The 57,671-nt window shown below is 42.9% G+C and carries 45 protein-coding genes, 2 tRNA genes, 3 rRNA genes and 3 riboswitches (1 of these 53 cut by a window edge); of the genes, 9 read left to right on the top strand and 41 right to left on the bottom strand.

Annotated elements, in window-relative coordinates:
- Positions 1-1,287 carry the 5' portion of an adenine deaminase C-terminal domain-containing protein gene (locus ACZ5AE_RS01625; RefSeq protein ID WP_464568862.1) on the bottom strand. The gene continues 459 nt to the left of window position 1, outside the view, so 1,287 of the gene's 1,746 nt are visible here — the first part of the coding sequence; the start codon lies at positions 1,285-1,287; its stop codon lies beyond the left edge, outside the window.
- A gap of 166 nt (positions 1,288-1,453) precedes the next feature.
- On the opposite strand from ACZ5AE_RS01625, the gene ACZ5AE_RS01620 reads away from it, so the two are divergent.
- Positions 1,454-1,765: a YgaP family membrane protein gene (locus ACZ5AE_RS01620; protein WP_464568860.1), complete on the top strand. Its 312-nt coding sequence runs from the start codon at positions 1,454-1,456 to the stop codon at positions 1,763-1,765.
- Between the two features lie 223 nt (positions 1,766-1,988).
- Here the strand turns inward: ACZ5AE_RS01620 and purD are convergent, their stop codons facing one another.
- The 15 genes from purD to ACZ5AE_RS01545 all read right to left on the bottom strand — a co-directional run bounded on the left by purD (position 1,989) and on the right by ACZ5AE_RS01545 (position 16,701).
- Positions 1,989-3,260: a phosphoribosylamine--glycine ligase gene (purD, locus tag ACZ5AE_RS01615; RefSeq protein WP_464568858.1), complete on the bottom strand. Its 1,272-nt coding sequence runs from the start codon at positions 3,258-3,260 to the stop codon at positions 1,989-1,991.
- Between the two features lie 15 nt (positions 3,261-3,275).
- Complete coding sequence (purH, locus tag ACZ5AE_RS01610) at positions 3,276-4,811, bottom strand: bifunctional phosphoribosylaminoimidazolecarboxamide formyltransferase/IMP cyclohydrolase (RefSeq protein ID WP_464568856.1); 1,536 nt, start codon at positions 4,809-4,811, stop codon at positions 3,276-3,278.
- A complete protein-coding gene (gene purN, locus ACZ5AE_RS01605; RefSeq protein WP_464568854.1) occupies positions 4,789-5,391 on the bottom strand; it encodes a phosphoribosylglycinamide formyltransferase in 603 nt (200 codons plus the stop codon). The genes purH and purN overlap by 23 nt, the downstream gene beginning before the upstream one ends.
- Positions 5,388-6,422 carry a phosphoribosylformylglycinamidine cyclo-ligase gene (gene purM, locus ACZ5AE_RS01600; RefSeq protein WP_464568852.1) on the bottom strand — a complete coding sequence of 345 codons (1,035 nt, stop codon included), beginning with the start codon at positions 6,420-6,422 and terminating at the stop codon, positions 5,388-5,390. Before purM ends, purN begins: the two co-directional genes overlap by 4 nt.
- A gap of 5 nt (positions 6,423-6,427) precedes the next feature.
- Entirely contained in the window at positions 6,428-7,837 is a 1,410-nt protein-coding gene (purF, locus tag ACZ5AE_RS01595) for an amidophosphoribosyltransferase (RefSeq protein WP_464568850.1), read from the bottom strand.
- Positions 7,813-10,044, bottom strand: coding sequence for a phosphoribosylformylglycinamidine synthase subunit PurL (gene purL, locus ACZ5AE_RS01590; protein ID WP_464568848.1), 2,232 nt, complete (start codon positions 10,042-10,044; stop codon positions 7,813-7,815). The genes purF and purL overlap by 25 nt, the downstream gene beginning before the upstream one ends.
- Positions 10,028-10,711: a phosphoribosylformylglycinamidine synthase subunit PurQ gene (gene purQ / locus ACZ5AE_RS01585; protein ID WP_464568846.1), complete on the bottom strand. Its 684-nt coding sequence runs from the start codon at positions 10,709-10,711 to the stop codon at positions 10,028-10,030. Before purQ ends, purL begins: the two co-directional genes overlap by 17 nt.
- Complete coding sequence (purS, locus tag ACZ5AE_RS01580; protein WP_464568844.1) at positions 10,708-10,962, bottom strand: phosphoribosylformylglycinamidine synthase subunit PurS; 255 nt, start codon at positions 10,960-10,962, stop codon at positions 10,708-10,710. The genes purQ and purS overlap by 4 nt, the downstream gene beginning before the upstream one ends.
- Complete coding sequence (purC, locus tag ACZ5AE_RS01575; RefSeq protein ID WP_464568842.1) at positions 10,955-11,668, bottom strand: phosphoribosylaminoimidazolesuccinocarboxamide synthase; 714 nt, start codon at positions 11,666-11,668, stop codon at positions 10,955-10,957. Before purC ends, purS begins: the two co-directional genes overlap by 8 nt.
- A gap of 105 nt (positions 11,669-11,773) precedes the next feature.
- The gene (purB, locus tag ACZ5AE_RS01570) at positions 11,774-13,072 is read right to left on the bottom strand and encodes an adenylosuccinate lyase (protein WP_464568840.1); all 1,299 of its coding nucleotides are present in this window, start codon (positions 13,070-13,072) and stop codon (positions 11,774-11,776) included.
- A gap of 3 nt (positions 13,073-13,075) precedes the next feature.
- Positions 13,076-14,230 carry a 5-(carboxyamino)imidazole ribonucleotide synthase gene (gene purK, locus ACZ5AE_RS01565; RefSeq protein ID WP_464568838.1) on the bottom strand — a complete coding sequence of 385 codons (1,155 nt, stop codon included), beginning with the start codon at positions 14,228-14,230 and terminating at the stop codon, positions 13,076-13,078.
- Positions 14,217-14,705 (bottom strand): 5-(carboxyamino)imidazole ribonucleotide mutase, encoded by a 489-nt coding sequence (purE, locus tag ACZ5AE_RS01560; RefSeq protein ID WP_464568836.1) that lies wholly within the window; start codon positions 14,703-14,705, stop codon positions 14,217-14,219. Before purE ends, purK begins: the two co-directional genes overlap by 14 nt.
- Positions 14,706-14,840: 135 nt before the next feature.
- Positions 14,841-14,942, bottom strand: a riboswitch (purine riboswitch).
- Positions 14,943-15,033: 91 nt separating this feature from the next.
- Entirely contained in the window at positions 15,034-15,231 is a 198-nt protein-coding gene (locus ACZ5AE_RS01555; RefSeq protein WP_464568834.1) for an NETI motif-containing protein, read from the bottom strand.
- Entirely contained in the window at positions 15,228-15,770 is a 543-nt protein-coding gene (locus ACZ5AE_RS01550; protein WP_464568832.1) for a DUF2179 domain-containing protein, read from the bottom strand. The genes ACZ5AE_RS01555 and ACZ5AE_RS01550 overlap by 4 nt, the downstream gene beginning before the upstream one ends.
- 55 nt (positions 15,771-15,825) lie before the next feature.
- Positions 15,826-16,701 carry a mechanosensitive ion channel family protein gene (locus ACZ5AE_RS01545; protein ID WP_464568830.1) on the bottom strand — a complete coding sequence of 292 codons (876 nt, stop codon included), beginning with the start codon at positions 16,699-16,701 and terminating at the stop codon, positions 15,826-15,828.
- 137 nt (positions 16,702-16,838) lie between these two features.
- Here ACZ5AE_RS01545 and ACZ5AE_RS01540 point away from each other — a divergent pair, with 137 nt between their 5' ends.
- A complete protein-coding gene (locus ACZ5AE_RS01540) occupies positions 16,839-18,068 on the top strand; it encodes a translocation protein TolB (RefSeq protein ID WP_464568828.1) in 1,230 nt (409 codons plus the stop codon).
- Positions 18,069-18,151: 83 nt separating this feature from the next.
- Here ACZ5AE_RS01540 and rrf read toward each other — a convergent pair.
- From rrf to ACZ5AE_RS01490, 10 genes are all read right to left on the bottom strand, one after another.
- Positions 18,152-18,268: ribosomal RNA gene (gene rrf / locus ACZ5AE_RS01535) — 5S ribosomal RNA — on the bottom strand.
- A gap of 81 nt (positions 18,269-18,349) precedes the next feature.
- A 23S ribosomal RNA gene (locus ACZ5AE_RS01530) occupies positions 18,350-21,287 on the bottom strand.
- A gap of 202 nt (positions 21,288-21,489) precedes the next feature.
- Positions 21,490-23,039, bottom strand: a 16S ribosomal RNA gene (locus ACZ5AE_RS01525).
- The 16S, 23S and 5S rRNA genes sit together here, the layout of an rRNA operon.
- A 330-nt stretch (positions 23,040-23,369) precedes the next feature.
- Entirely contained in the window at positions 23,370-25,439 is a 2,070-nt protein-coding gene (gene ptsG / locus ACZ5AE_RS01520; protein ID WP_464568826.1) for a glucose-specific PTS transporter subunit IIBC, read from the bottom strand.
- 178 nt (positions 25,440-25,617) lie between these two features.
- Entirely contained in the window at positions 25,618-26,460 is an 843-nt protein-coding gene (glcT, locus tag ACZ5AE_RS01515) for a glucose PTS transporter transcription antiterminator GlcT (RefSeq protein ID WP_464568824.1), read from the bottom strand.
- A 120-nt stretch (positions 26,461-26,580) separates the two neighbouring features.
- Positions 26,581-27,909, bottom strand: a complete 1,329-nt coding sequence (locus ACZ5AE_RS01510; RefSeq protein ID WP_464568822.1) for an NCS2 family permease — start codon at positions 27,907-27,909, stop codon at positions 26,581-26,583.
- Positions 27,910-28,017: 108 nt separating this feature from the next.
- Positions 28,018-28,119: riboswitch (purine riboswitch) on the bottom strand.
- 100 nt (positions 28,120-28,219) lie between these two features.
- Positions 28,220-29,740: a glutamine-hydrolyzing GMP synthase gene (gene guaA, locus ACZ5AE_RS01505; RefSeq protein WP_464573505.1), complete on the bottom strand. Its 1,521-nt coding sequence runs from the start codon at positions 29,738-29,740 to the stop codon at positions 28,220-28,222.
- A 146-nt stretch (positions 29,741-29,886) separates the two neighbouring features.
- Positions 29,887-29,988: riboswitch (purine riboswitch) on the bottom strand.
- A 33-nt stretch (positions 29,989-30,021) separates the two neighbouring features.
- Positions 30,022-32,211 (bottom strand): DUF4129 domain-containing transglutaminase family protein, encoded by a 2,190-nt coding sequence (locus ACZ5AE_RS01500; RefSeq protein ID WP_464568820.1) that lies wholly within the window; start codon positions 32,209-32,211, stop codon positions 30,022-30,024.
- A complete protein-coding gene (locus tag ACZ5AE_RS01495; RefSeq protein WP_464568818.1) occupies positions 32,211-33,428 on the bottom strand; it encodes a DUF58 domain-containing protein in 1,218 nt (405 codons plus the stop codon). Before ACZ5AE_RS01495 ends, ACZ5AE_RS01500 begins: the two co-directional genes overlap by 1 nt.
- Before the next feature lies 1 nt (position 33,429).
- On the bottom strand, positions 33,430-34,371 hold the full coding sequence (locus ACZ5AE_RS01490) for an AAA family ATPase (protein ID WP_464573504.1): 942 nt from the start codon (positions 34,369-34,371) through the stop codon (positions 33,430-33,432).
- A 563-nt stretch (positions 34,372-34,934) separates the two neighbouring features.
- Here ACZ5AE_RS01490 and ACZ5AE_RS01485 point away from each other — a divergent pair.
- The gene (locus ACZ5AE_RS01485) at positions 34,935-36,140 is read left to right on the top strand and encodes an acetate kinase (RefSeq protein WP_464568816.1); all 1,206 of its coding nucleotides are present in this window, start codon (positions 34,935-34,937) and stop codon (positions 36,138-36,140) included.
- Positions 36,141-36,784: 644 nt separating this feature from the next.
- Positions 36,785-37,771, top strand: coding sequence for an L-lactate dehydrogenase (locus ACZ5AE_RS01480; protein WP_464568814.1), 987 nt, complete (start codon positions 36,785-36,787; stop codon positions 37,769-37,771).
- Positions 37,772-37,889: 118 nt separating this feature from the next.
- Here ACZ5AE_RS01480 and ACZ5AE_RS01475 read toward each other — a convergent pair whose 3' ends face one another.
- The 4 genes from ACZ5AE_RS01475 to ACZ5AE_RS01460 form a co-directional block, all read right to left on the bottom strand.
- The gene (locus tag ACZ5AE_RS01475; protein ID WP_464568812.1) at positions 37,890-38,645 is read right to left on the bottom strand and encodes a response regulator transcription factor; all 756 of its coding nucleotides are present in this window, start codon (positions 38,643-38,645) and stop codon (positions 37,890-37,892) included.
- A gap of 454 nt (positions 38,646-39,099) precedes the next feature.
- Entirely contained in the window at positions 39,100-41,820 is a 2,721-nt protein-coding gene (locus ACZ5AE_RS01470; RefSeq protein WP_464568810.1) for a polysaccharide lyase 8 family protein, read from the bottom strand.
- A gap of 282 nt (positions 41,821-42,102) precedes the next feature.
- Positions 42,103-42,543, bottom strand: a complete 441-nt coding sequence (locus ACZ5AE_RS01465; RefSeq protein ID WP_464568808.1) for a hypothetical protein — start codon at positions 42,541-42,543, stop codon at positions 42,103-42,105.
- An 890-nt stretch (positions 42,544-43,433) separates the two neighbouring features.
- Complete coding sequence (locus tag ACZ5AE_RS01460; protein ID WP_464568806.1) at positions 43,434-44,150, bottom strand: conserved phage C-terminal domain-containing protein; 717 nt, start codon at positions 44,148-44,150, stop codon at positions 43,434-43,436.
- A gap of 1,248 nt (positions 44,151-45,398) precedes the next feature.
- Between ACZ5AE_RS01460 and ACZ5AE_RS01455 the strand changes: the two genes are divergently transcribed.
- Both ACZ5AE_RS01455 and ACZ5AE_RS01450 read left to right on the top strand, forming a co-directional pair.
- Positions 45,399-46,388 (top strand): DUF3231 family protein, encoded by a 990-nt coding sequence (locus ACZ5AE_RS01455; RefSeq protein ID WP_464568804.1) that lies wholly within the window; start codon positions 45,399-45,401, stop codon positions 46,386-46,388.
- A gap of 56 nt (positions 46,389-46,444) precedes the next feature.
- Positions 46,445-46,750 (top strand): tyrosine-type recombinase/integrase, encoded by a 306-nt coding sequence (locus ACZ5AE_RS01450; RefSeq protein WP_464573503.1) that lies wholly within the window; start codon positions 46,445-46,447, stop codon positions 46,748-46,750.
- Positions 46,751-46,836: 86 nt separating this feature from the next.
- On the opposite strand, the gene groL is transcribed toward ACZ5AE_RS01450, so the two are convergent.
- On the bottom strand, positions 46,837-48,465 hold the full coding sequence (gene groL / locus ACZ5AE_RS01445; RefSeq protein ID WP_464568802.1) for a chaperonin GroEL: 1,629 nt from the start codon (positions 48,463-48,465) through the stop codon (positions 46,837-46,839).
- Between the two features lie 52 nt (positions 48,466-48,517).
- A complete protein-coding gene (groES, locus tag ACZ5AE_RS01440; protein WP_464568800.1) occupies positions 48,518-48,805 on the bottom strand; it encodes a co-chaperone GroES in 288 nt (95 codons plus the stop codon).
- 302 nt (positions 48,806-49,107) lie between these two features.
- Between groES and ACZ5AE_RS01435 the strand changes: the two genes are divergently transcribed.
- Both ACZ5AE_RS01435 and ACZ5AE_RS01430 read left to right on the top strand, forming a co-directional pair.
- Entirely contained in the window at positions 49,108-49,830 is a 723-nt protein-coding gene (locus ACZ5AE_RS01435; RefSeq protein WP_464568798.1) for a lysostaphin resistance A-like protein, read from the top strand.
- Positions 49,827-50,027: a YdiK family protein gene (locus ACZ5AE_RS01430; RefSeq protein ID WP_464568796.1), complete on the top strand. Its 201-nt coding sequence runs from the start codon at positions 49,827-49,829 to the stop codon at positions 50,025-50,027. Before ACZ5AE_RS01435 ends, ACZ5AE_RS01430 begins: the two co-directional genes overlap by 4 nt.
- A 205-nt stretch (positions 50,028-50,232) precedes the next feature.
- Here the strand turns inward: ACZ5AE_RS01430 and ACZ5AE_RS01425 are convergent, their stop codons facing one another.
- From ACZ5AE_RS01425 to moaC, 3 genes are all read right to left on the bottom strand, one after another.
- Positions 50,233-50,658 carry a DUF4395 domain-containing protein gene (locus ACZ5AE_RS01425; protein ID WP_464568794.1) on the bottom strand — a complete coding sequence of 142 codons (426 nt, stop codon included), beginning with the start codon at positions 50,656-50,658 and terminating at the stop codon, positions 50,233-50,235.
- 153 nt (positions 50,659-50,811) lie between these two features.
- The gene (locus ACZ5AE_RS01420; protein ID WP_464568792.1) at positions 50,812-51,465 is read right to left on the bottom strand and encodes a redox-sensing transcriptional repressor Rex; all 654 of its coding nucleotides are present in this window, start codon (positions 51,463-51,465) and stop codon (positions 50,812-50,814) included.
- Positions 51,466-51,497: 32 nt separating this feature from the next.
- Positions 51,498-51,986: a cyclic pyranopterin monophosphate synthase MoaC gene (gene moaC, locus ACZ5AE_RS01415; RefSeq protein WP_464568790.1), complete on the bottom strand. Its 489-nt coding sequence runs from the start codon at positions 51,984-51,986 to the stop codon at positions 51,498-51,500.
- Positions 51,987-52,149: 163 nt separating this feature from the next.
- Between moaC and ACZ5AE_RS01410 the strand changes: the two genes are divergently transcribed.
- Positions 52,150-54,069 carry an ABC-F family ATP-binding cassette domain-containing protein gene (locus ACZ5AE_RS01410; RefSeq protein ID WP_464568788.1) on the top strand — a complete coding sequence of 640 codons (1,920 nt, stop codon included), beginning with the start codon at positions 52,150-52,152 and terminating at the stop codon, positions 54,067-54,069.
- A gap of 548 nt (positions 54,070-54,617) precedes the next feature.
- Here the strand turns inward: ACZ5AE_RS01410 and tsaD are convergent.
- The 6 genes from tsaD to ACZ5AE_RS01380 form a co-directional block, all read right to left on the bottom strand.
- A complete protein-coding gene (gene tsaD, locus ACZ5AE_RS01405; RefSeq protein ID WP_464568786.1) occupies positions 54,618-55,643 on the bottom strand; it encodes a tRNA (adenosine(37)-N6)-threonylcarbamoyltransferase complex transferase subunit TsaD in 1,026 nt (341 codons plus the stop codon).
- A complete protein-coding gene (gene rimI / locus ACZ5AE_RS01400; protein ID WP_464568784.1) occupies positions 55,640-56,089 on the bottom strand; it encodes a ribosomal protein S18-alanine N-acetyltransferase in 450 nt (149 codons plus the stop codon). The genes tsaD and rimI overlap by 4 nt, the downstream gene beginning before the upstream one ends.
- 18 nt (positions 56,090-56,107) lie before the next feature.
- Positions 56,108-56,809: a tRNA (adenosine(37)-N6)-threonylcarbamoyltransferase complex dimerization subunit type 1 TsaB gene (tsaB, locus tag ACZ5AE_RS01395; protein ID WP_464568781.1), complete on the bottom strand. Its 702-nt coding sequence runs from the start codon at positions 56,807-56,809 to the stop codon at positions 56,108-56,110.
- On the bottom strand, positions 56,806-57,261 hold the full coding sequence (gene tsaE / locus ACZ5AE_RS01390; protein ID WP_464568779.1) for a tRNA (adenosine(37)-N6)-threonylcarbamoyltransferase complex ATPase subunit type 1 TsaE: 456 nt from the start codon (positions 57,259-57,261) through the stop codon (positions 56,806-56,808). Before tsaE ends, tsaB begins: the two co-directional genes overlap by 4 nt.
- 163 nt (positions 57,262-57,424) lie before the next feature.
- Positions 57,425-57,501 (bottom strand) — tRNA-Asp (locus ACZ5AE_RS01385).
- Positions 57,502-57,504: 3 nt separating this feature from the next.
- Positions 57,505-57,578: transfer RNA gene (locus tag ACZ5AE_RS01380), tRNA-Met, on the bottom strand.
- Between the last annotated feature and the right edge of the window lie 93 nt (positions 57,579-57,671).

Here is a 57,671-nt window from a genome sequence, read left to right as displayed (position 1 = left end):
CGTTGTTAATTCATCTCCCGAAACATCAATGGCGATGGAATACGGTTTCGTGATAACAGAATTCTCCATTTTTATTCCGAACGGCATGGAAAATTGCAAGTCGTCCATTGTTAATTCCCAGTCTAATTCCATTGGCTTTAAACCATACTGTGACCAATCTACAGAAGGGTAGGCCTCCTCAACCTTTACACCACTCCGTTTTACCCATTTTCCTTTAGCCAGTACAGAAACAGGTGTTGGATTTTCAACGCTTGATAAGAAGTTAATATTTGCAACTCTGCCTGTGGCAATGTTTCCAAGAATATGGTCGATACCATAGTATCTTGCAATATTCACCGTTGCCATATTATAGGCATCAATAACCGGAACATCTTTTTCAATCGCAATTCGAATCATGGCATCGGTTATACCCTGCTCATAAAAAGTGGAGGTGGCGCCGTCCGTATTAAATATTAATCTATCATACGCGTCAATCCCCATCCGTTTCATATCATCAAGAATATCAGGGAGATCTGGACGGATTGATGAATAGCGAAGGGAAACCATATAGCCTTGCATGAGGCGGTTATAAATTTCCTCACCCGTCATTGCTTCATGGTCACAATCAGCACCCAAAAGCATCATCTTTGCCAAGGTTTTTTCAGAAGCGCCAGGAAAATGGCCTTCAATTTTCTTGCGCATCCTTTTTGCCTCTTGAATCCAATGAAGCATCATATCATCACCGTTTAAAAGCTTAGGCCAGCCCGTCAACTCTCCGCCCTGAAGGACTGCGTCGTGCTCAAGCCAGGACTTAATTTTACTGTGTGAAAATGTTTCTTCCTCATACAAAATTTCTGTTTGCGAATCAAACCGGCACCACCAAAACATTGTGGATGGAATCGAGCGGAAATCGCGCAATAATGAAAACGCTTCCCTTTTTGGTAAATTTAAAGCAAGGGCCATATTGTCATTAATTAATGTCGTGGTTCCAAATTGTGATGCATAGGCCGCAAGAGTATGGGGATTATATAATTGAAACGGATGGGCATGCGGTTCAATATAACCAGGCACAAGGATTTGGTCAGTACAATCAATGATTTCACAGTTTTCTGTGTTGGCAGGTAAGTTCTCGCCAACATAAACAATCCGATCTTCATATATCCAAATATTGGCACGCATCCATTTCTTAAACGTCTGATTCAAATATAAGGCGTTTGTTAACAGAATGGTGGGGGCTGTTGTCCCATCCAAAACGGATACATGCATGCGTAATTGTCTGTTTTTCCAGCGGTAGCGCTGTTCCAGCATACAAAATCCCTCCCTAAAATGAAACGTATCTATTTATAAACTGTATGATTTTGCAAAAAAGAAAACCCTTACAAATTTCTTAGTTATTATACTATCATATTTTGTAATTTAAAGCAGTAAAGAAAATGATAAATATTGTAAAACTTTTGTGAAGGAGTGAACAAAAATGAAAATAACACCAAACATAGGGATCTTAAACGCCCTAATCCGTATTACCGTTGGACTTACCTTTCTTTCTTGGTGCACTGCTAAATTGGTGAAGCATCCATGGAGAGATTCCTATTTGTTCGTCGCTCTGTGTGCGGCCATGAAGGTGGCGGAAGGAATTGTCCGCTATTGTCCGATGACGGCATTATTTGAAAAGTGTCAGTGCATGGTTGATGAAGGGAAACTCGGCGGATCTGTTGATGGAAACATTGATGCCGCTGATGGGATTGAAGGGTTGACAGGAGATGCCATGCCATATAATCCGAGCTGATTCTCCATTAGAAATTCACCTGAGCCAGGCTGGTCGCCTGGCTTTTTACGCTTAAAATGGGGTCGGGCGAGTAAAAGGCAAATTTGAGCGAGTAAATTATGAAATAAAGCGAGAAAAAAGTCAAAAGTTGGCGAGTAAATCTTGGTTTTTGACGAGTAAATCCACAAATTTAAATAAAGATAGTTATTAAAGGGCTGTCCGCAGTTGCGGGCAGCCCTTTAATCTAGAAGACGTGCGCGATAGCCTTAAAACCGATATCTCTCCGGTAAAAAACACCATCCGACGTTAATTTTTCAAGTTCAGCATAAACTTTTTCCTGTGCTTCTGCCAAGTTCCCAGCCTTAGCACCAACCAAAAGAACTCGGCCTCCAGTTGTCATAAACTCACCTGACTCTTTTTTAGCGGTTCCAGCATGAAAAACATAAACCTGTTCAAGGTCCAAGTCTGCTAAACCATCCAACACAGCACCATTTTTATAATCCCCAGGATATCCTTTGGAAGCGACTACCACTCCCAGCATGGCCTCTTCATGCCACTCAAGAACAGGAGTGCCGCCATCTAACAAATCATTCACCGCTTGAACCAAGTCGGATTTCAAGCGCGGTAAAATCACTTGAGTTTCCGGATCGCCAAAACGGGCATTAAATTCAATTACCTTCGGACCGTTCTCCGTATTAATCAGACCGGCATATAAAACCCCACAAAAGCTTCTACCTTCTTGAACCATGGCTTTAGCCGCTGGTTTCAGAATAGTTTCAACGGCTGTCTGAACAATTTCTGCGCCAATTTGCGGCACCGGTGAATAGGCACCCATCCCGCCGGTGTTTGGTCCTTTATCGCCATCAAAAGCCCGTTTATGATCCTGGGCGATTTCAAGCGGAACGACTACCTCGCCATTGACGAAAGCCATTAAGGAAAATTCTTCGCCGTCCAAAAATTCCTCAACCACTACCCGGGCAGAAGCAGCGCCGAACTGTTTATCCATTAACATACTTTTGAGGCTCTCGAGTGCTTCCTCCATGGTCATCGCCACGGTAACACCTTTCCCAGCAGCCAGACCATCCGCCTTTATGACAATCGGAGCGCCCTTCTCTTCAACATACTGACGGGCCTCGTCATAAGAAGTAAAGACAGCATAATCAGCCGTTGGAATTTGGTACTTCTCCATTAATTCCTTGGCGAATGACTTGCTTCCTTCGATTTCAGCCGCCGCCTGACGCGGTCCAAATACCCTTAACCCTGCCTCAGAAAACTTGTCGGCCAATCCCTCAAGAAGCGGAACCTCTGGACCGATAATCGTCAAAGCGACGCCTTGTTCCTTGGCGAACTGGATTAGTTGTTCGTGGCTGGATTCCTCAATCGCAACAAGCTCTGCCACATCTGTCATGCCAGCATTGCCAGGGGCAGCAAATACTTTCTCCACCTGCTTGCTTTCGCTCACTTTCCGGCAAATCGCATGCTCTCTTCCGCCTCGGCCAATTACCATAATCTTCACTGTTCTTCACCCCGATTAATGTTTAAAATGTCTGACGCCGGTAAACACCATGGCAATTCCATATTCGTCCGCTTTTTTAATTGAGTCTGCATCACGGATGGAGCCGCCCGGCTGAATAATTGCTGTAATACCAGCTTTCGCTGCTGCTTCGACAGTATCGTCCATTGGGAAGAAAGCATCGGAAGCAAGCGCCGCACCTTCAGCCTTTACACCTGCTTGCTTAAGGGCAATATCTGCAGAGCCAACACGGTTCATCTGTCCAGCACCGATTCCAAGCGTCATGTCCTTGTCAGAAACGACAATAGCATTGGATTTCACATGTTTAACAACCTTCCAGCCCAGCTTTAACGCAGCCCACTCAGCCTCTGTCGGCTGTCTTTTCGTTGGAATCGTGATATTTGCCTCATTAAGGCTATAGCGGTCTTGGTCCTGTATGAGCAGTCCGCCTTCAATTGTCGTCATTTTCCGTTCCACTTTTTGTCCATGTTCAAATGGAATGGTTAACAAACGTAGATTCTTTTTAGATGTCAAAACCTCAATTGCTTCCTCCGAGAACGAAGGGGCAATAATAATTTCTAGAAAAATTTCATGAAGCTTGCGGGCCGTCTCGGCATCCACTTCCTGGTTAAAGGCAATAATCCCTCCGAAGATGGAAACAGGGTCCGCCGCAAACGCCTTTTGAAATGCTTCGAAAACAGTGTTTCCCGTGCCAACTCCGCACGGATTCATATGCTTAACCGCAACAGCAGCTGGTTCCGTGAACTCTTTGACGATTTGCAGCGCCGCATCAGCATCATTGATGTTATTGTAAGAAAGCTCCTTGCCATGAAGCTGGTCGGCATAAGCAATCGAGAATTTGGAACCAAGCGGCTTTTTGTAAAAAGAAGCCTTTTGATGCGGGTTTTCTCCGTAACGAAGCGATTGCTTCAACTCATAGGTAACCGTTAGCTTCTCTGGATTTTCTTCCTGAGCTAGGTTGGTCATGTATTCTGCAATTAACGCATCATAAGCAGCAGTATGACGGAAGACCTTAGCCGCAAGCTTTCGTCTTGTTTCAAGTGTTGTTTCTCCTTCAGCTTTTAATTCTGCAAGTACGGTTTCATAGTCAACTGGGTCGACAACCACAGTAACATATTGATGGTTTTTTGCAGAAGCGCGAAGCATTGCCGGTCCGCCGATGTCGATGTTCTCAATCGCATCTTCAACCGTCACATTTTGCTTTTCAATTGTCTGCTGGAATGGGTAAAGATTGACACAAACAACCTGAATTGGATCGATGTGATGCTCCTCAAGCTGCTTTTGATGGTCTGCTTCGCCATGTTTCGCCAGCAAACCACCGTGAATAAATGGATTTAATGTTTTAACACGGCCTTCCAAAATTTCTGGAAACCCGGTAACATCCGTGACACTAAGAACAGGCAGCCCCTGCTCCTGCAGCATTTTTTTCGTGCCTCCAGTCGATACAATCTCAAATCCTAGATTGATCAATTCCTTAGCAAATTCGCTTACCCCATTTTTGTCTGATACACTAATTAGCGCGCGCTTTTTCATTTTGTAATGCATCTCCTTTTGTCAATAACATCTGCAGAATTGATGGGTATAGTTTGTGCTCAATCTCCTGAATCTTACATTGCAGGCTTTCTCTCGTTTCATTTTCCTCAATTCTTACCCGTTCTCGGACAATGATCGGCCCTGTATCCATTCCTTCATCAACATAGTGGATCGTCACGCCGCTCCATTTTGCCTTTGCCTCCAAAGCCTGACCGATTGCATCCTTGCCCGGAAAGTCAGGAAGCAATGAGGGATGGATATTGATAATCCGGCCCTCATATTCACTTAACAGAGTGGATCCAACCAACCTCATATAACCTGCCAGCACAATCAAATCAACCTGTCTATTTTTCAATAACAAGGCGATTTCTGCTTCATATGCTTCCTTGTTTGGATAGTCTTTTGCATTAAAAACAAATGTGGAGATTTCGGCCTCCCGCGCCCGCTCAATAACATACGCACCCGGCTGGTCACAAACAAGCAAAGAGAGGTTTGCAGCAAGTTGCTTCGCTCGAACAGCGTCGACAATCGCCTGAAAATTACTTCCGCTTCCGGATGCAAAGATTGCGATATTTTTCATCGCCGTCCACCCCTGCCATTAATTTTGATGCCTTCGCTATCAGTTACTACCCCGAGTTCGTAGGGGGTTTCGCCGCTTTGACGGAAGTGTTCCAGTACGTCCGCAGCATCTTCCTTATTCACAGCTATTACCATACCAATTCCCATATTAAAAATATTATACATCTCTTTATAGTCAATTTGTCCAAGCTCGGAGATCAGCTTAAACACATATGGAATATTCCAATTTTTCTCATCGAGCTCCGCCCCTAGTCCTTTAGTGAGCATCCTCGGAATATTCTCGATAAATCCGCCGCCAGTGATGTGGGCCATTCCTTTGATGTTGAATTTTTTTAATGCTGATAAAATTGGCTTTACATAGATTTTTGTCGGTTTCAACAATTCTTCTCCCAAGGTGCAGCCCAATTCGTTTACAAACTCAATCAATGACCAATCGTTAAATACCTTCCGTACTAAGGAATAGCCATTGCTATGGATACCGCTTGACGCTAGACCAATCAGGACGTCGCCTGCCTTAATCGTTTCACCGGTAATCAAGTTGGATTTTTCACACGCTCCGACCGCAAAACCTGCCAAGTCATACTCATTTCCACGGTAAAGTCCCGGCATTTCCGCTGTCTCTCCGCCAATTAAGGCACAGCCGGCCTGCTCGCAGCCATCGGAAATCCCTTTGACAATTGCCTCAATTTTCTCTGGAAGCGCCTTGCCTGTCGCAATATAATCGAGAAAATACAGGGGCTCCGCACCTTGGACAACAATATCGTTGACACACATGGCCACGGCATCAATGCCAATCGTATCATGGCGGTCCATCGCAAAAGCAATCTTAAGTTTAGTCCCAACCCCGTCCGTTCCTGACACTAGGACAGGCTCTTTTAAGTTTAATGCCGATAAGTCAAACATACCGCCGAAACCGCCAAGGCCTCCCAATACGCCGGCCCGGGCTGTTTTTTGGACATGCTTTTTCATTCTTGCTACGGCTTCATAGCCTGCTTCGATATCAACACCAGCTTGTTTGTATGCATTAGCCACTGCTGTCACCCCTTTTGGTAGTAGTATTGAAGTGTATCTGGATAGATTTCAGTCGGATAATCTCCGGTAAAACAGCCAAGGCAAAATCCGTTTGTTCCTTCCGTCTGACCAAGGGAGACAAGCATCCCTTCAACGCTTAAGAACGTTAAGGAATCTGCGCCAATTAACTGTCTGATCTCCTCAACTGATTTATCTGAAGCAATTAATTCTTCTTTTGAAGATGTATCGATTCCGTAGTAGCATGGGTTTTTGATTGGCGGTGAGCTGATGACAACATGCACCTCGGTCGCCCCTGCTTCCTTTAGCATTTTGACAATTCTTCTGCTCGTTGTTCCGCGGACAATCGAGTCATCGACCATGACAACACGCTTCCCTTCGACTACTCCTCGGACTGCCGACAGCTTCATTTTTACCCCTTGCTCACGTAGTGACTGGGACGGCTGGATAAAGGTCCGGCCGACATATTTATTTTTAATTAAGCCCATTTCGTAAGGAATGCCAGATTCTTCGGCATAACCAATCGCAGCAGAGATGCTGGAATCAGGAACACCTGTCACCACATCTGCCTCAATCGGCGCCTCCATGGCTAACCTTTTGCCCATGTTTTTGCGGGCCGTATGGACATTGATTCCTTGGATGTTGCTGTCCGGTCTTGAAAAATAAACGTATTCCATCGTACAAATCGCTTTTGTTGAGCTGACAGAAAACATCTCTGACTGTATCCCATTTTCATTGATGATTAATAGCTCTCCCGGCTGAACGTCGCGGATATATTCGGCGCCAATTACGTCAAACGCACATGTTTCCGAAGCGACCACATATGCATCGCCAAGGCAGCCAAGTGAAAGCGGTCTTAATCCATGAGGATCGAGTGCCACCATTAATTCATTTTCGGTTAAAATCAAATACGCATAGGCTCCTTTTAGCATCGATAGAGCATTTTTCACCTTGTCATTCATGTTTGGGAATCCGCTTCTTCTAATCAAGTGGGCAAGAACCTCTGTATCCGAGCTTGTTTGAAAAATGCTGCCCTGGGCTTCGAGCTGATGTTTCAACGAATTCGCATTTACTAGATTGCCATTATGAGCAAGTGCCAGACTCCCTGTTTGCGAATGAAACAGGAGGGGCTGGACATTTTCATATCCCCCGCCGCCTGCTGTTGCATAGCGGACATGACCAATCGCTGTGTCGCCAGTTAACTCTGCCATTCTATCAGCAGTAAAAACTTCTGTAACCAGTCCTTCGCCCTTGACCACTTTCAACGTTTCGCCATTGTTCACGACGATTCCTGTCCCTTCTTGGCCGCGGTGCTGCAGGGCATGCAGCCCGTAATAGGTCAGCTGGGCCGCATCCTTATGGCCCCAAACCCCAAAGACTCCGCACTCCTCGTTTAATCCCTTGATTTCAGCAAGCATGGGATTGCCCCCTTCCAGGCAGCTTTTAATTCTTCCACAGACGACTCAAGGACTGTTTGCTCACCAGATACCACGCTTAATGTTCCTGAATTATTCACTTCGCCGATCAAGGCGGCTGCTACTAAACCTTCAAACTCAGCTTGGTGCTCTTTTTTCACCGATAAAAGGAAACGGGACTGTGTTTCACTGAATAATGCAGAAACAGGATTTCCCTCTATGTTCACTTCTGCACCTAGCTGTGGATTTTCAAATAAGCATTCTGACAATGCTACTGAAAGGCCGCCTTCTGATAAGTCATGGGCAGACTGAACCACTCCAGCGCGAATCGCAGCTAGAACTTGCTGTTGTCTTTGTTTTTCAATTTGAATATTTAATTCCGGTGTCTTTCCAAAAATCCGGCCATTGTTAAGGAGCTTTTGCAGCTCGCTGCCGCCAAACTCATCCTTGGTTTCACCGACTAAATAAATTAGGTCACCGCTGTTTTTAAAATGCTGGGTTGTAATATGATCAAGGTCGGTAACCAATCCAACCATCCCAATAACCGGTGTGGGATAGATGGCTGTACCGCTAGTTTCGTTATATAAAGAGACGTTTCCGCCGATAACTGGCGTTTCTAACACCCGGCAGGCCTCACTGATACCGTCGGCCGCTTTTTCAATCTGCCAAAATACTTCCGGCTTTTCGGGATTTCCAAAATTGAGGTTATCGGTAATGGCAAGTGGTTCCGCACCAGAACAGATGATATTTCTTGCTGCTTCGGCCACAGCAATCTGCCCGCCTGTTACAGGGTCTAAATAGACGAAGCGGGAATTACAGTCAGTTGTCATCGCCAGTGCTTTACGTGTGCCGCGAATACGGACAACCGAAGCGTCTGAACCAGGTGAAACAACTGTATTGGTACGTACCATGTAATCGTACTGCTCATAAACCCATTCCTTGCTGGCTACTGTTGGCTGGCTTAATAGTTTTACTAATGTTTCTGTTAAGTTTTCTACTTGTGGAATTTCGTTCTCAATCGCCTGGAATTCTGCAAAATATGCAGGCTCCATGGATGGCATGTTGTAAACAGGCGCGTCCTCTGCTAAGGAATCGACTGGAACGTCGGCTACCACTTCACCGTGATGAATCAAGCGAAGTTTCTTGTCATCCGTTACCTTTCCAATTGCAACAGCCTCTAAATCATATTTTTCAAAAAGGTCAACGATTTCCTGCTCGCGGCCTTTTTTCACGACCACCAGCATGCGTTCTTGGGATTCGGAAAGCATCATTTCGTAGGCAGTCATGCCCGTTTCCCGCTGCGGCACAAGGTCGAGGTTCATCTCGATTCCCATGCCGGCTTTGCTGGCCATTTCCGCAGAGGAGCTTGTAAGTCCCGCTGCACCCATATCTTGAATGCCAACAAGAGCATCGGAATGAACCAACTCAAGACATGCTTCAAGAAGGAGTTTTTCCATAAAAGGGTCACCGACTTGAACTGCTGGGCGGTCTTTATCGGACTCTTCGGTTAATTCTACAGAAGCAAATGTCGCTCCGTGAATGCCATCGCGGCCGGTTTTTGCGCCTACATACATAACGGTATTTCCGGCACCGTGCGCCTGGCCTTTTTTAATATCCTTGTGGTCGATAAGGCCGACACACATCGCATTAACGAGCGGGTTGCCTTCATAGCAATCTTCGAATTGAATTTCGCCGCCAACAGTTGGAATGCCGATACAGTTTCCATATCCGGCAATTCCAGCAACGACTTCTTTAAAAAGGTACTTGACCCTGGAGGAAGAATCCAGCTCACCAAAACGAAGTGAGTTTAATAGGGCAATTGGGCGTGCCCCCATCGAAAATACATCGCGGATAATCCCGCCAACCCCAGTTGCTGCGCCTTGATACGGTTCAATCGCGGATGGATGGTTGTGGCTTTCGATTTTAAACACAACCGCCTGACCGTCGCCAATGTCAACGATCCCGGCTCCCTCGCCAGGACCTTGAAGAACCTTCGGGCCGCTGATTGGGAACTTTTTCAATACAGGCTTTGAGGTTTTGTAGCTGCAGTGCTCAGACCACATGACGGAGAAAAGGCCTGTTTCCGTATAATTAGGTGTCCGGCCCAAGATTTTTTCAACCAAGGCAAATTCCTCGTCGGATAAACCCATTTGCTGATATAGTTTTTCTGCTTTAATCTGTTCTGGATTTGGTTCAAGCTTTAACAACATGTGCTTCCCTCCAAGCCTTTACGATTGATTGGAACATTTTCAGACCGTCCGCGCTTCCGAGCAAGTTATCAACTGCACGTTCGGGGTGCGGCATCATTCCGAGCACGTTTCCTTTTTCATTGATGATTCCGGCAATATCAGCGAGACTTCCGTTCGGGTTTTGCTGATAGGTAAAAACGATTTGGTTGTTTGCCTTTAATTGTTCGAGTGTTGCTTCATCGCAATAATAATTTCCTTCGCCATGGGCAACTGGAATGGTGATGGTTTGCCCTTGTGCGTATTCACCTGTAAACATGGATTCGTTATTTTCTACCTTTAATTCGACAGGTTTGCATATAAATGAAAGACTTTCGTTTCGTCTCATCGCCCCTGGCAGCAGGCCTGCTTCTAGGAGAATCTGAAATCCGTTGCATACTCCCATTACTGGCTTTCCGGCCTCGGCTGCCTTAATGACTTCCTTCATGACCTTGCTGAAGCGGGCAATCGCACCCGTGCGAAGGTAATCCCCATAAGAGAATCCGCCTGGCAGAAGAATTCCGTCAAATTCGTCTAAGTTGTCTGTATCATGCCAAACGTATTCGGCTTCTTCACCGAGTTCGTCTTTTACCGCATGGTACATATCGATATCACAGTTGGATCCCGGAAAAACGATTACCGCAAATTTCACTGTGCGACACACTCCTCTACTTCATATCGGTAGTCTTCAATAACCGGATTGGCGAGCAGCTTGCTGCAAATTTCGTTGATGACTTCATCGATATCGCGTTCTGATTTTTCCAAAGTCAGTTCCATGTATTTGCCGATGCGGATATCCGCAACTTCAGGGTAATTTAAAGTATGAAGGGAATGGGTAACTGCCTTTCCCTGAGGGTCCAATACGCTCTCTCTTAATGTGACGAATACCTTAACTTTATACATGCTGATGTCCTCCAAGTCTTTTAAGAATAGTTTCATAGGCTTCTGTTAAGCTTCCTAAATCGCGGCGGAATACGTCTTTATCAAGCTTTTCATTCGTCTTCTGGTCCCACAGGCGGCAGGTGTCAGGGGAAATTTCGTCGGCAAGTAGAATTTGACCTTTTTCGTCTTTACCGAATTCAAGTTTGAAATCGATAAGATTAATGCCAAGTTCAGTGAAAAAGCCTTTTAATACTTCATTGATTTGCAGTGCTTTGTCTCGTAAAATACTGATTTCTTCGGCTGTTGCTGCTTTCAGTTCGAGGATGTGGCTTTTTGTGACGATCGGGTCACCCAAGTCATCGTTTTTTAAATAAAATTCCACGATTGGCGCTGATAGCGGACGACCTTCTTCGACTCCCAAACGTTTTGAGAAGGATCCTGCAGCTGTGTTGCGGACGACGACCTCAAGCGGGATAATGGAGACCTTTTTTACTAATTGCTCTGTTTCAGAAACGCGCTGAATGAAGTGGGATTGAATGCCTTGTTCTTTCAGCTTTAAAAATAGCAAACTAGTAATCTCGTTATTCAAACGGCCTTTACCGGTGATGTCAGCCTTCTTTTGTCCATTAAAAGCGGTGGCAGAGTCTTTATATTCGATTAAAACAATTTGCGGGTCTTCAGTTGAATAGATACGCTTCGCTTTTCCTTCATATAGCATTTCTTTCATCTTGGGTCGCTCCTTATTTCCAATATTGGGAATCTTCAGTATAAGTAAAGGGGCATACCCATGGTAGTGATGCCCCTGTTTAATTTTTTTCTTTAACTTGCTGCCTTAAGCATTTAATCCTAATCGATCAAAAATGGTATCCACATGCTGAAGGTGATAGCTGTAATCAAAGCAATCAGCGATTTCCTCAGCGGACAGCTTAGATGTAATTTTTTCCTCCGCTTCGACTAAGCTGCGGAATGGAACCTGCTTTTCCCATGCTTCCATTGCCTTTGGCTGGACAGTATCGTATGCCGCTTCGCGGGATAAACCTTTATCAATCAGAGCTAGAAGCACACGCTGGGAGTAAATCAAGCCAAGCGTGCGATCCATGTTACGCTTCATATTTTCCGGATAAACCGTCAAATTCTTAATAATATTTCCAAAACGGTTCAACATATAATTCAGCGCAATTGTCGCATCGGGCAGGATAATCCGTTCAGCGGAAGAATGGGAGATATCGCGCTCATGCCATAATGGAACATTCTCATAAGCTGTCATCATGTAGCCACGTATGACGCGGGCCATCCCTGTCATATTCTCGGAACCAATCGGGTTACGCTTGTGCGGCATCGCCGATGACCCTTTTTGTCCTTTTGCGAAAAATTCTTCAACTTCGCGTGTTTCACTTTTTTGTAAGCCGCGGACCTCTACTGCAAATTTTTCAATTGAAGTGGCAATTAACGCCAGTGTTGACATGTAATGAGCATGACGATCACGCTGCAAGGTCTGGGTAGAAATTGGCGCCCGTTGAATACCTAACTTTTCACAAACGTACTGTTCGACAAACGGGTCAATGTTGGCATACGTTCCAACCGCACCGGAGATTTTCCCAAACTCCACACCTTGGGAAGCCTGCTTAAAACGCTCCAGGTTCCGTTTCATTTCTTCATACCAAAGGGCAAGCTTTAAGCCAAATGTTGTCGGTTCGGCATGTACGCCGTGTGTCCGGCCCATCATGACCGTATATTTATGTTCAATCGCCTTATTTCGCAAAATCTCAATAAAGTTTTCAATGTCTTTTAATAAAATCGCATTTGCTTGCTTTAATACGTAGGAAAGGGCTGTATCAACCACATCCGTTGAAGTTAAGCCGTAATGCACCCATTTACGCTCTTCGCCTAGTGTTTCAGAGACGGCACGGGTAAAGGCAACAACATCATGCCTTGTTTCTTCTTCAATTTCCTTAATTCGGTCAATATTAAAGGAAGCATTTTCACGCAGCTTTTGAACATCCTCTTTTGGAATCTCGCCTAACTCGGCCCACGCTTCACATGCGAGAATTTCCACCTCAAGCCAAGCGTTAAAGCGGTTCTCCTCTGTCCAAATGGCTCCCATTTCTGGTCTAGTATAACGATCAATCATCTTTTATCCTCCGATCTTCACTGTGGCAGCCGCCCAAACGCTGCTCTTTTGAATTTCATCAAGGGCATCTTCTACATTATCACGCAAGATAGTAACATGGCCCATTTTCCGCTTCACCTTAGGTTCTTTTTTTCCGTACAAGTGAACCTTCCAATCGTTAATGGCCGGAATTTCTTGATATAAGCTTTCAAGATGCTCCCCTAATAGGTTGACCATAACAACTGGTTTTAATAGCTTCGTGCTCCCTAATGGCCAGCTGCAAATCGCGCGGATATGCTGCTCAAATTGCGATGTTTCACAGGCCTCAATGGAGTAGTGCCCGGAATTGTGCGGCCGCGGCGCCAATTCGTTAATGTAAATTTCACCATCAGCAGTCACAAACATCTCCACCGCAAGCGTCCCGACTAATCCGAGGTAGTCGGCAATCTGTTTTGCCTTTTGAATTGCCAAAGCCTGTGTTGCTTCCGATATCCGTGCAGGAACAATTGATTGATGCAAAATATTGTCTACGTGAATGTTTTCCGCTACTGGTAAAATGGCTGTTTCCCCATCCAGTCTGCGCGTCACTATCACGGAAATTTCTTTTTCAAATGGGACCCATTTCTCAAGCACACAATCACCATGATTAATAAGGGCTTCCCCTTTTACCAAATCGCTATGTTCCTTTATGACTAGCTGGCCTTTTCCATCATAGCCGCCTCTTGCCGTTTTCAAAACAGCCGGATAGCCAATGGCCTCAATCTTTAAAAATAAATCTTCCATACTGTAAATCTCTTCGTATGGAGCGACTTCCACCCCGGCACTACGAATCGCAGCTTTCTCGGTGATTCGGTTCTGGGTAATGGTCAATAGCTTCGGTCCCTGAGGAACATAAGCCTGTTCGCAAAGCCAGCATAGTGTATCTGCATCAATATTTTCAAATTCATATGTGATTACGTCGCTTACCGCGGCTAACCGGCTGATCGCCTCACGGTCATCATAAGCGCCAATGACTTCCACATCCGCCACTTGTCCGCACGGAGAATCTGCTGTCGGTTCTAATACAGCAATCCTGAAGCCCTGTGCCTTGGCAGCCAATGCCATCATTCTTCCAAGCTGGCCGCCGCCGATAATTCCGATGGTCGCCCCTGGTAAAATAACCTTTTTATTCAAGTTCATCACTGCTTTCTAAAACTGCTTTTTTAGTCGCTTCCCGTCTTGCTTCCAATTTGCCCGCTAACTCCCCGTCAGTGGCAGCGAGAATTTGTGCTGCCAAGAGCCCGGCATTCATTGCACCAGCCTTTCCGATAGCGACTGTCGCAACTGGCACACCCCCTGGCATTTGCACGATTGACAGCAGGGAATCCACTCCATTTAAAGCCTTCGTCTGGACGGGAACACCAATCACCGGAAGAGTTGTTTTTGCCGCAACCATACCCGGCAGATGCGCCGCTCCGCCCGCTCCAGCGATTATTACCTTTAAGCCTTTTTGTCTGGCATCTTCTGCGTATGAAAACATCAAATCTGGTGTCCGATGTGCAGAAACGACTTTCTTCTCATATGGGATTTCAAGCTCTTCCAAAATATCGCATGCATGCTTCATAGTTTCCCAGTCCGACTTGCTTCCCATTATAACGCCGACCAAGTTCTTCATTCAGCTGGTCCCCCTATAAAACTTTTTTAGAAAAATAAAATACCCGGACAAATGGTATCTCTAGAAGAGAAAGCCATTTGTCCGGGCATGGAAAATCAAGAACACAATTCTAAGGGGGATGCCCCTAATGTGCCGAACATATTGACTTTCCCTCATAGTCCAATAATTTACGGTTATTGGGTAGAGACTTATGGGCCATATTCCCATTGATATATGAGGGTAAGATAATTTTTTTCGTAACTTCTAAACTTATCTTACCAAGCATTCGATTGGGATGTCAACCAATAAATCGAACATTTTTCTAAAATAACTATATAATGTTCGTGTTTTACTCGATAATCCTAGCCTCAAAGACAATTCGTCGCCCTACTGGTTCGAAAACAGTTTCGCTGCCATTCTTAACCTCTTGAAAAATAGGTTTCTCTATTCGGCTTACAGGCGTATATCCCTGTTCTTTTATCCGATTTAAACACTCCTCAATACTCTCATTATCCTGTACCTCAAATTGCATCTTCTTTTTGCTCATTTAAATAGTTTACCTCGTTTCACGGATTTGACCCAGAAACCGCCATGAATGGTTTTTGGCTCATAAGCAATAATGAAGGCCTTTGGATCAATATTTTTAATCGTATCGTATAATTTTAACTCAAATTTCCTTGGCGTGAGAATCTGCAAGGCCATCCGGTTGCCTTCCAGCCCATGTGCCTCCCAGTCGGTCACGCCATAGCCATTTTCCCTTAAAAGCTTCGGCAAATTCTTATCATATTCTGCTGTAATGACATTGACGGTAATATAGCCAAGAGCCAGCTTTTCTTCAATTTTCATACCGACAATAACGCCAATCCCATAACCGACTGCATAGGCAATCAGGTTTTGAATTTCATTTAAATTTTTTAAAACCAGGCCCAGCCCCATCACATAAATGACTACCTCAATCATGCTAAGAAACGCTGCCATATACCTCTGCCCTTTTAAAGTTAGAATCATCCTTATAGTAAAAAAAGACACATATACGATATTAATGATCAGGATAATTGCAACCATAACAAAACTATTTTCCAACATACGAATGCCCTCCTAAACGGTGCTTCCCCTACTTTAACATAATCAACCATCAAGGTCAGTCAAAAGGGACGTTCTCTTTTTCCCCGGCATGCCGATTTACTGCCTGTTTAATGAACAGCGTATCCTCCGCAAGCATTATGTTGTGGTCATAAAGTGTTTGGGCAATAATCCTTCTCGCCTGAATGCCGGCTTCCCAATAAAAAGCATCATCGACCAGTCCGGTTATGGTATACTCAATCCCATGATAGTTAGCGTTGATAGCCGTAATGCCAAAAACACTAAAGGGCTCTACAATACAATTTTCTCCGTCCATCTTTAAACAGTCTTGATTAACTTCATTTATTTTTTCACAGGCCAGCTCCAAGACCGATAAAACCTCTTCGGGATTCTCCCGATAGCTGATCACCACGTTTTCAATCACGCGCATTTGTTCTATATTATAATTATGAATTTGTTTGATTTCCCCATTGCTGATCGTTAACAGCTTCCCGCTCCACTCACGGATTTTAATAAACCTTAGACCAATTTCCTCAACCGTTCCACTGAAAGTATTATTGATCGTGATAAAATCTCCTTTATGAAGCTGTTTTTCATAAATTAAAAAAGTTCCCGAAAGAAGATCCCTAATCAGGCTTTGCGCGCCAATACCAACAATGACCCCGACTACCCCCGCGCCAGCCAGAAACCTCCCAAAATTATCGACATATTGAGAGAGCGCATAAAAAATAACCCCAATGGTCGCCAAATACCTTGTAAAGGAGCGGACCATACTCGCAATCGTCTCCTCTTTCCGCTCCTCAATAAAATTCGTCCGCTGAAAAAATTTATGAATAACCCGATTAATCACAAACACACTAAACCAAGCAATCAACGACGCAAAAATAATACTCGTCACTTTATATTCATGAAGCCAATTAAACGATGCCATCATTCCACCTCCAGTGAAGCATGGGAGCGGTTCTCGTGCATCACTTCATCCCGCCTTTCTTTATTGTTTACAAAGAATCGCAGGATTTACTATTTTTTGGGGAAATTAAACACAAAAAACTTTGTAAATGGAGTGATTCCGTGATGAAGGCCATTCTGCTTGCCATTTTGCTTACTTTTATATTTCAAAATGCTGCATTTGCTGCACATCAGGAAAAAGCCGCTTTTATCCGAAATGATGAATTGTGGTTGAAAACTGGCAATAAAGAAAGGAAGTTGACGAAAGATGAATATGTAAGGTACCCAAAGTGGTCTTATGATGGGCAATGGCTCGCCTATTTAAAGGCCGTTAAACAGGATGGAAATATCGTTTATGATGGCGATCTGTGGCTCTATAATCATCAAGCTAATAAACACTTTAAGATTGCTTCAAAAGTGAACAGTAACTTTCAATGGTCCAGCCGGGATAATAAACTTTCTTATCTTATCAACAAGACTCTTTCTGTAATGGATACTAAACCTTCTAAATCCTTGTTGGCTTCGACGCTGGCTCAAGGCGTGGAGAACTTTTCTTGGCTTCCTAAAGGGGATGGTTTATTGATTTCCACCAAAAAAAGTGAAAAGCTTCATTCTGATATTATTTTATCAAGGGTAATGTTGGGGATGGACAGGCAAAGGCCGGTTGTACAGAACCTATTTACAATACCAATTGGGAAGGATGAATACTTTGTCAGCACAAGCTCGTTTAAGTGGTCAGCTGATAAGGGCTGGATTAGCTTTTTATTAATTCCAACTGCTTCCTTGTCGGCAGATGCGAATACGCTTTGTCTGCTGTCTAATGAAGGAGAGGTTTTTAAAAAAGTAGATGAGATGCTGAATTATGCGGAATGGATGCAGTGGGCGCCCGGTGGCACGAATCTCTCGTATATTAGTGGAGCAGGAAGGGAAGCGACTTATAATAAGCATTTGTTGATGGTGAGGCCAACTCCTTTGAAAAAAGAGCTTATAACACCTAAAGGATATGCAGACCGGAATTTAGTTTGGAAAAATGAAACGGTAGTGGTTGTTTCCCGATCAGCCGAAAGTAAGGAGGGCAGTCTGGATGAACGGCCACTGCCTCAGTTATTTAAGGTGAATCTCCTAACCCGGAAACAAAAGCAAATTACTTTTCCTTCAAAAAATAAGGGAGATTTTGTTCCAATGGTTGGAAAGGGATCGCTTTATTGGATTAGGACTGACCGGCAGAAAGCAGACGTACTCGTTTCTCACTTTAATAAAATAGAAAAGCATTGGATTAAAAACATTACGGTCCCAAGCAGTTATTTTGAAAAGTGGAATTGGGAAGAGGTATTTGATCTATATACTGATTGATGCTTGGGGACGGTTTTCGTGCATCCTTCAAGCCTAATAGCCAACAAAAAAAGACAACCCTATTTCAGGTTGTCTTTTTGTTTGCCCGGCAGCGTCCTACTCTCACAGGGACTTGCGTCCCAACTACCATCGGCGCTGAGAAGCTTAACTTCCGTGTTCGGGATGGGAACGGGTGTGACCTTCTCGCCATTGCTGCCAGACTATTTTAGAGGTTTTCATTCCCTCAAAACTAGATAATGCAGAAGAAGTAAATAAGAACGAGTTCGCTTAAAATTTATGACTTGGTTAAGTCCTCGATCGATTAGTATCAGTCAGCTCCACACGTCACCGCGCTTCCACCTCTGACCTATCAACCTGATCATCTTTCAGGGATCTTACTAGCTTGACGCTATGGGAAATCTCATCTCGAGGGGGGCTTCATGCTTAGATGCTTTCAGCACTTATCCCGTCCGCACATAGCTACCCAGCGATGCCTTTGGCAAGACAACTGGTACACCAGCGGTGCGTCCATCCCGGTCCTCTCGTACTAAGGACAGCTCCTCTCAAATTTCCTGCGCCCACGACGGATAGGGACCGAACTGTCTCACGACGTTCTGAACCCAGCTCGCGTACCGCTTTAATGGGCGAACAGCCCAACCCTTGGGACCGACTACAGCCCCAGGATGCGATGAGCCGACATCGAGGTGCCAAACCTCCCCGTCGATGTGGACTCTTGGGGGAGATAAGCCTGTTATCCCCAGGGTAGCTTTTATCCGTTGAGCGATGGCCCTTCCATGCGGAACCACCGGATCACTAAGCCCGACTTTCGTCCCTGCTCGACTTGTAGGTCTCGCAGTCAAGCTCCCTTGTGCCTTTACACTCTGCGAATGATTTCCAACCATTCTGAGGGAACCTTTGGGCGCCTCCGTTACATTTTAGGAGGCGACCGCCCCAGTCAAACTGCCCACCTGACACTGTCTCCCACCCCGATAAGGGGTGCGGGTTAGAATTTCAATACAGCCAGGGTAGTATCCCACCGACGCCTCCACCGAAGCTGGCGCTCCGGTTTCTCAGGCTCCTACCTATCCTGTACAAGCTGTACCAAAATTCAATATCAGGCTACAGTAAAGCTCCATGGGGTCTTTCCGTCCTGTCGCGGGTAACCTGCATCTTCACAGGTACTATAATTTCACCGAGTCTCTCGTTGAGACAGTGCCCAGATCGTTACGCCTTTCGTGCGGGTCGGAACTTACCCGACAAGGAATTTCGCTACCTTAGGACCGTTATAGTTACGGCCGCCGTTTACTGGGGCTTCGATTCAGAGCTTCGCTTTTAAGGCTAACCCCTCCTCTTAACCTTCCAGCACCGGGCAGGCGTCAGCCCCTATACTTCGCCTTGCGGCTTTGCAGAGACCTGTGTTTTTGCTAAACAGTCGCCTGGGCCTATTCACTGCGGCTCTTCGGGGCTATTCACCCCAAAAAGCACCCCTTCTCCCGAAGTTACGGGGTCATTTTGCCGAGTTCCTTAACGAGAGTTCTCTCGCTCACCTTAGGATTCTCTCCTCGCCTACCTGTGTCGGTTTGCGGTACGGGCACCTTTTATCTCGCTAGAGGCTTTTCTTGGCAGTGTGGAATCAGGAACTTCGGTACTATAATTCCCTCGGCATCACAGCTCAGCCTGATGAGAAGCGGATTTTCCTACTTCTCAGCCTAACTGCTTGCACGCACATATCCAGCAGTGCGCTTACCCTATCCTCCTGCGTCCCCCCATCACTCAAACGATAAAGAGGTGGTACAGGAATATCAACCTGTTGTCCATCGCCTACGCCTTTCGGCCTCGGCTTAGGTCCCGACTAACCCTGAGCGGACGAGCCTTCCTCAGGAAACCTTAGGCATACGGTGGATGAGATTCTCACTCATCTTTCGCTACTCATACCGGCATTCTCACTTCTAAGCGCTCCACCAGTCCTTACGGTCCAGCTTCAACGCCCTTAGAACGCTCTCCTACCGCGGACACCATAAGGTGTCCACCCACAGCTTCGGTGATACGTTTAGCCCCGGTACATTTTCGGCGCAGAGTCACTCGACCAGTGAGCTATTACGCACTCTTTAAATGGTGGCTGCTTCTAAGCCAACATCCTGGTTGTCTAAGCAACTCCACATCCTTTTCCACTTAACGTATACTTTGGGACCTTAGCTGGTGGTCTGGGCTGTTTCCCTTTTGACTACGGATCTTATCACTCGCAGTCTGACTCCCACGGATAAGTCATTGGCATTCGGAGTTTGTCTGAATTCGGTAACCCGATGAGGGCCCCTAGTCCAAACAGTGCTCTACCTCCAAGACTCTAACTACGTGAGGCTAGCCCTAAAGCTATTTCGGAGAGAACCAGCTATCTCCAAGTTCGATTGGAATTTCTCCGCTACCCACACCTCATCCCCGCACTTTTCAACGTGCGTGGGTTCGGGCCTCCATCCAGTGTTACCTGGACTTCACCCTGGACATGGGTAGATCACCTGGTTTCGGGTCTACGACTACATACTATTTCGCCCTATTCAGACTCGCTTTCGCTGCGGCTCCGTCTCTTCAACTTAACCTCGCATGCAATCGTAACTCGCCGGTTCATTCTACAAAAGGCACGCCATCACCCATGAACGGGCTCTGACTACTTGTAGGCACACGGTTTCAGGTTCTCTTTCACTCCCCTTCCGGGGTGCTTTTCACCTTTCCCTCACGGTACTGGTTCACTATCGGTCACTAGGGAGTATTTAGCCTTGGGAGATGGTCCTCCCTGCTTCCGACCGGATTTCACGTGTCCGGCCGTACTCAGGATCCACTCAGGAGGGAACGAAGTTTCGACTACAGGGCTTTTACCTTCTATGGCCGGCCTTTCCAGACCGCTTCATCTACCCCGTTCCTTTGTAACTCCATGTTGAGTGTCCTACAACCCCGAAAGGCAAGCCTTTCGGTTTGGGCTGTTCCCGTTTCGCTCGCCGCTACTCAGGGAATCGCGTTTGCTTTCTCTTCCTCCGGGTACTTAGATGTTTCAGTTCCCCGGGTCTGCCATCAATACCCTATGTATTCAGGTAAAGATACTGCTCCATTATGAACAGTGGGTTTCCCCATTCGGAAATCTCCGGATCGGCGCTTACTTACAGCTCCCCGAAGCATATCGGTGTTAGTCCCGTCCTTCATCGGCTCCTAGTGCCAAGGCATTCACCGTGCGCCCTTTCTAACTTAACCTAAAAGGTTTTTACTCTTAAAAATAAGAGAGAAAAACTAAAATGGCGATTACTCGGTTCTTACTTGGTTACTTCTTCTTTTACGATTATCTAGTTTTCAAAGAACGAAAGTTTTGAGAGATAATTCTCTCAAAACTAAACAAACAAGAAACAATCAAACAAACATGTATTGTCTGGCTCATAGGTCCAGCTTATATCCTTAGAAAGGAGGTGATCCAGCCGCACCTTCCGATACGGCTACCTTGTTACGACTTCACCCCAATCATCTGTCCCACCTTAGGCGGCTGGCTCCTTACGGTTACCCCACCGACTTCGGGTGTTACAAACTCTCGTGGTGTGACGGGCGGTGTGTACAAGGCCCGGGAACGTATTCACCGCGGCATGCTGATCCGCGATTACTAGCGATTCCGGCTTCATGCAGGCGAGTTGCAGCCTGCAATCCGAACTGAGAATGGTTTTATGGGATTGGCTCCACCTCGCGGCTTCGCTGCCCTTTGTACCATCCATTGTAGCACGTGTGTAGCCCAGGTCATAAGGGGCATGATGATTTGACGTCATCCCCACCTTCCTCCGGTTTGTCACCGGCAGTCACCTTAGAGTGCCCAACTGAATGCTGGCAACTAAGATCAAGGGTTGCGCTCGTTGCGGGACTTAACCCAACATCTCACGACACGAGCTGACGACAACCATGCACCACCTGTCACTCTGTCCCCCGAAGGGGAAATTCCTATCTCTAGGAGTGTCAGAGGATGTCAAGACCTGGTAAGGTTCTTCGCGTTGCTTCGAATTAAACCACATGCTCCACCGCTTGTGCGGGCCCCCGTCAATTCCTTTGAGTTTCAGCCTTGCGGCCGTACTCCCCAGGCGGAGTGCTTAATGCGTTAGCTGCAGCACTAAAGGGCGGAAACCCTCTAACACTTAGCACTCATCGTTTACGGCGTGGACTACCAGGGTATCTAATCCTGTTTGCTCCCCACGCTTTCGCGCCTCAGCGTCAGTTACAGACCAGAAAGCCGCCTTCGCCACTGGTGTTCCTCCACATCTCTACGCATTTCACCGCTACACGTGGAATTCCGCTTTCCTCTTCTGCACTCAAGTCCCCCAGTTTCCAATGACCCTCCACGGTTGAGCCGTGGGCTTTCACATCAGACTTAAAGGACCGCCTGCGCGCGCTTTACGCCCAATAATTCCGGACAACGCTTGCCACCTACGTATTACCGCGGCTGCTGGCACGTAGTTAGCCGTGGCTTTCTGGTCAGGTACCGTCAAGGTACCGGCAGTTACTCCGATACTTGTTCTTCCCTGACAACAGAGCTTTACGACCCGAAGGCCTTCATCGCTCACGCGGCGTTGCTCCATCAGACTTTCGTCCATTGTGGAAGATTCCCTACTGCTGCCTCCCGTAGGAGTCTGGGCCGTGTCTCAGTCCCAGTGTGGCCGATCACCCTCTCAGGTCGGCTACGCATCGTCGCCTTGGTGGGCCGTTACCTCACCAACTAGCTAATGCGCCGCGGGCCCATCTGTAAGTGTCAGCCGAAACCGACTTTCAACCTTCCCTCATGGGAGGGAAGAAATTATCCGGTATTAGCTCCGGTTTCCCGAAGTTATCCCAGTCTTACAGGCAGGTTGCCCACGTGTTACTCACCCGTCCGCCGCTAACCACCAGGAGCAAGCTCCCAGTGATTCGCTCGACTTGCATGTATTAGGCACGCCGCCAGCGTTCGTCCTGAGCCAGGATCAAACTCTCCAATGAAGTTGAGTTGATTAGCTCATAAAGTTACGTTGGCTCATGTTTTCTATTTATATAGAAGAAACATGATCATTATTGTTTGTTGACGTTTTTGTTTGTTTAGTTTTCAAAGAACTATTTCTTAAAATCACTTCATCAGAAGCAACTCTATTAATATATCACATCGTTTTCTCCAGGTCAACAACTTTTTTTGAAGTATTTACTATCAAATTGTTGTTAACTCGTCAGTAACGACTGCTTTAATATACTATCACCCTGGATTAAATTCGTCAACACATAATAAAGATTTTTTAAAAAAAACCGGCCCTTATAAAGAGCCGGCAACTTAATACATTACTTTGTTATTTTAATAATACCTTCTTGCTTAATGTCTACAAGCCCTTGCTTTTCAATAACTACCTTTTCACCTTCAGTTAAGTTGGTAAAGACAATCGGTGTAATCGTGGATTTGGCATGCTCCTTAATATAGGAAATATCAAACTTTAACAGTGGCTGGCCTTTTGTAACACGGTCATTTTCAGACACCAATGTTTCAAAGCCTTCCCCCTTCAGGTTAACCGTATCGATACCTACGTGAACAAGAATTTCACGGCCGTTATCAGAAAGAATGCCTAAGGCATGTTTTGTTGGGAACAGATTAACAATCTTCCCATCTACAGGAGATACAACCATCCCTTCTTCAGGAACAATCGCAAAGCCATCGCCCATCATTTTTCCTGCAAATACTTGATCTGGCACTTCAGTGATTGGTTTGATTTCTCCTTTAATAGGTGCAACAAATACTTCTTCACCATTATGTTCAGATTGAAGCGCTTCAGGGTTTACCTCTTCAATTTGCTGCTGTACCCCTTTTTCCGGAGCATTGACTGCGGTTGTACGCGGACGCTTTCCTTCCATTATATCCTTCATTTGACCCTTAATTGTTTCAGACCGTGGGCCGAAGATGGCTTGAATATTGTTTCCGACCTCAAGTACACCTGCCGCCCCAAGCCGCTTCAATTCATTTTTGTCCACTTGCTTAATATCATTAACGGATACACGAAGGCGGGTAATACATGCGTCTAAGTGAGCAATATTTGCTTTACCGCCCATGGCATCCAAGATATTAAATGCTAAATCGCCTGAGCTTGCTTTGCCAGTCGGCGCCTGGTTTTCTTCTTCCTCCAGTTCGCGTCCTGGTGTTTTCAAATTAAACGTGCGAATCGCGAAACGGAAACCAAAGTAATAAATAACAGCAAACACAAGACCGACAGGAATAACAAGCCAAGCATGTGTTTGTGGATTAATTAATCCAAATAGAATGTAGTCGATTAAACCACCCGAGAAAGTCATCCCGATTTTTACATTTAACAGGTGCATCGTCATAAATGACAAGCCAGCAAAAATGGCATGGATTCCGAATAGCACAGGTGCTACGAAAAGGAAAGAGAATTCGATTGGTTCAGTGATACCAGTTAAGAAAGATGTTAAGGCAGCAGATGCCATTAAGCCCCCAACCACAACTTTTTTCTCAGGTTTTGCTTCATGATAGATGGCAAGCGCTGCAGCTGGAAGACCGAACATCATGAACGGGAATTTACCAGTCATAAATGTACCCGCAGTCAAGTTTTTCACATGATCTGAAATTTGAGCCATAAAGATTCGCTGGTCCCCATGAACCACCTGTCCTGCTTTTGTAGTATAGCTGCCAAACTCATACCAGAATGGCGAATAGAAAATATGATGCAAGCCAAATGGAATTAACGAACGTTCAATAACTCCAAAGATAAATGCAGCCAATGTTCGATTGGCATCAACCATGTTTGTCGAGAACGAATTCAAGCCATGCTGAATTGGAGGCCAAATGACTAACATGATCAAGCCTAAAATGATTGCTGTACCTGCCGTAATAATTGGTACAAACCGTTTACCAGCAAAGAATCCTAAATAGGACGGCAATTCAATTTCAAAGAACTTATTGTATAAAGCAGATGCAATAATACCGACGATAATACCACCAAAAACTCCTGTTTGAAGTGTTGGAATTCCAAGTACACTAACATAGCTTGTACCATTAATATCCTTCGCATCAATCCCTAAAACAGTCCCCATTGTAACATTCATAATCAAGTAGCCAATAATCGCTGCAAGTCCGGCTGTACCTTCTCCGCCAGCTAATCCGACAGCAACACCGACAGCAAATAACAGCGGCAAGTTACCAAAGACAATATCCCCGGCATTTTTCATTACATTGGCGACCATTCTGACACCCTCATTATCTAAAAAAGGTGCCAAGTCTAATAAGGCCGGGTTAACAAGTGCTGCACCTAACGCAAGCAAGATTCCTGCAGCCGGCAGTAATGCAACCGGTAACATTAATGCTTTACCGACTTTTTGTAAGACGCCAAAAGCTCTCTTAAACATAATTAAACCTCCTGAAATTGTATTCTAGCTCATTAAATGAATGCTTGTTAATAAACACAAAAAAGGCATGAGCAAAAGAACAATTGAATGAAGATATGGGTATAGAGTTCCCATACATCCTCATTTCAATCAACTTTTTACTCATGCCTGATCGAATCAGTAACACGTAAATTGATGACTATTTAAATTTATTTTGAAGCCGCTGCAAATGCATCGTCAGATAGACAGCTTCTGCATCGAAAACTTTCATTTTTAAAGCTTGCTGCATTACCTTAATGAGCTTCCATGCAAGATTATAGCACACAGGATATTCATCCTTCAATAGAGAAGCGATTTTTTCTGGTTCTTCCACTTTTTCCCCATTTCTGACACGTTCAATCGTAAAACGAAGATGGCGGACCAGCCTCATATAATCAATGCTGTCCTTATCAATTTCAATTTCAAATTGTTCTTCCACCATCTCCACCAATCTGCTAATCAACTGGGAATGCTGATTAACCTCAGAAAGGTTCTTATTAGTTATAGCACTGTGAATGTGGAGAGCAATAAAACCAATTTCGCCCACCGGGAGTTCAATACCGGTTCTATCTTTAATCAAATCCACGACTTCCTTTGCCACCTCATATTCATGACGATAGAGCGCTTTCGTTTCAATCAAAAACGGGTTGCTCATTTCCATCCCTTGTGAAACACGGGTTAATGCAAACATAAGGTGATCAGTTAAAGCAACATGAATGTGTTCATTTAACTCCGAACGGGTACGCTGCTTAATTAGTCCAATGGCAGATATGATTATTTCATGTACATTATGGTCAATAAAAGGAAGAAGTTTAATATAGTTTTCCTGCTCTTTTTCATTTTTAAGAACAAATAGCTTTTCAACTTTTTCCGTATCAATAAAATCGCCATGTTTGCGGTTAAAGCCAATGCCTTTGCCGATAATGACAACTTCCTTGTAGGCAGGGTGATCAGCGATCAATACATTGTTATTTAACGCTTTATTTATCTGAAGTTTTACCATACCCTTAATCCCCGTTTCGAATAAAAACAATCAGTATTACCATACTAAAAGACGCAAATCAGGAAGTCAACGACAAAAAAAAGGAACTGTGTAAATATCCACAGCTCCTTTATAAAGGATTTATTTTAAGAAAATAAAATACAGTACAAAGATAACAAAGAACAAGTACATAATCGGATGAATTTCTTTCGACCTGCCCTTTACCAGCATCGTAATCGGGTAGAAGATGAAACCTATCGCGATTCCAGTTGCGATACTGTAGGAAAGCGGCATTGCAATGATGGTTAAAAACGCCGGAACAGCAATTTCAAACTTAGTCCAGTCAATTTTCCCTAAAGAAGAAACCATCAGTACCCCAACAATAATTAATGCAGGAGCTGTAACCGGCGCTGTAATGACTGATAATACCGGGAAGAAGAACAATGATAAAAGAAATAATGCAGCAGTTACAAGTGACGCAAATCCTGTTCTGGCACCCGCAGCAACCCCTGCTGATGATTCGATATAAGATGTTGTGGTCGATGTTCCAAGCACAGCGCCTACTGTTGAAGCAACGGAGTCTGAAATCAAGGCTCTTCCTGCATTAGGAAGCTTTCCGTCCTTCATTAATCCAGCCTGACCGGCAACCGCAACAAGAGTACCTGCATTATCAAAGAAATCCACAAACAAGAAGGTTAGGATAATGCCCAGCATTGCGGTTGTATAAAATGAACTGTCGCCAAATGATGAAAACGCAGCACCAAAGGTAGGTGAGATACTTGGTACTTGGCCAATAACTTTGTCTGGAACTTTAATTTCGCCAAAAATCATTCCTACGATTACGGTGATGATCATTCCATAGAATACAGCACCGCTGATACCTCTTGTCATCATGATAACCGTTACTAAGATACCAAAAATCGCTAGCAATGTCCCTGGTGCAGATAAATCGCCAAGACCAACAAGAGTCGCATCATTGTTCACGATAATTCCCGCACTTTGTAACCCGACAAAAGTGATGAATAAGCCAATACCAGCACCGACTGCATGCTTTAATTCAATCGGAATAGCATTAATAATTTTTTCACGAAGACCAGTCAGCGTCAGTAAAAAGAAGAATACACCCGAAATGAATACAGCACCCAAGGCATGTTGCCAAGGAATCCCGCTGCCTAATACAACGGTGTATGCGAAGAAAGCATTCAAGCCCATCCCTGGTGCCAACGCAAGCGGGTACTTACCAATTAGCCCCATAATGATAGAGCCTAAAGCTGATGCTAAGGCAGTTGCCACAAACACCGCACCATAGTCCATTCTCATTGCATCCGGAAGATCTTTAACAGACGCAAGCGATAATGTTAATGGGTTTACAACTAAAATATAAGCCATGGCCAAGAATGTTGTCAGTCCGCCGATAAATTCGCGGCGGTAATTCGTGCCTACTTTTTCGAACTCAAAATACTTATGCATTCTTTTTTCCCCCTGTTTTTCCTTTATTTTATGCAAAAAAACGTTCCGGCATTCTACCGGAACGTTGACTCTTGGCAGGTGAAAACAGAGAAAAGAATAAAAATGCATCTCTATTAAACACTGCCTCGTAGTCAAGCCATTTACGGTGGCTCGGTAGAAACTTCTGGGCCATATTCCCAAGATTATACGACGCAATTCGACAATATCTTCAATTAACAATTTTATTTTAACAGCGTTTTTTTTGTTTGTAAACAAAAAAACGAACGATGCTAAAAAATAATTTTAGCATCGTTCGTTTTTTACCTTACTTTTATTCCCATTCAATTGTTGCAGGCGGTTTGCTGGTGATGTCATAGACAACGCGGTTGATGTGCGGAACTTCGTTTACGATTCTTGTCGAAATGACTTCAAGAACATCCCATGGAATTCGTGCCCAGTCGGAGGTCATCCCATCAATTGATGTAACTGCGCGAATCCCAATTGTATAATCATAAGTACGGGTATCCCCCATTACGCCGACACTGCGGATGTCCGGAAGTACGGTAAAATACTGCCAAATATCGCGGTCAAGCCCGGCCTTTTTAATTTCCTCACGAAGAATCCAATCCGATTCGCGGACGATTTCCAATTTCTCTTCCGATATTTCACCAAGGACACGGATTCCAAGACCCGGACCTGGGAACGGCTGTCTCCAAACAATCTCATCAGGAATACCGAGCTCGGTTCCTAAAGCACGGACTTCATCTTTAAATAAAGTGTTTAATGGTTCAATCAATTTAAATTGCATGTCCTCAGGAAGCCCGCCGACATTATGGTGTGATTTAATTGTTTGCGCTGTTGCTGTACCGCTCTCGATTATATCGGTATAAAGCGTTCCTTGTGCTAAAAATTCAATGCCCTCAAGCTTTGCCGATTCATCATCGAACACATAAATAAATTCATTGCCAATAATTTTCCGCTTTTTCTCAGGGTCAGAAACACCGGCTAACTTTGATAAGAAGCGGTCTTTAGCATCGACCTTGATAACATTCATATGGAAGCCTTCAGAGAAAGTTTTCATAACGCTGTCAGCTTCGTTTTTCCGTAATAAGCCGTGATCAACAAAAATACAGGTTAACTGATCGCCGATGGCTTTATGAATTAATACGGCAACAACTGAAGAGTCTACCCCGCCGCTTAGCGCGCACAGAACTTTTTTATCACCGACAGTTGCGCGGATTTTTTGCATTTCCATTTCAATGAAGTTCTCCATTGACCAATCGCCGCTGCAGTCGCAAACATTGAATACGAAATTTTTTAAAAGATCATTCCCGTAAATAGAATGGCGCACTTCCGGATGGAACTGAACAGCATAAAGCTTTCTATCCGCATTGCTCATAGAAGTAATCGGGCAGGATGGGCTTGTTGCATCGACAGTAAACCCTTCCGGCGCTTCCACAACAAGGTCGCCGTGGCTCATCCAGACCACCTGCTCTTCTGGAAGACCACCAAATAGCGCTGATTGATTTTCCACCTTCATTGTTGCCTTTCCATACTCACGATGCTTCGCCTTTTCTACTTTTCCGTTTAAATGGACTGTCATCAATTGCATTCCATAGCAAATGCCAAGAATCGGCAGACCCATTTCGAAGATTTCTTCGTCACAGCGGAAGGAATTTTCATCATAAACGCTATTCGGGCCGCCGGAAAAAATAATTCCCTTCGGATTCATCTTGCGGATTTCTTCTGCTGTAATTGTATGTGGATGAAGTTCGCTGTACACACCAAACTCGCGAATTCGGCGTGTGATTAATTGATTATACTGACTTCCAAAGTCTAAAACGACAATCATATCTTGCTTTCCAGACAAAATGCCCACCCCTATTTTTATAAAAGTAAGTTTAGTTTTCCCGTTTTTCCACAAAAAATAAAAAAACTAGAATCCCCGCCCATAAGAAAAAGGAAGGCAGAATTCTAGTTTTCTCGTAAAAGATTATACTTAACCAGTTCTGCCTTCATAGTCAGGCCATTTACGGCAGCCCGGTAGAGACTCTCGAACCCTATCATCGAGGATATATGAAGGTTATCACCTATTAAATTACACCATATTGTAACAATAGGTTGATTTTTTGGTCAAGCGATTGTCTTTTTAATTAAATTTTCCCACAATTCACGAGTTTCTTTCCAGCTTCCCTCCGGAAGGTTTTGATGGTATAAGTACTGCTCATACGCCTGTGTTAAGCGAGTCATTTCCCTTGTGGAGAAGAATGTATCGATATACCGTGCATAGTTACGAAGTGTTTGATTTTCCTTACGTTTTAACCCATAACGTTCGAGCTGACTTAGTAAAATCAAGTAGGCCGCACCAATAGTTTCATCCTTTTTCGTAAAACGGTACCGCAGCATGACCAGATACGGGAACCATTTGCCGCGAATTCGATACAGAAGCGCAATAACAGCAGCAGCAAGTACGCCGCCAAACACAATCCATTTCCACTCTTTTTTGAAGAACAACTGGATGTTTCTCATGATATCCTTGATATCAAAGGAGTTATCTTTCTTTACATTTGCTGTTTCTTCAAGCGGTTTCTTTTCCGGTTTTTTAACAGGGGCAGGCGCAGGATTTTGCGTATTTGTAGAAGTCTGCCCTGATGTAAAGTCAATGTTAATACTGTTTGAGAACCCTTTTGTCGGTTCAAATGGAATCCAGCCTTGAGCCGGGATAAATACCTCTACCCAGGAATGAGCGTTATTATTAGTAATTGTGTAAAGCTCCTTTGTTTCGTCATCCGGGCTGTATTCCAGGAAATCTCCCCCCGTAAATCCCTTTACCCAGCGGGTTGGAATGCCAATCGAGCGGAGCATGACAGCCATTGAGCTGGAAAAATTATCGCAGTACCCTGTTTTCGTATCGAATAAAAATTGGTCCACATAATCTTCTTTTTCCCCGGGGATAGCTGCATTTTTCTGGTCATAGGTGTATTCCGTATTTCCAAAATAGCGCTCGACCGCTCTTGCCTTATCGAACCAATTCGTTTCGGAAGCGGTGACCTCTTCTGCTAATTGTTTGATTCTTGGCGGCAGCCCTTCCGGAATCTGGGTATACCTTTTGTAAAACTCCTCGTTCATGACAGCCGGGTCATAGCCGATCGTTTTTCTTAAATCTACGGCTTTGTATTTAGGCACCTTAAAATCAACCGTATAATCCACATTGCTGATATTTCTGATTTTTTCCGTATTCGTATCAACTTGAATAGTGTATTGTTCGGGCAGCTTTGGTTTGAAATCAATGAACTTTTGAATTCCAGCCGGATAAACAACAAAAGAAACAAACTCCCCAGCCGGATTGACTTTAGCCGTTTCATCGGTTGTTTCCACATTACTTGGAACAGATAATACCGGCACTAAATCAGACTGTCTAAAATCAATGGTTGTTGCCCCTGATGCAAGCCATCCCTTTCCGGTATACACATCCTTCGTTTCGACCTTCCAATATTTCTTGCCATTCGACTCAACCGTAAAAACAGTTGTATCATCCCCAATGAACGGACCGCCCAATCGAGAGTCGTTCGTCCCGTAGCCAATGCGACTGATACCGCCGATGCCATCCCCGCCTCCCTTGTTACCCGCAGCTTTAAAAAAAGGAACAGGGTCGGGCCAAATCGGCGCTGCCTTCGGAGCAATAATTCCAACAACCACACTAAAGGCAACCAAAATAATAAGCGGCACTAGCCATTTTTTCATAAAAGCGGAGGAGTTGTTTATATTTTCTCTTCGGTTAATACGGAAAAACGTCAGCATGCCCATGACGGCAAAACCGACCGCCACAGTACGGACGATGGCATTTTTGGCATCATAGATGGTAAACGTATCAAGAACCGTGATATACAGTAACGTCATAAAGAAAAAGATAAAGATTTGCTGCTGCCGCAACAGCCAATAATGGATGAGGTAGACCATAATCCACATTAGGATAAAAAACAGCAGGGTGCGGAATTCGTTCGATAGTTCAGTCCAGTTCCTCGCTAAAATGTACCCTAAGTTATTAATAACATCCTCAGAAAAAGACCCTAACCACCCGGAGTGAAAAAAACCTCCCTCGTGGTGGAGCCGATTAATCGTAAAAAGAATGAAAGCAATCTTAATCAGCCATTGCCAAAACCATCTTAGTTGTAGATAGGACAAAGCAAAGGCGATAATCAAAAAAACAATAAATGTTTCAATATGGTCCGTATCTGTTAATTGCTCCACCGGCCTAAGCCATTCCCATAGCAGTAAAAATCCAAAGGTATATAAAAGAAAGGTTGGGAAATCTCTTTTCATTAATATAACGTCACCTCCGTGAAGGCAGATGCGAATTGGCCATCATGAACTAATATCACACGGACGCCGCGGGCGTTTGCAACTCTAATGAGCGAGCGTTCATTGTCGTCGGACGATTCATGTTCCCATTTGATGAGGAAAAGAGTAATTGCCCCTTTCCTTTGGCCGAGAATGCTGGCTTTTTCAATCAATGGCTTGGTTAACTGTGCCGTGACGATCATGAATGAAATGGCTTGCTGAATAAAAAGGCCATCTGCTTCAATGACCTTTTCTAGCGGCGAAAAGCTCTTTGCTTCGATTTTTGCGAGATGATAGAAAAGCTGCTGCAGCTGATGTTCTCCGCCTCTAATCGGGAACGAGGCTCGTTCCTTGCTGATGGTAAGAAGACCTGTTTGCGCCCCTTTTTTCAAAACAGCCCTTAATAAGGAGGCCGTGAACGAAACTACTGCTTCAAAGCGTTTATCCGGTACGCAGTCCATCACCACAAATACATCATGAGACTGCCGCTGTTCAAACTCTTTTGTCATAATCTCATTCCGCTTGGCGGTTGCCTTCCAGTTAATCCAGGAAAATCGATCGCCCGGCTGGTAATCCCTGACACCGACTGCCATGGTCGTATCACGCTGGACCCGTTCTCGGGATGCCGTTAAACCTTGGTCATACTGGTGCTCAAAGGGACGGTAAAGGAGCTCCGCATACGCCGGATAGACAATGATTTTTCCTTCAGCTGGATGTGCTTTTTCCTTTTCAAATAAGCCGAGCGGGTCACCGGTCCTAAGGGTAAAGGATTGAAAAAAATGTTCACCGCGAGGCAATTTATCGATGGTATATTCATATGTAAACTCTTTTTTAAACCCCGGAAACAAAATAGCCTTAGGGGAGCTGGCTTTATCGGCATATTCTAATGCTTGGTCCAGGTTATCTTGGACGATTAAATAAAATAACGGAAAGCCTTTCGACCTTTTTATCTGGACGGTTACTTTTAACGGTTCACCGGCTTTGTATTCCGTTTTGGACAGAGCCCTTTTGACTTCCAGTTCGTTCAAAGAATAGAGAGAAAGGGCGACGCAATAAATCGCAAAAGGCAGGAAGCTGTAAAACAGAAACCAGCTGACAAATGCCCCTTGGAACATTGCATAGGAGAAGGTCAAGAGGATTAAGAAAACTAACAGGAAAAATTTCCAAACCCTTTTGGTGAATTTCCATATTTTTTTCATATTACTTCACAAGCCTTTGGACAGGAACGGGAACTCTGTTAACCACACGATTCACCACTTCCTCCGAGGTGATCCCTTCAAATTTCGCTTCCGATTTTAAAATAATCCGATGCGACAGGACGTACGGCGCTAAATATTGAATATCATCCGGCAGCACATAGTCGCGTCCAAAAATTAAAGCATAGGCTTGCGCAGCTTTCATCAACGCAATGGAACCCCTTGGGCTTGCACCGAGGTAAACACTTCCATACCCTCTTGTCCGGTTAACGATATCCACGATATAACGTTTGATTGTATCATCGACGAACACTTCCTTGACTTCTTGGTGCAGGTCGCGCAGGCCCTCCAAGTCAATAACCGGCTGAAGGTCTTCAATTGGCGGTACCTTTTGCGCCCGGTTCAACACCTCGATTTCTTCCTGAATATCCGGGTAGCCCATCTTCATTTTTAATAAAAAGCGGTCAAGCTGTGCTTCAGGAAGAGGATATGTACCTTCATATTCAATCGGGTTTTGCGTAGCCATCACGAAGAACGGCCTTTGGAGTTTGTGCGTAACACCGTCAATCGTAACACTCGCTTCCTCCATGCCTTCAAGGAGTGCCGACTGTGTCTTCGGTGAAGTCCGGTTAATCTCATCAGCAAGAATGATATTCCCCATCAGTGGGCCCGGGCGAAATTGGAATTCCATTTCCTTCGGGTTATAAATGGATACTCCGGTAACATCTGACGGCAGCAGATCCGGGGTAAACTGAATTCTCCGGAAGTTAGCATTGACTGATTTGGCTAAGGCACGGACCATCATTGTTTTTCCGACACCCGGCACGTCTTCAAGCAGAACATGGCCTCCCGCTAGCAGCGCTACAAGGCTAAGTTCCGCGACGTTTCTTTTTCCAATCATAACCTTTTCAATATTTGCGAGAATTTTATCTATCGTCGGATTCATTTGTTCGTGGGCCAAAGTTGTCTCCTCCTCATTCAAAAAGCCAAATAATTACATTCTATCTATGTATTCGATTTTTTCTTGAAAAATTCCTGTAAAAAGGACATAGATAATTCAACTATTTGACGGATGAGGAGGAGGATATGTTTCTTACTTTTCTGTTAAATTGCTAATGTAAGTTTTTCAAACATTAAAAAGAAGCTTACAACTATTATAGCTGCTGCGATTAATTTTCTAGCAATCACGATTGGCATCTTCCTTTCATTAAAATCCTCCAAATCAATACAAAAAAAGGACTACCTCCTTATTATCAGGATGTAGTCTCTGATTTAGCCGAAATATAAGGCAGATTCATAAAAAGAATGCTACATTTACTCTGGGCGAATAACCGGAAGTCCATACGATTCTCACCTAATCTCCCACTTAATTTTTGAACATATCTTGTAGACTTTGTTACAAGTCTGTGGAATAGATAGGAATCCCTATCAGTTCGAATTATTATTATTTTGATGATGAAAAAGAGAAAAATGACACCTTGAGATCTACACTAAAAAGGAGCTGTTAATATGTCAAAGATTATTGCCATAAATGCCGGCAGTTCATCTCTAAAGTTCCAATTATTTGAAATGCCAAGTGAAGAAGTAATCACTAAGGGGTTAATTGAACGTATTGGAATGGATCATGCTGTTTTTACGATTACTGCCAATGGAAATAAAATAGAAGAAATTAAAGAAATCCCTGACCATTCAGTTGCCGTTGAACTACTCTTAAATACATTAATCGAGCTAAGAATTATTACATCCTTGAATGAAATTGAAGGGATTGGTCACCGTGTGGTGCATGGAGGAGAAATTTTTAGTGATTCGGCACTTATAACCGATGAAGTACTTCGTCAAATCGAGGAACTTTCCGTTTTGGCTCCTCTTCACAATCCTGCAAATGTTACGGGTATTAAAGCGTTCAAAAAAGTATTGCCGTACGTTCCTGCGATTGCCGTTTTTGATACGGCTTTTCATCAGACGATGCCGGAGAAATCTTACCTATACAGCTTGCCTTATGAATATTATGAAAATTATGGTATTCGGAAATATGGTTTCCATGGAACTTCCCATAAATATGTTTCTGAACGTGCCGCATATTTATTAGGAAAACCTATTGAAAGCTTGCGGTTAATTTCCTGTCACTTAGGTAATGGTGCCAGCATTACAGCGATTGAGGGAGGGAAATCAATCGATACCTCGATGGGATTCACTCCTTTAGCAGGTGTGGCGATGGGAACTCGTTCAGGAAACATCGATCCCGCGCTAATTCCTTATATCATGGAAAAAACGGGGAAAACAGCTGATGAGGTTTTAGACATTTTGAATAAGAAAAGCGGATTATTGGGCGTTTCAGGTGTTTCGAGTGATTTACGGGATATTATAACGTTAGCTGAAAACGGCGACCACCGTGCAGAGCTTGCCCTTGAAGTGTTTGTAAATAGAATCCATAAGTACATTGGCACTTATGCTGCAAGAATGTCAGGTGTTGATGCGATTATTTTCACAGCCGGAATCGGTGAAAATAGCGATGTGGTTCGTGAACGAGTACTGCGGGGCCTTGAATTTATGGGTGTTTATTGGGACCCTGCTCTTAATAAGACCCGAGGAAAAGAGGCATTTATCAATTATCCTCATTCCCCTGTTAAGGTTCTTGTCATTCCAACAAATGAAGAAGTGATGATTGCACGTGATGTCGTAAGATTGGCGGACTATGCGCTGGTAACGGTTTGATGTCTTGCTTTTTTTAATTCCCGCATCTAGGATCGGGAGGGTCCGCCCTTATCGGTTGGGATCAGGTTAAGCACCCGAGATGAAAAATAGACGAAAAAATTTCGCTTATTTAGTGTTTGCTATTAAAAAATGCTTAAATAGACGGAAAAATTTCGCTTATTTACTAAAAAATGCGAAAAAGGGGGACTTTTCTAGTCAATAGGCGGAAATTATTCCCTTATTTACCCCAAAACGAGCTCATTTCCGTATTTAACCGTAAAATCTCCGCTTATTTTTCTTTTGCTGGTTACTCGATTAAGGACTAGCCATCATTTTTAATAGGGAGTGAGTTTTTCCAAAAGAACATTTTATTTAAATAAGGTTATGTATTACTAATAAAGAAACTCGCCCATTCCTATGGCGAGTTTTACTTTTTTTAATACCAATAACGGTCATTTCAGCACCTCAAAACGAACCCTTTACAGTTTTAAGAAGAAGTAGTCATTTTTTATAGAAAAATATTTCTCTAACAGTTTTTCTCTCTCCTGCTTCCTTACGGAATTTACACAACTCAAGGCTAGCGGTAGTCCCAAATTATTTTAACAGTAAAACTATTCTATTTATTATGATAAAATATTAACATTACTTGTTTAGGAGGTATACCAATGAAAAGAAATAAACTAGTAGTTGTAGGATTGGGCCATGTCGGCTCATATGTTCTGGCAGATGCCATGAAATTAGGATTATTTGCGGAAATCGCAGTCATTGATATTGATAAGGATGTTGCATTTGGTGAGGCACTTGACCAATCTCATGCCACCGCTCTTACATATATGTCCAATACAACTGTCCGTTCTGGCGGTTATTCCGAATGTGCCGATGCCGATGTCATTATCTGTGCTGCCGGCCCGAGCATGCTGAAAAGCGAAGATGATAAGATGCCGGACAGGGCCCAATTGGCGGCGGTCAATGCTGAGGTCATTCGTGAAGTCATGTCTGGAATCACGCAATATACAAAAGATGCTATCATTATCTTAATCACAAATCCATTAGATACCATGGTCTACATAGTGGAAAATGAATTTGGCTATCCGAAGGGACGGGTATTTGGAACCGGAACGATGCTTGATTCTGCCCGCCTTCGAAAAATCATTGCCGACAATTATGACATCGATCCAAAAAGTGTAACAGGTTATATGATGGGCGAACACGGCCATACCGCGTTCCCGGTATTGAGTCGTTTAAACGTACAAGGCTTCGGTGAAAAGGAACTAGATGAAGTTTTTCAAGGTAAAGAGCCGCTAAGCCGTGAGAGAGTTAAGCAGCAGGTGGTTAAGGCAGCTTTTGATGTATTAAATGGCAAAGGCTGGACCAATGCCGGTGTTGCGCAGGCTGCTGTTACGCTGGCAAAGACTGTTTTGCTGGATGAACGCAGTGTTTATCCCGTGTGCACCACTTTACACGGACAATATGGCTACGACGGTGATGTTGCCTTAAGTATGCCATGCATCGTTGGTCGAAATGGAATAGAGCAACAATTAGAAATTGCACTTGATGCTCAAGAAATGGACTGGCTGCATCAATCTGCCGAGTATATTAAAGAAGCAATGAAAATGGCCAATACAGGCAAAAATTCAAAATTCATTTTATAAAACAGCAAAAAACCACTCCCTTGTTTTTTAGTGAGTGGTTTTGACTTACAAATCATAACAAAAATATGTAAAGGTTCACTCAAACACTCAAACAACCATCACTTCCTCAAAGCCCTTTCTAAACACTGACCTTACTACGTTGAAACGATCTGCGAAACTCTGAAGGTGTTTTTCTTTTTATTCTTTTAAATGTTTTGCTGAAATATGACAAATCCGTATAGCCAAGACGATGGGCTATTTCTGTTATTCTAAGGGATGTGCGTGTGAGCAGCCGCTCCGCTTCGTCCATCCGCAATTGCTGAACATAATCCAAAAAATTTTGATTCATTTGGCTCTTAAAAAGCTGACTTAAATAGCTTGGATTCAAGTGCACTTCCTTCGCAGCCTCCGTCAAGGTCACTTCACCAGGCACCTTGGACTTGATGAACTCTACCACATGTTCTACGGTGGACTTCTCCAATGGATCTGGGGCCGCTCTCGCTTTATCCTGCTCATCGAAATCCACACAAAGGTTTAGCCATCTTTCTAAACAGACTGTCATTTCCTCAACTTCTACCGGCTTTAGTAAATAATCGAATACACCTGCCCTTAGTGATTGCTGGAAATAGGGAAAATTATCATGGCCGCTAATCATCACAACTGTTTGTTTTTGATTGACCGAACGCAATTGTTCCAAAAATGTTAAGCCATCCATGACAGGCATCCAAATATCTGCCATAATTAGGTCTGCATGATTCGTTTCCAGCCAGTGCAGCGCTTCTGAACCATTGCTGCTTTCGTGACAGACCACAACCGGTAGACCAGTCTTTTCGATAGTCCGTCTGATGGCGGTCCTTCCCCATCTTTCATCGTCTACAAGAAGTATTTTTTTCATATTCTAGGCCTCCTAGCTCATTACCGGGCAGATAATGAAAACCGAAATACACACCGCTTCCTACTGAACACGAAATTTTCGTAATACGAAATACCATTCAAGGGACGACCCATAGCAATCGCCTATAATAGGACTTATCCCGCACAGTTGAAACGCTTTCAATTTGATGTGGTGGTGTAGTTACTACTGCTCGGATTCATTATTGGCAATTAGAGTAGAATGTTGTTTGGAAGGTAATTTATTCTTCATAGATTACCTTTTGCAAACAACCACAATCTTGTCTATGAAGTCTCAAATCTCTGATACTATCATATTATTTTTGAATCTTCTATTAATGAGGCTTTTTGCTTATTATTACCATTTTATGCATATTAATCGCTAATTCAAAAAAGGAAGCCCTCCGGTCCAGATGTCCGGAAAGGGCCTCCTTTAAAATTTATTTGGGTATTACCTATTACGGCTGGGACCAATATTCGATCAGTTGCTCAACCTTAGTGCTTAATTCTTCCTTTGCGCTTCCGGAAATTAAGTCTTGCAGTCCTTTATTATTAATGTGCTTTTGGAAATCTTGTAAACTCTTAATCGCTTGACCCTGGTGCTGCTTATCATACTGGTCTTGTGCATGTACTAAATTTTCCTTTAACTGTACCAGCATAGCTCCTTGTACATCACCAGACTGTGCATAGTCATCGACAATCTTGTTAATGGACTGGACATTTAACAGTGCCAATTTTACCTTGAACGTTTTTCCTTTTGCATTTTTGACATCGATGGACAGTTTAATAGTTGGGTATGTCTGGGTTACGGAAACGCCACTGTCAGCCGAGACTACAATTGCTGCCGGAGTATTGATTTCAAGATTGATCGTGCCAGCGTTTTTCTGAGTTGGATCCGATACGGAGATCTCCAATTCATTTCCGGATTGCATAGTCATGACCGAAGCCTTTTTATCGCTGGTAATGAAATCATTACCAGCCACTTTTACAGGTTGGCTGTTATCATTCCAGAAATTTGCCGCCACGATATTCAGTTTCTTTTCCTGAACAGCTTGTACATCACCTGAGTTTTCAAGCACTTGGATATCAGGATTATTTGCATAATCTGTTGTTTGGCTGCTTGTTTTGTTTGGCAGAATCACATATTCATACGTATCGTTGACAGGGCTTGCTCCGTGATCTTTCCAGAGTGTTACAAAGTTTCTGGTAACATCCGAATCATCAGTAAATTTAGGATACAGGTTGCTGTTGCTCCATTTATCCGTTCTTGCTTCACGCAAGGCATTGACTGTAGTCGGTTCCGGGAAGTAGTAGCCGATATCGGAACCAGTTGTATTTCCTTGCAGATGAATGGTCTTAACATCATTCATTGTCTCTTGCCAGCCTAATTTTGCTGGCTCGGCAACGCCATTAACTGTCAGCTCATTCGTCCCGTCATTTTTAATTTTTCTGTTTTCGATTGTTGTTTCAATTGTCCGGTTGTCGATGCTGTTAATGCCTGCACCCAATGCAACAACCTCATCATCGAACATGAACCAGGATTTTTTGGCTGTCAATGTGTTTTTCCAGGCTTTGGAGCCGTTCAATGCCATGCCGGACACACCGTAAAGCCCTGCGATGTTTGTGCCGCCTACCCAATCTTCCGCACTCGCTTTGCTTTGTCCCTCGCTGCGATTCCTCTTCTGAGTGTCAACTGTGGTTCCAGGGATTCTGTACATATTGACGGTTCCCCAATAATCATCGCTGTATTGGCTCAAATCGCTATTATACAAATAGGTAGCGCCATCACCCATATACCACCCTTTTAGGTTTTCATCGTTAATTGATTCATAGTTATAGATGCGGCTGGATGACATGCCAAGAGCGAAGCCGAAATCTGGACGTAAATGAACGGTACGGTCCATGTTAGCAAATTGGCGATTCGTGACCAGCTCTCCTCTCGGTTTAATCGTTGGGTCCTGCACAATTTGCTTGGCCAAGACGACATGATAAATCGGAGCCGTTTCATAAAAACTCAGGTACGTATCCGATTCGATCCATTCTTTCACCATGCTTTTTAGCCTTGCTGCATACTGAGGCGGCGCAAACGTGGCAAGGTGAAGAATCGGCCGGATGGTTTCATGACCCATTAAATGATCCTGCTGATTAAACCTTGAGATCTCCCTTCCGCGAATAATATCCATTAATCCGCCTTTATAAATAACAGGCTCATAGGAATCAAAAATCCATTGGTACATATTATCCAGGTTAGGGTCAGTAACCTTCCAATCAGAACCGTCTAATAAATAAACGAAGGAAACGAGATTGGCAAGCAGCGCTTTCCCATACCCTCCAGTATACGGATGGTTTCCATGCTGCAGGAAGGAGCCGTCTTTATAAAAGCCATCACCAGTAGTAACATATTCAAATAACGGACTAATCGCGTCACGTGATGCGGCAAGCTTGTCCCCATCACCTAGGATAATCGAGCGAATTCCTACAACTTGTGCCACATACATGAGGTTTGCACCTGTTGCCTTGTTCCCATTGGCCCTGGTTGGATCGGGAGTAAATTTATCAATGACTGCCATATAATTGCTTCTTTCTTCCGGTGTCAACTGATCATATAGCAAAACTACTGTATCATTAAGAGCAAGCGGTGTACCGATACACCAATCAAACCAGTTTGTCTTGCCAATTGATCTGTTGGTGTTATATTTTTTCTCGTACAGCCAGTTTAAGCCATTTTTAATATCTGTTAAAAAATCAGGGTTATGATACAAGGTGACTGTTTCACCAGAGCTGTTTTTGACGGCTGCCCCCTTTGTTTCATAAGCCACTGCCATGGCATTCAAACGTTGATAGGCTAGTGTCATCGGGCTTGATTTACTCTTTTCTACGGTGATTGTGCTGTCGTCTAAATCAGGCCAGATATAGTTATCCGGATTGGTTTTAACCATTGGTTCCCAATAGTCATATGCAGTCTTTGCAATAATATCTACCTTGCTTGCCACATCTGGATCTTCCAGCGAAAAGTCCCCGCCAACTAAGTAGGACTTCCACTTCTGTCTCAGAGCTTCAAAATCCGCGGACGATCCTTCTTCGGCAGAACTATGTTTCACTGCAAGCGGTAAAATCGTTGCAAACACAACCACAAAAGCTAAAAGCGTTTTCCCCGCTAACGATAATAGATGTCTCACTTGTCGTTCCCCTCGTTTCTAAAAGATTAAAAGCCTCATTTACCACAAATGATTTATTAATCGATTCCCCCCTTTAGAAAACACGCTATCAATTCCTTTAAATAAGCAAGCGGTTTCAAAAAATTAAGTCTATTTTAGCACTGGTTAAATTTTCATAATACACACACATTTTAGGGGTTTTAGCAAATTTTTTAGGAATTTTGCTAAGACTAACACTACCAATTCTAAAGAAACTACAAAAAAACCACTCCCAAAACTTTAGGAAGTGGTTTTTGCAATTGATTATTTGTGATAATATCGTTTTCTTTGTTTTTCTTTAGAAACAGCATTATAGTTATTTAATTTTGTAAACCGCTTTTTCTTTTTTAAGTACTTTTCGTTAAGGACAACCACTTTCCGGTTTTCAGTGGTGATGTATTTTCGGTAAATTGATTTATATTTTTCGATTCCGAAATGACCTAATATATAAATTGGGAGGATCATGCATACGTGGATGACCAATTGCAGAATTAAATCAAATTCAGTCCCAATAAGGTATTTAGTCATTACAGCATGCGCCAAAAGAGAAGCCATTAAACATATTACTACATTACAAATATGGAAAGGAACAGTATCTGTTTTCTCATGTAACACCCGCTCTAGTTCGGACTTAATATAAAGTGTTGTAAATACAGATATGACAATAACAATTATGGAAACAAAATATGGAAGAACAGTGTACAACTTTTTCGATCCCCCACTCTCATGTTATCAAACAAACACTTTATTTTCATTGTAACACAAGAAATGGAAAAAGAAGCTTCCCAAGACATTAGTTCAGTCCCTCAGTGAACTAAAGCTTTAACGAACCAGGGGACTGGCCTCTTAGTCAGGTCGTCTTATGTAATAATCTCCTTCAAAAGCTTTCCACCATTTTTACTAAATTCCTGTCTCGACAATATTCTTCCTTCTAGGGGGGATTAAACATAGATTTCATAGCATCTTATGCTTTTCTAATCAATCGTTTAGTTAAAACTAATTTAGCTGATTAAACGTTTAATTAAATACTTCCTAAACCCTTTAAACATAAGCATTATAGGCTGTTTTCAAGGAAAAAGTTGTCGTATAGAAGTTGTGGTTGTTATAAATTTTCTTCAAAACTGACAATAGAAACCACCATAATACTTTTTCGGACGAATAGAAACAAATTGTATACTAAATAATCGTTTGATTACAAGCGTAATAACCCCTTTCAAACAGGGTTTTTTCCTGTTTTCTAGAAAAATATATTGTCGATGAAAACACCTGTTTTTCTACTATAGGTGAAACGAATGTGGAACAAATTGATGGATACAAAAATGCTCAAGGATGACAGTGCTGTATTTTCCCTACCAATCTTCTTCCCCTGCATTCAAATCTAATACAAAACCACTAGTTATATCCCGCCCATAAGACGTATTCAGTACCAAATCACAAATTTTGGGCGGATGCGGCGAATCTACTACAAATTTCAATAGATTCTCATGCACTCGATCATACGAATAATTTTGTAGAACTATATGCCAAGCATCTAGCTTCTGTTGATCAAAATGAAACTTTTCATAATAAGTACCATTAAAGTATAAAGCTCTTTCTTAATCATCAAAGTTAAAATCCTCCTCAGTCATTTTCTTCTTTTCTTCCTTCTGATTGAGATAAGCTTCAAATTTGGTCCCAAACAATGTCTCCGGCCGCAGGAACTTATTCCAATATGGATCTGGCTTCCATTCATTTGACTTTAAATTGATGACTCTTGTAAAATCCTCAAGGGTAAAACCTTCTCCGTATCTGGCATGAATTAGTTCCCTTGTTTTAATAGAGCTTAGTTTAAAGTTCTTTGCAGTCTTCTCATTCAAATAGCGGATAATTTCAGCATATGGAATCTCCCTTTTCACAGGAGAAGGGACAGCGGATTCCTTCGTCTTTTCCTGGTCCTCCTCAGATACATGTTCCTCATTAAGATGAGCTTTACGTTCAAGTAGGCTACCTTCAAGCTCCTGCAACTTTTCATAATCAATGGTGTACCATTTTGTCTTATCCATTTTCATTTGATTCCAATTTTCAGATAAAAGTAATCCCAGCATCTCTAATGAGCGAATCGTCCGCTTAATTGTACTTACTGACCAAAATGGCAGCTGTTTCTGCCACTCTTCATATGTATTATAAACCCAGGTTCTCCCCTCAATTTTATGCTTGCTGATCCCAAGCCAATAATGAATTTGCTGCAATACCACTGCCTCATTTATACCAATCTCAACTGCCAAACTAGGAATAATCATTACAGGACTTTCATTGATTAATAACCTACTCATCTGAACCTCTCCTTTGTTGAACTTTTTAAAAGGAAACTTGATGCGCTCGTAAGACACGAGTAGCCCACCGATTGGTTTATGTCCCTTCACTATCTATTTAGTAATAAAATCGGGAAAAGGACAGGTTCTTATAAAAAATATTTTTGCTTGATAAAATCGAAATGGAAGGGGACATATTATTTGTAGTAATCTTTGAAGTACTCTAATGAAGAAATCTATGGTATTGCTTGGGTCAACAAGAGTTTCTCTACGCGTCATTCTGAACCCAACTACACGTCAGGATGATCGATTCAGCTTGGTCATTTTGTGCTGATGCAGGTACCATCCAACCTGTCCTTTAAACAGCATGAAAAAAGGCTTCCCAAAAGTTCTTTCAACTTTTGATAAGCCTCTATTAATAAAACTTTCTCTTACATTTAAACCCTACATACCGAGGGTTGGAACGGCCTATTACATCATGCCGCTCATTCATTCACTAGTCTAACACAAGGAAATTATGTTTAATAAACGGCGATAAATCAACCTTTTTCGGTTTTGTTTTAAATAACTTGAAATAGTTTATAAAAAAGACGAGGACAAATATAAAAAGTCCCATGATGATGCCTTTAATAATCGTATTAATTAAGCTCTTTAATTTATTTAGTAAATAGAGTCAAATATAAAATAAATTGATTTTTAAAAAGCCTGTTAAAAAACAGGCTTCACTTTTTAAAACCCTAATTACATCATGCCGCCCATATGGTTTTAAGATGTAACATTTTTAACGACGGTAGAAGAAAGACCCGTTGAATCAGCATTCTGCAAGTATCAAGTATAATATCTTTAACCCTAATTTACTTCGTTTTATTGGACTTCGTTAGCAAAATGTTAGCATGTTGTTAGTAGTCAATGATTTGCAAATAACTTGATGTCTCTTATAACAGAAGCGGTGCAAATTCTGTTTGCATCGCTTCTAAATCGCATTTACATAATCCACATGCGCCGAGTTTATGTGCCAACACATGAGATGTTGGTGGGCTTAATTAATGTATAAAATATTGTATATAATCTCCTTATTTATGATTGATGCATTTTGCACTAAAGCACCCGTTTAAGTATATTACTTCACATAATTGTGTACAATATGTCCTGTCAATAAAGCAAGTAGCCGTAAATTAATACCTATAAAAACTAATAAAAAAGTGCAAAATAAATTGGTTTTTATCATGGCTTTGATAGGGTTATAAAAATTATTTTGGAGGCATAGCAGTGATTAAAAAAATCGTAGAACTGGATGTATCGAATCTTTGGACCCCCTATCTCACCAACTCGATGGCACGGCGCGTTAATTCCTATGCTTTAAAAACCATTATGGATTCCGACATCTATTCCATTTTTGAAAAAGCACAACAACTGTCCAATCATCTCCTTCAGATGATCACTGAGATTTTTCAAAAAGAACAGTTTCCGATTCCGCATGGATTTACGGAGAAAGATGTCCATCTTGATGCTCCTCGCTTATTTTCTGATGAATTTTGGCTGTTTTATCTTCACGGAATGACTACCCATGGATTAACCGCTTATTCACTCGGAATGACCATATCTCACAGACTGGACGTACGAAGATTTTATTTAGAAGCATTCAAAGGCGCTTCTGAGATATATGATACGACCTTAGACATGTTAAAATCTAAGGGACTATCGGATCGGATTCCTACCATCTCCTTGCCAGAAGAAGCGGAATTTGCTAAAAAACAAAGTTTTCTTGCCGGTTGGTTAGGGGACCATCGACCCTTGAACGTTATTGAAATCAGTAGTCTGTATTTTAATTTACAGAAGAGTACACTCGCAAAAGATTTAATCTTAGGTTTTAGCCAAACTGCTGAGTCGAAAGAAATTCGGACATTTTTCCAACGGGTGGTGGAACAGACAGAAGAGCATCTTTCGATTTTTCGTTCAATCCTGCATGAGGACTTTATCAGTTCGTCGATTTCCTGGGATACCCATATCACCGATTCCGAGACAGCACCTTTTTCCGATAAATTAATGATTTTCCATTGTGCCTTTCTTATTCAATCTGCCATGGCATATTATGGAACTGCCTTGTCCGGTTCCATGCGGCGTGATCTAGGACTCAGATATGCTTCTGCAATTAAAAATGATGTCAAACTCGCGGAAGACTGTGCGGAAATCATGATTGCTAATGAATGGTTCGAGAAACCACCGCATTCGGTTGATCGTAGAGAATTCTCTAATTGATAAAGTTTCACTGAAAACCATCCTATATTAAAATGTACCCGATAGTGTAGACACTTATAAAAAAGTCTACCTACCGGGTACTTTTTTGTATACCAATTGGCTATCCTATTTTCATCAAGACTTTAGAAAACAGAATGGCGCGTCTGCTGAAGCTGGCCGGCTTAAGTCCAGAACTTACGCCCCACTCTTTGCGCCATACGCATACTTCATTGTTAGCAGAAGCAAAGGTAGGCTTAGAAGAGATAATGGATCGACTTGGTCACTGTGACGACGACACAACTAAGAACGTCTATCTGCACGTAACAAAAGAAATGAAAAAAGAGGCTTCCCACAAGTTTGCGCAACTCATGAGAAACCTCTAATTTTAGGAGAGAAATGTTAGCAAGATGTTAGCATTACGCTCCCCTCTTACATAAAACCCTCATATATCAAGGGGTTTGGGCGTTGATTACATCATGCCGCCCATACCACCCATGCCGCCCATATCAGGCATTGCAGGACCAGCTGGTTCTGGCTTATCAGCAACAACTGCTTCAGTTGTTAAGAACATAGCTGCAACAGATGCTGCGTTTTGAAGTGCAGAACGAGTAACCTTAGTTGGGTCAACGATACCAGAATCGATCATGTTTACCCACTCGCCTGTTGCTGCGTTGAAACCAACGCCCACTTCTTCACGCTTTAAGCGGTCAACGATAACAGATCCTTCAAGGCCTGCGTTTTCAGCAATCGTACGTACTGGTGCTTCAATAGCACGAAGAACGATATTAATACCTGTCTGTACATCGCCTTCTTCTTGAAGCTCAGCCACTTTGCTGTATACGTTTAGAAGGGCAACGCCACCACCGGACACGATACCTTCTTCAACTGCAGCACGAGTTGCGTTTAATGCATCTTCGATACGAAGCTTGCGCTCTTTTAATTCTGTTTCAGTTGCAGCACCAACTTTGATAACTGCTACACCGCCAGCCAATTTAGCCAAGCGCTCTTGTAATTTTTCGCGGTCAAACTCAGAAGTAGTTTCTTCTAACTGAACGCGGATTTGATTTACGCGGGCTTGAATATCTTCAGTAGCACCTGCACCTTCAACGATTGTTGTATTTTCTTTTGTTACAACGATCTTAGCAGCGCGTCCTAAAGAATCGATTGTTGCAGATTTAAGGTCACGGCCAAGCTCTTCAGTAATTACTTCAGCACCAGTTAAGGCAGCAATATCTTCAAGCATGGCTTTACGGCGGTCACCAAATCCTGGAGCTTTAACAGCAACAGCATTGAATGTTCCGCGAAGTTTGTTTAATACTAAAGTAGCAAGAGCTTCACCTTCAACATCTTCAGCGATAAGCAATAATGGTTTACCTTGCTGAACCACTTGCTCAAGAACTGGAAGAATTTCTTGAATGCTGGTAATTTTCTTATCAGTGATTAAGATATATGGATTGTCTAGAACAGCTTCCATTTTATCAGTGTTACTTACCATGTACGGAGAAGCGTATCCGCGGTCAAATTGCATACCTTCAACTACATCCAGTTCAGTAGTGAAGCCTTTGGATTCTTCGATCGTGATAACACCGTCGTTGCCAACGCGCTCCATCGCTTCAGCGATTAATTGGCCAACTTCTTTGTCATCGGAAGAAATAGCAGCAACTTGAGCGATAGACTCTTTGCCTTCGATTGGCTTAGAGATGGCTTTAAGTTCGGCTACAGCAGCAGCAACTGCTTTTTCGATTCCTTTGCGAATACCCATTGGGTTAGCGCCAGCAGTTACGTTCTTTAAGCCTTCGCGAATCATCGCTTGAGCAAGAACTGTTGCAGTTGTAGTACCGTCACCGGCAACATCGTTTGTTTTGCTTGCTACTTCAGCAACAAGCTTTGCACCCATATTTTCAAATGCATCTTCTAATTCGATTTCTTTTGCAATCGTTACACCGTCATTTGTGATTAATGGTGAACCGAATTTTTTCTCAAGAACCACGTTGCGTCCTTTAGGTCCAAGAGTAACTTTAACTGCATCAGCAAGTGTATCAACACCGCGAAGCATCGCGCGGCGAGCGTCTTCACTAAACTTAATTTCTTTAGCCATTGTTAAAAAACCTCCTCGTATATTAGAAACAAATTATTTTTCTGTTTTAGCCTTATTCGCCTACTACAGCAAGGATGTCGCTTTCACGTAAAATTAAGTATTCAGTACCTTGGTATTTCACTTCAGTACCAGAGTATTTTGAGAAGATAATGCGGTCGCCTACAGAAACTTCAACAGCTACGCGCTCGCCATTGTCAAGCACACGGCCAGTACCTACAGCAACAACTTTTCCTTCCTGAGGCTTTTCCTTCGCTGTATCCGGTAATACGATACCGCTTGCAGTTTTTTCTTCTGTTTCAACTAGTTCGATGATAATGCGATCACCTAATGGTCTTAACACTAAAAACAACCTCCTCAAATTCTATGTTATCAGTCATTATTAGCACTCAACATCACTGAGTGCTAACACAATTATTATAATAATGAATCTTAAAATCTTTTGCAAGTCTGATGCATAAAAATATTAAAAAAAAGATACCTTTTTTTCCACCTTATAAAGTATGGATAAAATACAATTTTCCTATTCAATATTTTTCAAAGCAAGTATTCAAAATTGAAACTAATTTGTTATTAAAGGTAGAATGAAGAATAGTGATTGATTACATTTCGATTGGAAAAACTAGATTGAAAAGGAGTAATGATTTGAAAAAGGAATACTGGATTGTCCTTATTGTTTATATTGCCATGCAGCTCTCCAGCTTTGCCGGGATTCCAGCATTTATGTTTGGATTTCGCCTTTTTGGATGGAGTCAGGAATTTGTGGTGCCGGTTTGGCTGATCACTAGTTTCACCCTTGCCTTTCTCCTCATTCTTGTTATCCTAAGAAAAGAAATGCAGCCTGGAGTCCATAGTAAAAGAAACACTTCCATCGGGCATTCGATAATGTGGGCGATTTTAGGGGTTTTCCTTGCTCTTTTTGCCCAATATGCGGCTGCCATCATTGAGCGCCTTATTGGGATTGAATTGGGCTCTAAAAATACACAGGAAATCCTCACGATAATTAATGCCTTTCCATTAGCCATTCTTGTAACGAGTATTATCGGCCCGATTTTAGAGGAAATTGTGTTTCGAAAAATTATCTTTGGGGCTTTTTATAAACGGTTTAATTTCTTTATTTCTGCGCTAATCAGCTCGGTGATCTTTGCGCTTGTCCATATGGAGCCTGAGCATCTGCTTATTTACTCGGCGATGGGCTTTACCTTTGCTTTTCTTTATGTAAAAACTAAACGGATCCTGGTGCCGATTTTCGCCCATGTATCTATGAACACGATGGTCGTCCTTGTTCAGTCGGTTTATAAGGATGACATTGAGCGGCTGATGCGTGAGGCAGAGGCAGTTCAAAACTTTATCGGAGGATTTCTATGAGACGTTCACCTTTGTTTTCCGGTTTGATTTATTTAATACTTGGGGCCCTGTTCACCTATTTTGCCATCGATGATGTTCAAAACAATGGCTGGGGCTTCTTTAGTTACCTTTTGGTCATCCTGGCCACCTTTGACTTTGGATCAGCCTTAAAGATGATTGTTTTTCATTTTAAATATAAGGGGCAAATGAAGAAATGAGGCTGTCACATAAACAGCCTCTTTCTTATTAATCTCCGGTTTCCTTTAGCGCATTCTGTTGATAGGTTTTAAAGAATACATCACAGAACGCCCTCGACAAGGTCAACACAATACCGACCGCAACTGCAATCCCCTTATCCTTAGGACTAGGTAAAATGTAAGCAAAAAAACAAAAAAAGAGGCTGAATAATTCAGACCTCTAACTTTATTGGTTCGCCCTTTTATAACGGTATTGGTTCCACTGATAATGAATAAAACATCCGATGCAAAATCCAAGTATCGCGATAAAGGCGGCCACAGCAACCATAACCGTAAATATATAGCCTACAGTATTCCATCCCAGCAGGAATCCTGCAAATCCAATTCCCAAACACGATACGGCAATTTTTTGATTAAATTGCTGCTGCTCCCAATCCTCCGGTATATAAGCCTTTGGATCCTTTCTTAAAAACAGTTTTGCTATTTGCATAATCGGATTAAATCCGAATAAAAGACCAAACATACCGGCACTAAACGGCACTAACAAAAACCATTCCTGTCCGGATAACCATGTTAACACAACACTTATAACAATCACCCACTGGTTTGTTTTCACTAACGGCCGTGGGATTGAGCGAACTGTTTTTGTCATTTTAATCCCAACCTTCCCTATTGGATTACAATACTTATTTGTAAATTCATTTTACCCGCTTTAACTTCTTTTGTATAGTGAGCTGTATAGGAAAAATGTTTCCAAACGAAAAATGGGCCTCTCACCTATTTTGGCGAGAAGCCCATTTATTATTTATTCTTCAACTACTTCGCTTGGATAATGCTTTAAAAAGTAAACAAGTGACTGCAGCTCCACCGCCAAGTCAATATGATGCACGCGGATAGATGGAGGGACATTCAGTCTTGCTGGTGTAAAGTTTAAAATCCCTTTTACCTTCGTATTCACTAGCTTGTCTGTGATTTGCTGAGCAACCGGAGCCGGCACCGTCAAAATCGCCACCGAAATATTTTCCTCGATCAAATACTGCTCTAAATCATCCATCGAATAAACGGGAACATTGCCTATTGAACCGCCGATTTTTCCGGGATCCACATCGAAGGCGCAAGAGATTTTTGTGTTATTATTTTTTAAAAAATTGTAATGTAAAAAAGCAGTGCCGAGATTACCCACCCCGATTAACGCTACCTTTGTTAATTCATCCTGATCAAGAGTTTTCCGGAAAAACGATAACAAATAGTTTACGTTATAACCGTACCCTTTTTTTCCAAGGGCACCAAAATAAGAGAAATCCCTGCGAATTGTTGCCGAATCGACCTTTACTGCTTCACTTAATTCTGCAGATGACACCCTTTGCTTGCCAGAAGAATGAAGGTTTTGTAAAAATCGATAATATAAGGGCAGACGCTTTGCTGTTGCCTGTGGTATTTTCATCGTTTCATTGGACATATTTCTCCCACCCTTCAATATTAATAGATATATTAGATTTCTCTTCTAAAATCACCGTTTTTGCCGCCAGTTTTTTCCACCAAAAAGGTTGGTCCGATCACCATCCCTTTATCAACTGCCTTGCACATATCATAAACGGTTAGGGCACAAGCAGAGGCGGCTGTTAGCGCTTCCATCTCAACCCCCGTACTGCCTTTAGTTTTAACTGATGCAGCAATATGCAGTGTATATTGTTCCTGCCCGGCCTGCTCCCAGAAAAAATTAATATTGATACCTGTTAATGGAATTGGGTGGCACATTGGAATGATATCCCATGTCTTTTTCGCCGCCATCACCGCAGCAACCTGGGCAACTGCTAAGACATCGCCCTTTTTCATTTCGTGGTTTGTGATTTTTTCATAAATTTCAGAGCTTACTGTTATGCTGGACTGGGCAACTGCCGTGCGTGCCGTTTCTGGCTTATCGCTGACATCAACCATCTTGGCCCTGCCTTCTTCATTAAAATGAGTAAATTCAGCCATATAAGAAATCCTCCTACAAAAAATAATACAATATTTTTATGTCCATGTGTGTGAAACTTTGAACTATCAGTATATTTTTTTATAATTCCATTAAAAATTTCACTTCATTGCCGACAATCGGTTAATACGGTACACTATTCGTAAGGTATTAGAGGTGAAAAAAATGATTTTATTACAGGTTAATCAACTACAAAAATATTATGGTGCTGAACTTATTTTATCGAATATAAAACTAGAATTACAAACCCGTGACCGTGTTGCCCTTGTCGGACGGAATGGAGCGGGGAAATCAACGTTATTGAAAATCATCGCCGGCGAAATAGGTTATGACGGCGGGGAAATCATCAAACCAAAGGATGTTACCGTTGGTTATTTGGCGCAAAATACGGGTTTGGAGTCCAATTTGTCCATTTGGGAGGAAATGCTGACGGTTTTTGAGAACCTGCAAGCGATGGAAAAATCGCTCCGGAAGCTGGAACAGCAAATGGCTGACCCTGCTGTTTTCGGAGACCCAGAAAAATACAAACGAGTATTAAAGGAATATGATGAATTGCAAGTTAAATTTAAAGAGCAAGGCGGCTATCAGTATGAGGCCGATATCCGCTCTGTATTGCATGGGTTAAATTTTTCTGACACGACGTTAATGATTTCAAGTCTAAGCGGCGGACAAAAAACGCGTCTCGCGCTAGGCAAACTGCTGCTGACAAGACCTGATATTTTAATTTTGGACGAACCTACCAACCATTTGGATATCGAAACCCTTTCCTGGCTGGAGCAATATCTGCAGGGTTATGAAGGCGCAATTTTAATTGTTTCGCATGACCGCTATTTTTTGGATAAAGTCGTCACTGAGGTATATGAACTATCACGCCGCCTGATTCAGCGATTTACCGGTAATTATAGCTCTTATCTTGAACAGAAAGCCGCCAATTATGAACGCGACATGAAGCTTTATGAAAAGCAGCAGGAGGAAATTTCTGCTTTAAAGGATTTCATTCAGCGCAACATCGCACGGGCCACAACTACTAAGCGGGCGCAAAGCCGGCGAAAGAAGCTTGAAAAAATGGAAATCTTGGACCGGCCATCAGGGGATGAAAAATCCGCTTCCTTCTCATTTGAAATTGAGCGGCAAAGCGGCAATGATGTACTTACTGTTGATTCGGTTGCTGTCGGCTATGATGGCGAGAAGGTTTCCGAGGATATTTCCTTTCGTGTGTATAAAGGCGACAGTATTGCCCTTGTCGGCCCTAACGGAATCGGGAAGTCGACCCTTTTAAAAACTATAATTAAAAAGCTTCCCGCTTTGGCTGGTACCATTCAATACGGGACCAATCTATCCATCGGCTATTACGATCAAGAACAAGCCAACCTAACCTCCAATAAACGCGTCTTAAACGAGCTATGGGATGAATATCCACTGAAACCGGAAAGGGAAATCCGTACGGTGCTTGGGAATTTCTTATTTTCCGGTGACGATGTGCTTAAAAACGTTTTGTCATTAAGCGGCGGCGAAAAAGCCCGCCTAGCCCTTGCCAAGCTAATGCTCGAGAAAGCAAATTTATTAATATTGGACGAACCTACCAACCATTTGGATTTAGACAGCAAGGAAGTTCTTGAGAATGCTTTAATTGATTATCCTGGTACTATTTTGTTCGTCTCACACGACCGTTATTTTATTAACAGAATCGCAACCAAGGTTTTAGAATTGAGCCCCGAGGGCAGCACAGAATACCTTGGCGACTACGATTATTATGTGGATAAAAAGCTGGAGCAGGAAGAACTTACAGCCCTTGCATTGGCTGCCTCCCAGAAGAAGGTTTCTGCGTTAGTGACTGCTGAAAAAAACAGTTATCAACAGGATAAGGAATCAAAAAAACTGGAACGCCAGCGAAAACGCAAATTGGAGGAAATCGAGGAACGCATTTCGAAGCTTGAAGAACAGATTCAGAATTATGAACAGAAATTATGCGAGCCAGAAGTTTTTCAGGACCATGAAATGGTCTTGGAGATTAATTTAAAAAATGAAAAGGCTAAGGCGGAGCTTGACGAATTAATGGAAGAATGGGCCGAGCTGGCAGAATAATGTGGATAACCGGACTGTTTGAGTCCGGTTATTTGTTGTGCTTGTAATCCAAAAGGCCTAAATTTCCACAGAGTTATTCACATTGTAAATACCATTATTTCAGACATTCAAATGACTTTTCCACATCATCCACAGAAAAACCTCAGTTTATCCACATTATCAACATTAATCACACGATTATCCACAAGTCATTTGAATTTTCCAGTTTTTCAAAAATTTTTTATCCACAAAACTGATTCTTTTATATTAGCCGAAATTTAATCACACGTTTGTTTAACTCTTAAAATGCCCGTTCTTCAAGCCTTTGCCTATTTCAATCAAACGTTTAATTAGTTTATTTTCCATATCAATTAAACGTTTGATTAGTTCACCAACCAAATCAATCAAACGTTTAATTAGATTTTTTATAAAGAAGACTCAGCGATTAACGAGCTCCTAAGGGCTAAGACAGAGGCACGGTTCACTTATTCGTTAAGAAAGTATAAAGCTTTTGACAGAAAGTTTATACTTTCTTAGCAGCAGAAAAAACCCTTCCTTGTTAGGAAAGGTCAGGTGTTATAGGTTTCTATATCCAATCCAGGTATTGCGTTTAGTGCTAAGTCTGCTCGAATTCCTTTTTCAAACATGACACTTCCGGCAGCGGCAATCATGGCTGCGTTGTCTGTGCATAAGGATAATGGAGGAATGACTAATTCAACATCCGCCTTATCTGAAAATGCCTTTTCCAGTGCTGCGCGAAGCCCTTTATTGGCTGCTACTCCGCCGGCCAATAATATTTGGTTGACGCCATATTCTGCAACTGCTCTTACGGTCTTTGTCACCAATACATCAATGACACTTTCCTGAAAGCTCGCGGCCAGATTCTCCGGAGCAATCGTCTCACCACGCTGCTCGGCATTATGAACCGTATTAATAACCGCTGATTTTAAGCCGCTAAAGCTAAAATCATAGGAGCCTTCCTCCAGCCAGGCACGGGGCAAATCAATGGTCGGACGGCCTTCATGAGCTAAACGATCAATATGCGGACCTCCTGGATATGGCAGATTTAACGTTCTCGCCACCTTGTCATAGGCTTCACCCGCAGCGTCGTCCCTTGTTTCGCCAATTACCTCAAAATATCCATGCTCCTTCATGTAGACAAGCTCTGTATGGCCACCTGAAACCACTAAAGCCAACAGAGGGAATTTCAGCTCTGTCACCAGCCTGTTTGCATAAATATGTCCGGCAATATGATGGACCGGCACAAGCGGTTTATTATGAGCAAACGCAAGTGCTTTCGCGGCATTGACGCCAATTAATAGAGCACCAACCAGACCGGGCCCTTCCGTTACCGCAACAGCATCAATTTCAGCAAATGTTAGGTTTGCCTGCTTTAATGCCTCTTCGATTACTATTGTGATTTGTTCAACATGATGTCGGGAGGCAATTTCCGGTACGACCCCGCCGAAGCGTTTATGACTTTCAATTTGCGATGCAACCACATTGGCCGTTATCTCCCGGCCATTTTTGATAATCGCCACCGCCGTTTCATCACAGCTTGTTTCAATTCCTAATATCATCTGATCCTTTTTCATAAATTCACCCACATTACCAGCGCATCCTCCGAATTATCTGAGTAATAATTTTTCCGAATTCCGCCATTTTGAAACCCTAGTTTGCGATAAAGAGACTGAGCGACATGATTCGTTACCCTTACCTCTAAGGTCATGCTTCTTGCCCCCCTCTCGCGGCAGACGGATATCAGCTTTCTCATCATCATCTCCCCAAGCTTTTTGCCGCGATACTCAGGAAGAATCGCAACATTCGTCACATGACCTTCATCAATTACAACCCAAACTCCACAATAGCCAATAATTTTATTTTCATGTTCGAGGACGATATAAACAGCAAAGTTATTATTGTGCATCTCATTATAAAATGCTTCCCTGCTCCACGGGGTTGTAAATGATGCATGCTCAACTTCTAATACTTGATCGATATCCTCTTCCCTCATGTAGCGAAAAACATAAGAATCTTCCATCTTTCTCTATCCTTATCCTTATAAAGTTTTCCCTTGCGCCTCTAACCACTTTGCCTCCGCTTCGGCTAACCGGATGTAATTAGGGACAAAGGTGTGTACGTCTTCCCCTTGTTTGTCTATGCCCAGCATGGCCAGCTCGGATGGACGGGGATTGTTTTCTGTTATGCTTGAAAAAACGGCCTGAGAACCGAGTTGCTCTGTTATTTTTTCACGGTGAATAGACAGATCATTACCGACAAATAGAACCGGTTTGTCCAATTCGGATAACTTCCCTGCCCAGTCAACCGACAAGGTTAATTGGTCTGGCTCAATTACTTTTAGCTCTCCATTCTCGATTTGATACAGCCCCGTATAAACCTGTCCCCGTCTCGCATCGAATATTGGGGAAATCAACCCGTCAAAATATCGACCTGGCCCTGCTGCCAGAATTTCAAGGCTTGATATCCCCACAAGTGGTATGTTTAAAGTCCATGCCAGCGTTTTAGCTATCGTAACGCCGATCCTAACGCCAGTATAAGAACCTGGGCCTTTGGCGACGACGATTTTTGTTAAGTCGGACGGCACCCTTTCACAATCCTTCATTAACGTCTGAATGGCAGGCATTATCCGGACAGAATGGTTCTTTTTTAAATTTGTTATATACTCACCAAGTACTTCCTTCTTTTCTAAAAGTGCTACCCCTAAGGCATAATTAGACGTATCAATTGCTAAAATGGTCATGCCAAAATCTCCTTACATAATTGCTCATACCGCTCACCTTTTGGTACCAATACCAATCTTCTATGGTCTTCCTGCTCGCGATATAAATAAATAGTCAGCAGTTCCTCTGGCAGCTGGTCTTCAATTAAATGAGCCCACTCAACCACTGAAACCCCATCGCCTTCAAAATATTCATCAAAGCCCAGGTCTTCCATGGAATCTGCTACCCGATAGACATCCATATGATATAATGGCAGCTTGCCTTTATATTCTTTAATAATCGTAAAGGTTGGACTGTTAACAGTTTTTTGTATTTCTAAACCTTTTGCCAAACCCTGTGTAAAGGTGGTTTTTCCTGCACCCAAATCACCCTCAAGTGCAATCACATCACCTGGCTGCAAAAGCTCAGCCAATCTTGTGGCAAAATGTCCAGTTTCCTCCGCATTAGCTGTCTTCCATTCAAATTGATTCATAGCATCACCTTCTAACCTTACCATATCTATATCTTCATTTTACCTTAATTACGTGCAAAAAAAACCTTAGGAGGTCTCCTAAGGGTGTATTTATATATGTATGAAATAAAAATAGGCATAAAAAAAGCCGAAACGTTGTTTCGTGCTAATTTTTACGTATAAATGGCGGTCTGGACGGGACTCGAACCCGCGACCTCCTGCGTGACAGGCAGGCATTCTAACCAACTGAACTACCAGACCAAATTGCGGGGGCAGGATTTGAACCTGCGACCTTCGGGTTATGAGCCCGACGAGCTACCGGACTGCTCCACCCCGCGATAATAAGAATTATAAAGTTTACGTCATGCTAAAAGCTAACGTAGGACTGTATCAATCTCAGAAGGCTTACTCAAGCAGCAGTTCGATTGATA

It is taken from the genome of Neobacillus sp. S1227, assembly GCF_055385255.1.
Note: the sequence above shows the minus strand (reverse complement) of the source record. Positions and strands in the feature narration are given on the sequence as shown.

Bases quoted from the DNA above. Each gene is read 5' to 3' on its own strand.
- ACZ5AE_RS01620 (WP_464568860.1), top strand. From the start codon at position 1,454: ATGAAAATAACACCAAACATAGGGATCTTAAACGCCCTAATCCGTATT.
- purH (WP_464568856.1), bottom strand. From the start codon at position 4,811: ATGAAAAAGCGCGCGCTAATTAGTGTATCAGACAAAAATGGGGTAAGC.
- purN (WP_464568854.1), bottom strand. From the start codon at position 5,391: ATGAAAAATATCGCAATCTTTGCATCCGGAAGCGGAAGTAATTTTCAG.
- purF (WP_464568850.1), bottom strand. From the start codon at position 7,837: ATGCTTGCTGAAATCAAGGGATTAAACGAGGAGTGCGGAGTCTTTGGG.
- purL (WP_464568848.1), bottom strand. From the start codon at position 10,044: ATGTTGTTAAAGCTTGAACCAAATCCAGAACAGATTAAAGCAGAAAAA.
- purS (WP_464568844.1), bottom strand. From the start codon at position 10,962: ATGTATAAAGTTAAGGTATTCGTCACATTAAGAGAGAGCGTATTGGAC.
- purC (WP_464568842.1), bottom strand. From the start codon at position 11,668: ATGAAAGAAATGCTATATGAAGGAAAAGCGAAGCGTATCTATTCAACT.
- purB (WP_464568840.1), bottom strand. From the start codon at position 13,072: ATGATTGATCGTTATACTAGACCAGAAATGGGAGCCATTTGGACAGAG.
- purK (WP_464568838.1), bottom strand. From the start codon at position 14,230: ATGAACTTGAATAAAAAGGTTATTTTACCAGGGGCGACCATCGGAATT.
- purE (WP_464568836.1), bottom strand. From the start codon at position 14,705: ATGAAGAACTTGGTCGGCGTTATAATGGGAAGCAAGTCGGACTGGGAA.
- ACZ5AE_RS01555 (WP_464568834.1), bottom strand. From the start codon at position 15,231: ATGAGCAAAAAGAAGATGCAATTTGAGGTACAGGATAATGAGAGTATT.
- ACZ5AE_RS01550 (WP_464568832.1), bottom strand. From the start codon at position 15,770: ATGTTGGAAAATAGTTTTGTTATGGTTGCAATTATCCTGATCATTAAT.
- ACZ5AE_RS01545 (WP_464568830.1), bottom strand. From the start codon at position 16,701: ATGATGGCATCGTTTAATTGGCTTCATGAATATAAAGTGACGAGTATT.
- ptsG (WP_464568826.1), bottom strand. From the start codon at position 25,439: ATGTTTAAGAGAGCTTTTGGCGTCTTACAAAAAGTCGGTAAAGCATTA.
- glcT (WP_464568824.1), bottom strand. From the start codon at position 26,460: ATGGTAAAACTTCAGATAAATAAAGCGTTAAATAACAATGTATTGATC.
- ACZ5AE_RS01510 (WP_464568822.1), bottom strand. From the start codon at position 27,909: ATGCATAAGTATTTTGAGTTCGAAAAAGTAGGCACGAATTACCGCCGC.
- guaA (WP_464573505.1), bottom strand. From the start codon at position 29,740: ATGATTGTCGTTTTAGACTTTGGAAGTCAGTATAATCAATTAATCACA.
- ACZ5AE_RS01500 (WP_464568820.1), bottom strand. From the start codon at position 32,211: ATGAAAAGAGATTTCCCAACCTTTCTTTTATATACCTTTGGATTTTTA.
- ACZ5AE_RS01495 (WP_464568818.1), bottom strand. From the start codon at position 33,428: ATGAAAAAAATATGGAAATTCACCAAAAGGGTTTGGAAATTTTTCCTG.
- ACZ5AE_RS01490 (WP_464573504.1), bottom strand. From the start codon at position 34,371: ATGAATCCGACGATAGATAAAATTCTCGCAAATATTGAAAAGGTTATG.
- ACZ5AE_RS01485 (WP_464568816.1), top strand. From the start codon at position 34,935: ATGTCAAAGATTATTGCCATAAATGCCGGCAGTTCATCTCTAAAGTTC.
- ACZ5AE_RS01480 (WP_464568814.1), top strand. From the start codon at position 36,785: ATGAAAAGAAATAAACTAGTAGTTGTAGGATTGGGCCATGTCGGCTCA.
- ACZ5AE_RS01475 (WP_464568812.1), bottom strand. From the start codon at position 38,645: ATGAAAAAAATACTTCTTGTAGACGATGAAAGATGGGGAAGGACCGCC.
- ACZ5AE_RS01460 (WP_464568806.1), bottom strand. From the start codon at position 44,150: ATGAGTAGGTTATTAATCAATGAAAGTCCTGTAATGATTATTCCTAGT.
- groL (WP_464568802.1), bottom strand. From the start codon at position 48,465: ATGGCTAAAGAAATTAAGTTTAGTGAAGACGCTCGCCGCGCGATGCTT.
- ACZ5AE_RS01430 (WP_464568796.1), top strand. From the start codon at position 49,827: ATGAGACGTTCACCTTTGTTTTCCGGTTTGATTTATTTAATACTTGGG.
- ACZ5AE_RS01425 (WP_464568794.1), bottom strand. From the start codon at position 50,658: ATGACAAAAACAGTTCGCTCAATCCCACGGCCGTTAGTGAAAACAAAC.
- ACZ5AE_RS01420 (WP_464568792.1), bottom strand. From the start codon at position 51,465: ATGTCCAATGAAACGATGAAAATACCACAGGCAACAGCAAAGCGTCTG.
- moaC (WP_464568790.1), bottom strand. From the start codon at position 51,986: ATGGCTGAATTTACTCATTTTAATGAAGAAGGCAGGGCCAAGATGGTT.
- ACZ5AE_RS01410 (WP_464568788.1), top strand. From the start codon at position 52,150: ATGATTTTATTACAGGTTAATCAACTACAAAAATATTATGGTGCTGAA.
- tsaD (WP_464568786.1), bottom strand. From the start codon at position 55,643: ATGAAAAAGGATCAGATGATATTAGGAATTGAAACAAGCTGTGATGAA.
- rimI (WP_464568784.1), bottom strand. From the start codon at position 56,089: ATGGAAGATTCTTATGTTTTTCGCTACATGAGGGAAGAGGATATCGAT.
- tsaB (WP_464568781.1), bottom strand. From the start codon at position 56,809: ATGACCATTTTAGCAATTGATACGTCTAATTATGCCTTAGGGGTAGCA.
- tsaE (WP_464568779.1), bottom strand. From the start codon at position 57,261: ATGAATCAATTTGAATGGAAGACAGCTAATGCGGAGGAAACTGGACAT.